Source organism: Coprococcus sp. AF16-5 (assembly GCF_003479365.1).
GTDB classification, from domain to species: domain Bacteria; phylum Bacillota; class Clostridia; order Lachnospirales; family Lachnospiraceae; genus Coprococcus; species Coprococcus aceti.
Genome location: NZ_QUGZ01000006.1, coordinates 57,672 through 115,342, shown reverse-complemented (window position 1 = coordinate 115,342; position 57,671 = coordinate 57,672). Strand labels below are relative to the sequence as shown.

Below are 57,671 nucleotides of genomic sequence, written 5' to 3'. Positions count from 1 at the left end.
GGATTCTCAACCAGTCTTCTTTATATTATAATCTACACATACAAGTCCGACATGTAAATAGGGATCTCATGTCTGATATTTTGGGGAAACAACAATTTCAGGGGGTACATTATGATTTTAACATCGGGGGATTCTATCAGTATTTTTTTCAGACTATTACCTTATACGACTTACATTATTCCAATAGCATCATTCATCATAGCTGTGGTCATCGGCCTTTCCATACGGGGTAAGGCATGCCGTATCGAGCGGGACTATACCAGAACATCCGCCGATATCACATCTGTCAGAAGATTCAGTAAAAGAACCCATATCAACTATGAATACCGCGACCAGTCCGGAGTATTGCACAATGGTTTTCTTTCCGTCCGCGGTATAACAAATTACAACTCCATGTCGTCCATCGCAATATATTACAACCCGAATAATCCATCCGTATCTTATACGGAAAGAACTATGAACAGCGACAAAAATGCACCATTCATCTATGGTGGTGCTGTTCTGCTTGGAACTTTGGTATTTTTATGGAGAAGGCGCTGATTTCTCAGCGTCTTCTTTTTTATACCCTGATGAGATCCTTTGCCACCTCACCGGCTATGATAAGCCCTGCGACTGATGGCACAAATGCCACGCTGCCTGGGATGTCTCTGCGCTCTGTACATTTGTGTTCTGCACCCGGAGGACAAATGCAGTTGTTTCTGCAGCTTATCGCCATATCTTCGATCGGCCTTGTCGGAATCTCTTCCGAGTATACGACCTTGAGTTTCTTGACGCCCCTCTTCTTCAGCTCCCTTCTCATGACCTTCGCAAGCGGACACACCTTTGTCTTGTATATATCTGCAACCTTGAACTGGCTTCCGTCAAGCTTGTTTCCCGCACCCATGCTGCTGATGATTGGGATATTCTTCTCCTTGCACTTCATGACAAGAGCGATCTTGGCTGTCACGGTGTCCACCGCATCGACTACGTAGTCGTAGCTGTCCCAAGGAAAGTCATCCGCATTTTCCGGAAGGAAGAAACATTTGTGTACCTCAACCTCCACATTTGGATTGATGTCAAGCATCCTGTCCCTCATAACATCGGTCTTGTACCTACCAACTGTACTTCTGGTCGCTATGATCTGTCTGTTGAGATTGGTCAGACACACCTTGTCGTCATCTATCAGGTCAAATGCTCCGACGCCGCTTCTAACCAGCGCCTCGCATACATAGCCGCCAACTCCGCCTATTCCAAATACCGCTACCTTAGAGCCTGCCAGCTTGTCCATGGCTTCCTTGCCAAATAGCAGCTCTGTTCTCGAAAACTGTGTTAACATCTCTTATTCTCCTAATATGATATATATCCCACTACAACTATATACAAAATAAGTTTTTTTTCAACTGAAATCTTATTGCCCCTCCGTCCCTGATTTATATTGAGTACATGTATCCGATTCGGTCACTGTACTCCCGGGTAAGATCGGCGATGGTTTTGTTATCAAGGATATTGTTGATGGCAGTCTCAAGGTCATCCCACACCTCTCCGATGACATCGTTCATAACCATGTTGGTGTCGCCATCCTCATCAACTCGATTATCGATCGGTGATATCCTGCCCTCAATCGCCCTTAACACCATCCCAACCGTGATCTCCTCCGCTGGCATGTTCAGACTGTAACCGCCCCTCGGGCCTCTCACGCTCCTTAAATATCCTGCCTTTAGCAGAGAAGATGTAACCTGCTCAAGATATTTGTCAGACAATCCACATCTTCTGGCTACGGCTTTGACAGTAACCGTGCTGCCACTGTTTATCGATATATCTACCATGAGTCTCAATGCATATTGCCCCTTTGATGATATTAACATTTTTCCGCCTCCTGTTCATTGTTATATTTTACCTATAGAATTACTATGAATTAGTTTTATTTTTTTTGGCAGGGAGAAAACAGGTATGCATTTACATTCCATGCTTTATCTCCATGCCAATTGCTTCCCAATTATTCTATTTATTTTTTTGAGTATGTTTCTATATCGTTAATCATATATGCCGATCAGCTGTTTCAGTTATCCTTATTTTTTAACCCATTCAGGTATTCCTCTACATAATGGATAACTGCTGCACCGTCTCCGACTGCTGTCGCCACCTGGCGCACCGCCTTGGTCCTCACATCTCCCGCGGCAAATATTCCCTGTGTGCTGGTCTGTCCGGTCTCGCCTGCTGCAACGTAACCAGCGTCATCAAGCTCCACAACGTCACCGAGGAAGTCTGTGATAGGGCTTGTTCCTATTGCTATAAATACACCGGCTACCGGAAGTGTGAAATCGCGATTGACCTGTCCATCCGCTGCTGTCGGTGTCTTCACAGCAACCTTGAGCTCCAGCTTGCCCGGTGTTCCGCCTATCTCTGTCACCTGCGCAAATGGGTGGAATTCTATATTCTCAGTCTCAAGCACCTGCGCTCCGAGTATTTTCTCGCCTCTGAACTCATCTCTTCTGTGGATCAGATGTACCTTGCTGCACATCTTTGACAGATACAGGGCATCCTCAAGAGCTATATTACCTCCGCCCACAACTGCGACTTCTTTGTTCCTAAAGAACGCTCCATCACATGTGGCACAGTAAGAAACTCCTGCCCCTGTGAATTCCTCCTCACCGGGAACGCCAAGCTTTCTGTGCTTTGCGCCTGTGGCTATCAGAACCGCCTTTGTCTCTATGCTGCTGCCATCCTCCAGGCTGACCTTCTTGTGATCGCCGTGATCCTCGATGGCTGTCACCTCTCTGTCATCAAACTCCACGCCAAATGTATCCGCGTGTTCTCTGAACTTCATACCCATGTCAAAGCCGCTTATGCCCGGCAGCCCGAGGTAGTTGTCCACCTGCTCTGTATTCACGATCTGCCCGCCGGAGAATGCTTCCTTCTCCAGTACCACCACGTCCATCATCGCCCTCTTGGCGTAGACTGCGGCGGACAGACCCGCAGGGCCGCTGCCCACAATAACCAAATCTCTCATATTTCCTCCTTGTCGAAGAAGGTCGCTGTAATGTTTATGTGATGCTCCAAGGCTACGCACGACTCTGTCACCTTGTCTTAGCTCCTGACTACATTCGCTCCCGCCCCCCTATAAGGGCAAGGGGGCTCCCGCTCAGCAAGGAGCGACAAGCTTCCGTCGTCTATGTGCTACCCGCCTTTGGAGCATCACATAAACATGACAGCTTACTCTTCGATAACCGTTAGTTTTATTATGTTATTTCCAAACCACTCTTTTAATACTTATCTAATTATTTCTACAATATAGGAATATAAATTCCTTTTTAATGAGACATCTTCTGACCTACTAAGTCTCTCTAGTTCTCTTTGTATTTCTTTATCAGCTCACAGGTTTTGGATACGTCTTCCTTGCTGTGTGCGTAAGATACGAACATTGCCTCGAACTGTGATGGAGCAAGGTAGATTCCGTTGTCCAGCATGTATGAGAAATACTTTGCATACCTTGCGGTGTCGCTGGATATTGACGTGTCCATATCCACTACTTCCTGATCTGTGAAGAATACGCTCATCAGTGAGCCTATCTGGTTGACATGGACTGTGTCGCCAAATGTGCTTCTGACTGTGTCGGCTATCTGCCTTGTGCTCTTTTCTATCGCCGGATATATTGTATCCTTTTCCTGCTGGAGTATACGGAGCGTTGTAAGTCCCGCTGTCATGGCTATAGGATTGCCCGACAGGGTTCCCGCCTGGTATACTCCGCCAAGTGGTGCCACCATGCTCATGACATCGCGGCGTCCGCCGTATGCTCCCACCGGCATTCCGCCTCCGACTATCTTGCCAAGTGTTGTGAGATCAGGCTTTACCCCGAAGTATTCCTGGGCACCGCCAAGGCTGAGTCTGAAACCTGTGATGACCTCATCAAATATAAGAAGTGCGCCGTACTCATTTGTTATGTCCCTGAGGAACTGAAGGAATCCATCATGCGGTGGGACAACTCCCATATTTGCGGCAACCGGCTCGACCACGATTGCGGCAATGTCTTTGCCCTCCGCCTCAAATAACTTCTTTACGCTGTCCTCGTTGTTATACTCTGCTATGAGTGTATGCTGTGTATACGACTTTGGAACTCCCAGGCTGTCCGGAACTGACTGTGTAAGTGCCGCCGAGCCTGCCTTGACCAGAAGTCCATCACTGTGTCCGTGATAGCAGCCGCGGAACTTTACAATCTTGTCTCTGCCTGTAAATCCTCTCGCCACTCTGAGCGCACTCATCACTGCCTCTGTTCCCGAGTTGACCATTCGTGTCAGCTCCATTGACGGCATGAGCTCATTTATCAGCTCTGCGATCTCGAGCTCTTTCCTTGTCGGTGCGCCAAATGTAAGTCCGTCATCACAAGCCGCCTTCACCGCATCTATGACTCTGTCATCGGCATGCCCCAGAATTCCCGGGCCCCAGGAACAAACATAATCCACGTAGGAATTGCCATCCTCGTCAAATATATGTGAACCTTTTGCTTTCTTCATAAATACAGGTGTCCGTCCCACCGAGCCAAATGCCCTGACCGGTGAATTGACGCCGCCCGGAATTACCTTCTGTGATTTCTCAAATAGATCCTGTGAATTTGTCATTGCCATTCTTCTTTCTATAATTTATCGTCCTGTGTGACTTTTTTCTTTGTTTCATTTTGTTTTTCGCAAAGCTATGTTATTTTAGCCGTTTAGATACAATATTATATCTTTTTCTATTTTATATTCCAAATAGATAAAAACGTCTCGTTATACATAGAAACTATTGTCCTACTCAGCTCTATCTTCTTTTAAGTGTTGATGTCGCATTCTCCTCATCAAGCCAGTGTGCCACGTCTATAGCGTGATAGGTTATGATGATCCCTGCGCCGGCTCTCTTCATGGCTGTCATGTTCTCCATGACGATCCTCTTCTCGTCTATCCAGCCATTTGCCGCAGCTGCCTTGACCATGGAGTATTCGCCGCTGACATTGTACACCGCTATCGGATAGTCCGTGTGTTTTCTCACATCCTTGACTACATCCAGATAAGCAAGTGCCGGCTTGACCATGATTATGTCTGCTCCCTCGGCGATATCCGCCTCGCACTCTCTCAGAGCCTCCCTGCCATTTGCGGGATCCATCTGGTATGTCCTTCTGTCTCCAAACTGTGGTGCAGAATGTGCCGCATCGCGAAATGGTGCGTAGTAACCAGATGCAAATTTCGCACTGTAACCCATGATCAGTACATCCGTCAGCCCGTTGTCGTCAAGTGCCTTTCTGATGTATGCGGTGTGTCCATCCATCATATCCGACGGAGCCACCATGTCTGCGCCAGCCTTTGCAAGTGATACAGCCATCTTGCCCAGATATGGAAGAGTCTCATCGTTGAGTATCTTGCCGTCATGGATAATTCCGCAGTGACCGTGTGATGTGTACTCGCACAGACAAATGTCCGCTATGACTATCATGTCCGGATACAGCTCTTTTATCCTCCTGACCGCTTTCTGCATGATTCCCTGGTCGTCGTACGCACTGCTGCCCACCTCATCCTTGTGAGCCGGTATGCCGAACAGGAGAACCGCGCTGATTCCAGCGTCCGCCACTCTGCGAAGCTCCTCCTCAAATGTGTCGAGTGAATACTGGTATATTCCCGGCATGGAGTCTACCGGATTCTTGATCCCTGTGCCCTCCGCCACAAACATCGGATATACAAGATCCTCCTTGTTAACCCGGTTCTCTCTAACCATATTTCTGATGGCCTCGCTGCCACGAAGTCTTCTGAGTCTTATCATGTTACTGCCTCTTTTCTCTAAAATAATAATCACCGATGGCTGATATAAGGTGCTCGATATCACCGACCTTCGGAACTATATCCGCATGATAACCAGCTTTCTCCAAAGCCTTCTCTGTCACATTTCCAAGTGCTGCTATGCGGATGTTTTTCATTATATCATGAATTTTTAAAGTACTTTCTGTATTATTCGTATGCTCCCTGCATGAATCAACATCATTCGGCATATGATCCATGCCAGATCCATTTTCCTCTGCGTCAAGGACTTTCAGGAATCCCCTGACACCTGACGCGCTGACAAATGTGATCACATCCAGATCTTTCAGATACTGTATGCTCTCCATCCTGCGGCCAACCACATCATATACTGGAATCTCCTCGTATGTTACGCCGCCCTTATCAAGTATATCAAGCATTGTCTCGCTGCCCTGAACGGCTCTCGGAAGGAGAAGTTTCTCTCCGTCATTCATCACATTTGCAAGTCCCATAGCAAGAGCGCTTGTGGTGTACTCGTCCGGCACATAGTCCGCTATGTAGCCTTCGGATCTTAACGCATCCCTTGTTCCGGCACCGACCACCGCAAATTTCAGATGAGCCAGTTTTCTGACATCTATATTCCACTCCCTGAGCCATTTGAAAAACAGGGTTATGGTGTTCTGACTGGTAAATGCCAGCCAGCTGTAATCTTCTATATGTTCCAGAGCCACGCACAGCCTGTCCTTCTCCTCTGTCTGCTCCACACTCATATCCACTATGCTGTAGGACTGACCACCGAGCGCATCTATTGCAACTCTCATCTTCTCGCGAAGCTTTGGCGTTCCAACTAGTCCAACGTGGACATTCTGAAGCGGTCCTCTGTTCGGTGCAGTAAAATCCAGTGCTGCATTTTCACCCACGACTATGATCGCAGGAGATTCAAGCTTTGCCTCGTTCACCTTGTCCGCAATTGTCTGTATATCGCCGCGGACTATCCTCTGCCCTGGCATGGTTCCTTTGGAAATGACCGCGACCGGAGTATGTTCCTCCGCCCCAGTCTGAACAAGTCTCTCCATGATCTGTGGCAGTCTGTTCAGCCCCATCAGGAACACGCTTGTCCCTTCCTGATTTCTGATGTAGTCGTAGTCATCTAAACCACCTTCATCAGATCTGTGTATGTCCGCCCGCTTGTGTCCTGTTATCACGTGAAAGCTTCTGCTCGTTCCTCGGTGTGTCACCGGTATGCCGCACACCTCCGGAACCGCCACTGCGGATGTTATTCCCGGTATCACCTGAAATGGGATCCCCGCTTTTAGAAGTGCAGTCACTTCCTCGCCGCCTCTTCCAAACACAAATGGATCGCCACCTTTGAGGCGCACCACCATGTTGCCTTTGCGGCCTTCCTCAACAAGTATCTCGTTTATCTCAGGCTGCTTCTTGTAGTGGCTGCCCGCCTGTTTGCCGACGTATATCCTGCGGCAGTCCGGCTTCACCATCTCCAGAAGCTGATAGGTTCCAAGCCTGTCATATATGATTGCATCGCATTGTTTTATGAATTCCAGGCCCTTCACCGTGATGAGTCCCGGATCGCCGGGGCCTGCGCCTATCAAATATACCATTTTTTTGCTCTCCCATGCGCTGGGTGTGCTGGATTTGTGCCTGCTGGGCTACGCACAGCTCAATCATCTTGTCTTGCTTCTATCTGCACTCGTTTCCGCCCCCGATAAGGACGTTTGGGGAATGTCGTCAAACGGAGTTTGATGACCTGCGCACGCATCAGCGTGCTTCCCGTCCCGTTCGGCAAGAAGCGACAAGATTCAATCGCATTGTGCTACCCGCCCCGCAGGCACAAATCCAGCACACCCAGCTTACATATCGATAAAATTTACTTTTCTACTTATCTTCAAAATACACTGCTTCATAACATTTTTCTTTTCTTGAAATAGAAACATATCTGTTATGCTATAACCTACTTTATCAACACCTCTACAAGCTGTTCCCATTCTGCGGTGTTTCCTTCTACCGTCTTTCTGTGTATCTGGATTTCTTCATCTTTCTCTTTGTCCGATAAAGCCGCATCTGCTTTCATCAGGCTTAGCTTCATGTGGTCGCCATGAAGTTCTGAGTACACGCCTATCGGTTCGTGACAGCCGGCGTCCAGGCGATTCAGAACTGCGCGCTCGCATGTGAGCTGTGTGTATGCCTCTGTGTCATTTATCGCTCTGACCATGTCGTATACCTCGCCAGAGGTTCGTGTCTCTATGGCTATGATTCCCTGACATGCTGCCGGAAGCATGGACTCTGTGCTGATGTATCTGAATGTAAGTTCGTCCTTGTGCACTTCAAAGCATTCTGTGCTGTCATTGCCTTTGTCTTCAATAACTCCCAGGCGCTCAAGCCCTGCCGCTGCAAGAATGATGGCATCGTATTCGCCGTCCTCCAGCTTCTGTATGCGGGTGCCGACATTTCCTCTCAGGTTCTTGCACACAGCATTTCGATACATGTCTTTTATCTGGTATTGCCTTCTCAGGCTGCTGGTTCCCACCACGAAACTCTCGTTTCTGTCAAATGACCTGCCACTCTTATATATAAAAACGTCCTGCGGACAGGCCCTCGGAAGTGTACCCGATATCGTAAGACCTTCCATGATCTCCATCGGCATATCCTTGGCACTGTGTACCGCTATGTCTATGTCACCTTTAAGTATAGCTTCCTCGAATTCCTCGACAAATACCGCTTTGCCTCCGAATTCCAGAAGCGCTCTGCTGGTGTCCCGATCCCCCCGGGTACTCATTGTAACCATCTGAAAATCAACCTGGGAAAATCTCTCATTGAGTGCCTTTATCACCAATTCAGTCTGAGCAAGAGCAAGCTTGCTGCCGCGGGTTCCAACTTTTACTGTTTTTTTCTGTCCTCCGCTTTCGCAATCCAAACCGTCACTATTGAATCCATCTGCCATGTCATTCTCCGCAAATTTACGAATATTCGGTTTATTTTTACTATGTCCATTCTCAACTCTCATCTAACAGACTCCTAACCATTTGCTGAAACGCTTTCTTTCGCTCTTCCTCGCCGTCTATCTGTGCTTTGATCTGCTCGCGGAGCTCACCCATACGCTCTGCTATATCGCCATAACTCCTACCTAAATGGCTCTCTATATTTCTCTTGATCGTGCCCGCAAGCACTGGACTCTGTCCACCGGTGGAAACGCTTATCACGACCTCTTTATCCTTTATGATCGCTGGAAAATAAAATCCGCAATCCGCCTTCACATCAACCACATTTACAAGTATTCGCTGCTGCCTGCAAAGCTCCGCCATTTCGTGGTTGACCTTCTCATCGTCCGTCGCCATTATGACGACAAATGCGTCAACAATATCCTGGGGCTGCACACGTCTTTTTACAAGTGTTAGGCATCCAGAATAATCTGCAGAATAATCTGCAAAATTCTCTACAGAACCACGATCATCGCTTGTCGCTGCACAGTATTTGTCTGGCGTATTCACCTGCTCCGCCAGTTTCAAAAGCTCCGGGCAAAACTCTGGGGACACCACCGTGACCACCGCGCCAAATTCCAGCATGCTGCACACCTTTCTGTATGCAACAGTTCCACCTCCTGCGATCAGGCATCTCTCATTATTCAGTTCGATCATAAATGGGAAATACGACATTACTACCTCTAATTTCTATTATTGAGTCTCTATTAAAAAGCACCAAACGTTGTTCCAATTATCTGACATCTGACAAGAGCCTAGTCAGACGATGATACTGCATAATCTCAGGCAAACAAGCAGTATTCAGTTCTCACATCCGGCAGTCACAATACTGTCCAGCATTTTCTCAAATGCCTCATACTCAAGCTGTCCTTTAAGTTTGTATACCAGCTTTGCTCCGTCTGTTGTCTTTAGTTGTGCCATCACGTCTCCGTGCTCCCTGTTGAACCTCGAAAATGCTATGTTCTTCATGATCTCGTCAACCTGTGATATGAGCCACGGCTCCATCTCTGTGATTGTTTTTGCCCTGCTTTCATTGTTCTCTCTGGAGAGTGTTCTGATATAGTCTATGTCACGCAGCACACATCCGTCCACATCTGAGACCGCAGGATCAATGTCCTTTGGCATTGCCAGATCAAGGAGCAATCTCCGCTTCGGCTGCATTTTCACAGCCTCCGCCAGCTCATCCCTGACAAATGTATAATGCGGGCTTGATGTCGCACTGATGATGACATCCGCCCAGGCTGCCAGCTCATATCTTCTGCTGTAGTCCTCTATCCTGATCTGCTGATGTCTGTCAAATATGCTATCTGCACTGTGGTGACTTCTGCTTGTGCCTGTTATCTCTATATCTGGTGCAAGATCTGCAATATCCTTGACAACTATGCTGCCTATCTTGCCTGTGGCTCCTACGACCAGGATATGCCCGGTATTTGCCTTTTCAGCATCCACACTCTCAGTTTGACTGCTGCTTACCACATCACTTCGAACATCTCTGCACGTGTTTTCAATGCCGCCATTTCTTGTAAAATTCACTGCCTCCCGTGCTGACAAGGTTCCGACGGATACCGGAAGTCTCGTAGTGTCACTCTCCGTCGCCACCGCCTTTGCCGCCGCAAGTGCTCCCTGAAATGCTATATTCAGCTCGCCGTCACAGGCTCCAAGCTCCTTCGCCACAAGATATGCACTCTTCACCTGATGTATGATCTCCACCTCGCCGAGCACCATGGAATCCATACCACACGCCACTCTGCACAGATGTAACACACACTGAAATCCTTCATAATTCATGCTGTATCTTCTTATGAGGCTGACAGGGACATCCCTATCATTAGCCAGAAGCATTTCTACCTGTTCATATTTATCTGTGAAGTATATCTCCATCCTGTTGCAGGTCGACAACACGACACATCCACCCACCTCAGCCTTAAGGCGCTCAGTGAACTGTCTCTGTCCTTTTGTCGTAAATGCAAATCTCTCCCTGACATCGGCCGGTGTATTTTTATGGTTTATACTTATGCAAAACATCTCTTCAGTAACTCCAAATAAAATTTATGACACAGTCCGCATAAAGAACAAGGGCGGGTATCAAAGCCCGCCCTGTTCTTTCAAATGCCTGCTATCTATCATGATTCTATAACAAGCTCCTCTATCGTCACATTCTTTTCCTCATCTATGTTGAAGGCCTTGAGTACCGGATTGTCTATCTCCATGAGGGAGAGAATCAGATAATTCACCTTGGAATCATATGCAAGTCTCTTATCCTCCTCCGAAGGTCTGGACGGAGACTCTGGATGGGAATGAAAGTTGCCAAGAAGCTCGTATCCATTTGCACGCATATCCTTAACTGCCGCAAGCTGCTCTCTCGGGTCCATGGAAAAATGCTCGTTGCTGGCGTCAATATTTGTCAGGAGATACACCTTCCTGATGTACTTCTTATCGCCCTCTCTAACACCGCCGATCAGACCACAGGACTCATTTGGAAGGCCTTCCTTGCAGTGTGCAAGTATCTTCTCGTAATCAGACTTTGTCATGTACAACATCTTACTTCATATCCTCCTTATTATCAACTATCTCTGTGACCCACCTGTATCATGCTGCGTTAAGCGGGAGCGCTCCCAGATATGGTATTGTCAGTCAGACTCAGCATTCACAGCCCTATACACAGGCGGATTACAGAGATCATTTTATTTTCCGTCGCACTCCACCTGCTCGTAGTCGATGAGCTTGGTGATGGTTGGATTTGGTCCACATACAGCACAGCCACAGCCCTTCTTGTGAGGGAGCTTTACTGTGTGGAATTCCATCTTAAGTGCGTCAAATGTAAGGAGTCTTCCTGTCAGAAGATCGCCAACTCCAATGAGATACTTGATTGCCTCCATAGCCTGAAGACTTCCGATAACACCGCCCATTGCTCCGATGACTCCGGCCTGCTTACATGTAGGAACCGCATCCTTTGGAGGTGGATCCTTGAATACACATCTGTAACATGGTCCCTCATCTGGAACATATGTCATAAGCTGACCCTTGAATCTGATGATTCCTGCATGTGAAAATGGCTTCTTAGCCATAACACAGGCATCATTTATAAGGAATTTTGCAGGGAAGTTGTCTGTTCCATCGATGATGAAATCATAGTCCTTGATGAGATCCATGATGTTCTCTGATGTCACGAACTCTCTGTATGTGATCACATTTACATCAGGGTTCATGGCGTTCATGGTCTCCTTTGCGGATTTGACCTTTGCCTTGCCCACATCTGCTGTTCCGTGAATGATCTGTCTCTGAAGATTTGACAGATCTACCTCATCGGCATCAACTATACCTATGGTTCCTACTCCGGCTGCTGCCAGGTACATAGCGGCTGGCGCTCCCAGTCCACCTGCGCCTATGATCAGCACCTTGCCATTTAACAATTTCTTCTGTCCCTTCACGCCAACTTCCTGAAGGATGATGTGACGTGAGTAACGTTCCATCTGTTCGTTTGTGAATGCCATTAGAAGCTGCCACCTCCCATGAAGTAGAGGAACTCTACTGTATCGCCGTCCTTGAGCTCTGTTGTTGCAAATGCATCTGAGTCAACAAACTCATCGTTCACTGTTACTGTGACATAGTCCGGATTCTCAACGTTCTCTGACACGATGATCTGAGCTATTGTTGTCTTCTCTGCTATCTCTTTCTTCTTTCCTGCTATTGTGACTGTCATTTTTCTTTCCTCCTGACGATTCATTTGCCTGTCCGGCGTTGCCAGACTAACATAAAATGTGATTATATACTTTATAATTTTAATTATATAGTTTCATTCTTCTGTACACCGAAAGTAATTGACTACAGTCAAATACTCCATCGTGTCACTTTACCAACGAATTTCTACAATAATTTGCCAACTTCCTCCTCCAGCGCATTTCTCTTCACAAGACCGCGGATGCGGGAAACCTCCTCACCACCCTTGAAGAAGAGTATGGTTGGTGATGCCATGACTGCGTACTTCTCAGCAAGCTCTGCGTCGAAGTTTACATTTACCTTGTACACATTTACCTTGTCCTTGTAGTCATCCTCGATGCCGCCAAGGATAGGTGAGAGCTGCTTGCATGGTATGCAGCTGTCCGAATAGAATTCCACGATGACCGGAAGCTCCGACTGAAGAACCTTCGCATCGAAATCCTCTGCACTGACTCTTACTGCCATTCATTTTCTCCTTTTCTGATCAATCCTCCAGTTTTTTAACTATAAGATCATAAGTGCCATTCTCGTTGTCGATGAGCTTCAGGATCTGCTGTCCTTCCTCCTTGAAGCTTCTTGGTACGTTCTGTACAGGCTCGCCGTCGTTCATGGTAACCGCAAGCACCTGTCCTATCTCAAGCTCCTCCATGGCTACCTTCGCCTTGACAAATGTCATCGGGCACACCACATCAGTTATATCTACTCTGTCATCAATTTCGTAATCAGCCATTGTAAGCCTCCTTTAATACTTCTTTGAATTTGTCTAAGCCCACACGCTCCAGGGTGAACTGGAAACGCTCGCTTGGCTTTGCATTGTCTGCAAAGAACTGTATTGCCGCATCTGTGATACGGAAAAGCTGCTCCTCAGATTTAACAACCGGAAGTAACTCCTCGCCGCGGTGGATCGTGTTACCAAATAATCCTCCGAATGATACAAGGTATCCTGTCTCGCCCTTCCATGCATCTGTAGGACATGCCTTTGCGCATCGTCCGCAGTAGTTACATTTGTCTGTGTCTAGGATGATCTTGCCGTCCGCCATGGTGATCGCGCCCTCACGGCATGCCTTGACGCACACTCCACACATGATACATGATGGCTCATCCCACTCTACCACCATCGCGCCCTTGATTCCCACGTCGTTCTCTTCTGCCTTCAGACAGTTGTTCTGGCATCCCGTGACACCGAACTTGAACTTGTGAGGAAGCTCCCTTGCGTAATATCTCGCATCAAGCTTCTTGGCTATGTCATAAGTGTCTATATTGCCGCTCGGACAGATCTGATTTCCCTGGCACGCTGTGACTGTTCTTACTCTCGGGCCACACACACCCGGCTTACAGCCTCCCTTTGCCAATTCCTCCTTCACCTCTTCCACATCGTCAAGCTTGACAAATGGGATCTCAACACTCTGTCTCGATGTGAGATGTACATGTCCATCTCCGTATTTCTCGGCAACCTCTGCTATCTTCTTGAGATTCTCTGCGGTAAGATTTCCTCCCACCACCTGAAGTCTCAGAGAAAAGTTATTCTTCTGCTTCTGTCTCATGAATCCGCCCTTTTTCAGAGCTGCGTAATCTACTGCCATATGTAGTTCCTCCAAATCATTTGTGTATTAGTCGACAAGGGCCTTCTGGAAATCTTCTATCAGATCCTCCACATCCTCGATTCCGACACTAATACGAATCATATCATCATATACGTTAGCGTCAAGCTTTTCCTGCTCTGTGCTGTGCGCATTCAGTGTCGATTCAGGATGCACGATGAGCGTCTTTGTGTCTCCTATGTTCGACACTATCTGCGGTATTGTGAGCTTATTCATCACCGCAAATGCCTTCTCCTTGCTGCCGACTCTGATAGTAATAATAGCGCCGTAGCCTCCGTGCAGCTGCTTATCCGCTATGTCATGCCATGGGCTTGAGGTAAGTCCCGGATAGTTGACCTTTACACCCTCCTGACTTTCCAGAAACTGAGCAAGGGCAAGTGCATTGTGTGAGCATCGCTCCATTCGAAGTCCCAATGTCTCCATGCCCAGCATATTGTAAAATGCTGTCTGTGGAGCTATGCAGGCTCCTGTATTTCTAAAAAGTCCGTTCCTGAGTTTTGCTATGTAGGCGAACTTTCCGAACATCTTGTACTGCTGCAGAAGCGGATAACGCTCTGCGTCCCATTTGAAATTGCCGCTGTCGGTGATGACTCCGCTTATGGCATCGCTGTTGCCATTGATGTACTTGGATGTGGAATTGATGACTATATCCGCTCCAAGTGTCAGTGGTGTGACCAGATATGCAGTTGCCACTGTATTGTCTATTAGGAGCGGAAGCCTGTGTGAATGTGCCAGCTCCGAAAGTGCCTTTATATCCACCACATCCAGCTTCGGATTGCCGATTGTCTCAGCAAATATCACTCTGGTATTCTCATTTATCGCTGCCTCAACCGCTTCCTTATCCGATATCTCCACAAATGTCGTCTTGATCCCAAATGCCTCCAGATCGTGGAACAGATCTATCGTTCCCCCGTAGAGTCCTGTGCTGGACACTATCTCTCCGCCAGCTCCTACTATATTTAAGAGTGCATTTGTGAGTGCCGCCATGCCTGAGGAACAAGCTACAGAACCCACTCCCTTTTCAAGATTTGTCATCCGCTCCTCAAATGCAACTATCGTCGGGTTGTTGATCCTCGTATAAGAATAACCCGTCGCCTTGTTGTGGAAGAGCTTCTCATGCTGCTCCGCTGAAGGCTGATAGAATGCACTGGATTGATAGATCGGTGTAAGTGTGGCGCCTGTATTCTCATCACCAAGCTTTGCGCTGTGTAATAATGCTGTGTTAAATCTCATGATCTTCCATGCCTCACTAAATAATAAATCCTATAATTCCTACGAACATGATAGGATTATAGCTCTTATACCCTACTATGTCAATAGGAATTATAAAATAAGCCATGCACATAATCGAAAAAAATGATCTGATGGGAGTTTACTCACATTCAGATCATCTTTTGAGGTTATGTATATGGCGCATGCCATTCCACGAGCTGCGTTAGCAGCGAGGGGAGCATGGCTTATTTTGTAGTGGTAGTCATCGGGAGCTTGCTCACAATCAACTGGTGTTTTTTTGTTATCTATACGGCGCATGCCATCCTCAGGGCCGCGTTAGCGGCGAGGGGCGCATTGCTTATTTTATAATTCCGTACGGTATCCACGGCGCATGCCATTCTCAGGTAATGCCCCCTCGCCTTCGCCAGACGGCAGGTCATCGGGGCTGATTAAATATGAACTTCGTTCATGCAGCCCCTCCTCACGAGCCACATCAGTGGCGAGGGAAAGCATGGCTTATTTTAATTCGGACGGGCCTATTCTTATACGACATCTCTATCTTCTTAAACAACAGCAAATAAAAACGTATGGATCAGCCCCATTTCTCTGGCAGCTTCCCCATACGTTTTCACTCATTTCTTATTTGCAATTTTCTTATACAGCATATTCCTCACATAGAAATAACATACTATCTGCATAGCGAGGGTTATGATCCAGGATGCCGGATATGAGATGAACAGAACCGCCAGGGATCTGTGTCTCGGGAAAATCCAGTATATCCACACGATTCGGGTTCCCACCGTTCCTATGATCGAGAGGAGCATCGGAACTCCGGAATGTCCCATCCCACGAAGCGCCCCCGGGAACAAGTCCATAAATCCGCAAAGGAAATATGTGACTGTCGTATACAGCAGAATCTCCATTCCGCACTTTATAACCGCGTCGCTGCTCGTATATATATGCAGCAGCTGCGGTCCAAAGAAATACGCTCCATTGCCCAGAACCATCATTGCCACAAATGACAATATCAGACAGTCGATCAGAACTCTCTCCATACGTTTCCATTTGCCGACACCGTAGTTCTGGCTCGTAAAACTCATGCACGCCTGCGTTACAGCATTCACCGTCACATACAGAAATCCAAATATATTATTTGCCGCCGTGTAGCCCGCCATGGCAACCGAGCCAAATGAGTTGACTGACGACTGAAGCAGCACATTCGAAAAGTTGATGACCGTGCTCTGAATTCCCGCCGGAACTCCGACCGAAAAGATCTGCTTTACATATGCCCCCTTGATGGTAAGCTTTGAAAATCTAAGCTGATAGCTTGTCTCCGACATATACAGACAGCGGAGCACAAGCACGCAGGATATCAGCTGTGAGATAACAGTTCCGATTGCCACACCGGCAACTCCAAGCTTGAAAATGATCACAAAGCATAGGTTTAGACCTGTATTTGCAATTCCTGAAATAACCAGGAAAAGGAGCGGTCTCTTTGTATCTCCCACCGCTCTTAGTATGGCCGCGCCGTAATTGTACAGCATAAAAAACGGCATTCCCAGAAAGTAAATCCGCATGTATACAGACGAAAGATCAATTACATCATCCGGTGTATCCATAAGCGCTAACGCCGGTTTTGCACATATCAGTCCGACAAAGGCCATAATAATACCGCTGATCAGCGCTAACGTGATCGCGGTATGTACTGTCTCTGACATTTCTTTATCTTTTCCTGCGGCATAAAATCTTGCCGCAAGCACATTTGCCCCAAGGGATATCCCTATGAACAAATTGGTAAATACATTGATAAGTGCTGTGGTTGAACCGACCGCCGCCAGAGCCTGACTTCCACTGAATCTTCCGACAACGATGATATCTACTGCGTTGAACATAAGCTGCAAAATTCCCGACAGCATAAGCGGTAACGAAAACGAGATCAGCTTATCCATGATCGTCCCGTTGCACATATCAATTTCATATTTATTTTGTTTTATTGTAGAACTCATAATTTTCCTCAGACTCTTTATACATAATATCATTTTCTTTATGTACATAAGGTTATACACTTTACCTGATTATGTCAACTTTTATGTCTATGTCGTTTATTTACACATAAAAAAGACAGGACTTTCTCGTCCTGCCTCTTTCACACAGCCTTTATCATTCTGCCTCGAATTTTATTCCCTCTTCCTTTGCAAATGTTTCTGCAAACGAACCGGCTTTGCCAACAATTGTCAAGGTATCTTCGCCAAAGAAGACTACCTTATCGAGATTCTCTACCCCTGCTGGAAGATGAATCACTTCTAATGTATCCGAAAAATAAGCATTATCAAATTCTTTAAGATTGTAGCCCAGGTCTACATATTTTAAACTGTCATTGCTAAAAGGCCCGTTAATTATGGATATAACATCCTTCCCGTCTATCTGCTCCGGTATGACAACTATCGGATCACTTCCATTATATGCCTTTATGGATACACTATCACCATCTTTTGCATTTTCTTTGACTACCATATTTTTCCCAACGCATTGTCCCCACTGCTTTTACACACGGCAATGCTTATGTTCACTCTTCTGCTCATACATGCTCTTTTTAAATAAGCTCCTTATCCAAAAGGAAATCAATCACGTTGATATTCAAAATGCCGTTATCATCATACCAACGCTTTCCAATATCTTTCCTTACCACAATTTTAGGGAAAGAATCTCCTGTGAGCGCAAATGGTCTGAGTTCTGCTTCTGCTTTTTCATCAGTAGGCATCGCATACGCTGACTGAATATAAGTTCGTTTTCCTCCTGAATTTACGACAAAATCAATTTCCCTTGGAGTGCGAATTGAATTGCCTTTTTCGCTGAGCGTCCTTGCATAAACAACACCAACATCAACGGAAAACTGCCTGATATTCAACTCATTATATATGATGTTTTCCATTATATGCGTCATTTCCTGCTGGCGGAAACCTATCCTTGCATTTCTAAGTCCAATATCTTCGCAATAATATTTATTTGGCGAGTCAAAATAGGATTTTCCTTTTACATCATATCGCTTACTTTCTGAAAAAAGAAACGCATCTTCCAAATGTCCGATATATGCCCGAATCGTGTTAGCAGCCACACCGCCCCCTTGCTTTGACTTCAGAGCATTCGCAATTTTGGTCGGATTTGTTAATGAGCCAACTGATGAGCAAAGCAAATCTAAAATCCGTTCCAGAACATCTTGCCTTTCAATTCTCTTACGTTCAACAATATCCTTAATATACACTTCTGAGAAAAGTGATTTCAGATAATTCATCTTAGCCGTATCATTAGGTCTTGACAGGATAAGTGGCATACCGCCATAAAATGCGTATTCATCAAATGCTTCATTTTTATCCCCACCAACAGCAGAATAATATTCTGCAAAACTAAGCGGATGTACTCTTATCTCATCACTTCGTCCTCTAAACTCAGTAAGGATATCACTGGAAAGCATTTTTGAATTGCTTCCTGTCACATAAACATCTAAATTCGATAAACCTCTCAAATCATTAAGAGCATCGTAAAAAGTAATTTTCTTACCGTCCGGATTATATGGATTAGCCACCTCATCAGACATTTGAATTTCATCAACGAAAAGATAATACTCATCTTTGCTCTTTTCCACTTCTTCTCTTACATATGATGAAAGAATAAGCGGATTACGATATTTAATGTCTTTCGCAAGGTCAAGCTCAATCGTGATAATCTGTTCTTCTTTTACACCATTTTCTATTAAGTAATCTCGGTATATATTTTTAAGAAGATAGGATTTTCCACATCTCCTGATACCGGTAATTACTTTCACTAATCCATCAAAACGATATGAAATCAACTGCTCAAGGTAACTATCGCGCTTAATTTCCATAAATCCCACTCCATTTCATTGAAAATTTCTGCCTATTTAGGCTTTTTCAATCAATATTATATGTGTTTTCTATCAGGTTTTCAAGTTGCCATTGAAAATTATAGCCCCAAAAGGCTAAAATATTCAGTGTAAATATTTTTTTCTTTCTCCAATTAACTCAGCACCATTGGTGCCTGGCCCCATGAACAACACTTTCTCCAATTAACTCAAAAAGGCTTTCTTGTGAAAAGAGGGCAGTGCCTGTATTTAGGCAACTACCCTCATAAGTTGTTATTGATTTGTTTTTCGTTTTTTACGATACAGACTGTATAACAGAAGGATACTTGAACCAATCAACATGACTTCCCACAATAGAAGATTATTTCTATCGCCTGTTTCTACACTGCCTTTATCATTACTTGGCTTATTGGTATTCGGTTTATCTGTATCTGGATTAACCGGTGCAGGCTTAACAGTTACTTTAACCGTCTTTGTAGCAGTAGCACCCTGACTATCTGTTACCTGATATGTCACTTCATAAGTTCCGGCTTTCTTTGTATCTATTGCATTGTGAACGATGTCATATTTCCCTTTTTATTCTTGGTATGTTATAATAGGGCATACATTATGGTGGTGGTGGGCAGGTCATATTTCCCTTTTTATTCTTGGTATGTTATAATAAACAGGGGCATTAAGTTTTATTGCAATCCGTCATATTTCCCTTTTTATTCTTGGTATGTTATAATGACTACATCAAAGTGCTTGAAACCACTATAGTCATATTTCCCTTTTTATTCTTGGTATGTTATAATACTGTCATCATCAAGCATGAGGCCTATCTGTCATATTTCCCTTTTTATTCTTGGTATGTTATAATTACAAAGATTGGTATTTCAGGTGGTGGCAGGTCATATTTCCCTTTTTATTCTTGGTATGTTATAATACATTAGATGTGTATATTAATGATGAACTCGTCATATTTCCCTTTTTATTCTTGGTATGTTATAATAAGTTTGGACTTCTTGCCGCAAAGCAACCGGTCATATTTCCCTTTTTATTCTTGGTATGTTATAATACTATAGTGATTTTTTTTAGATGAAAGGATGTCATATTTCCCTTTTTATTCTTGGTATGTTATAATATAAGTTCATTAGTCGTTTGGGAGGACACGGTCATATTTCCCTTTTTATTCTTGGTATGTTATAATAGGGTAGCAAAAAAGCTAGGATTTTCAACAAATCCTAGCTTTTTCACATTAAAAAATCATATGATATCCAGCAAATTTATGCTACCTTTTTCTTCTTTTTTTGTTGTTCCCACCAGTATTTTCATCGAAGAATACTGTTTATCCGTGAGAACCAACATTCTTACAGAACCCGTTTCTGGAAGATTTTCATTCAGACGCCCTTCATGTTTTCTTTCCGCATCCATCCCATTGCACACACGAACATATACCGAATATTGCAACATACAATATCCATCATTCAACAGAAATTTGCGGAAACTGTATGCGCATCTTCTATCCTTCTTCGTCTTTGTTGGAATATCAAAAAATACAATCAATCTCATAAATTTACTCATAATTATGTCTTTCCAGCTCTATCAATTCTGGGATTTCAAGCTCATCCTTATTACCCATCAAAATAGAATTATAACTTGCTACCATTTTATCTATTGCATGATGTATTACATGTTTTTCTCCATGTATATCCATGTCATAATTCACAATATCCACCAATTGATACCGCATCTCTTTGCTTAGCTCTTTTCCTTCTTCCATATGTAGCTGTGTATAAACAAAATAATCAACAATTGCTCGATACGGTTCAATAAAATCATCTGCAAGATTGAAATTGTTCAGCTGGCTATGATGATTAATTCCAAGAGAAGGCTCAAACCCATAACATACTATTGACCTAGATATATGACCTCGCAATATACTATATCCATAGTTAAGTGCCGCATTTATTCCGTTGTCATCTCCCCGAGTAAAGTCGTTGCCAAATAAGCTTTTAAAGTACAATGCTGCTGCCTGCGCTTCTACATTTGTCTTATCACCAGACTGCACCTTTTTTGTCATATTGTATAATTGATCGGCATTCTTTTTGCCGCACAATTTTAAGCACATCGCCTGATTAGCTATCTTTTGTTTTACAATTTGCTGCCATATCCTGTTTTGTCTTGGTTTTGTTACCGCAAGCTGCGCAGTGAGCATCTTAAAATGTCTGCTATGTCTTGCCATAGGAAGAACAACTGTAGATGGTAGATGCTTTTCATCGCATATATAAACCAGACATCCATTCTCACTTAACCGCTGCAAGACTCCACTTGAAATCATAATTCCCGCATGCTCAAGCACAAGACAGTTTATATCCTCAAGCGGCACACACATATCTTCATTTCCGATTACCAATTGATAGTTATGAACAGAAATCCCTATATTCCTAGTCACAATGATATTACGATATGCCACCTATAACCACTCTCTTTCTTCTTTGGAACAAGAATATATATTTCCAAGTATATCAACATTTAATTTTTCAAAAATTGCTAGATTTTGTATACACAACCTAACATAAGACTTCGCGCCGAGATCATGTTGTACATAGCTTATCCCTGCAGAATAGCGATCACTGGTTTTATAATAACCATTTTCTATTTCTTTATTTTTCTTTTGTACTTTTATAAGGTCATCCGGATATAAGCTAAACAGGAAATCTTTATCATCCATTTCCTTCCAATCCGCAGTCTCCTTATGGGCAACTACAGCCTTTGTTGGCATCCTGTGTAAATATAAATCTTTATAATATACCGGAACCATATAATATTTTCCATCTTTCCTGAATATATCGCATCGGTACATCCCTCCTCTATCTTTGACTCCTTCTCTATCTATATCTTCACCTCTTCCTCTAACCTTAACCTGATCATCAGCTACTCCTACATAGAGTTTAACTTTTTTTACAATCGGGCCATCAGATCCATCCTTCTTAGGTTTATAAAATGGCTCTGCAAATGCATCTTTTGCATTTCCATATCGAATTAGTCTATCAAGTAATTTATTATATAGTAGCACGTCGTCTTCCGGGCGATAATAATCTTTAATCTGTTTTTTACCATCCACCTCTACCAGCTTTAACTTGTAAAGGCTTGTTTTTTCTACAGTTCTTGAGCTTGCCGCATCGACAGCTCGAATAGTATTTTCACTTATTCCCCCCGTCTTTTTCTTCACTGGCAAACGCGACACAAAAATCGGCTTAGGTATATTGCCCTTGTAGCCTCTTGCTTTCGCCCTCTCGATATAATCTTCTGGACGATCTGCGATAACCATCTCTACTTCCTCTCGGAACCATTCCCACGGCAGCGCTGTTGTTTCTAAGATTTCACCGGTTCTCCTATCAACAAGCTTATTGCCTTTTCGAACAACACCCCCCTGTTCTTCAAGCTTATATATATTACTCATCTTCTGGATCATTTTTTCCGTGCAAGACGCAATCACAATTGCATCCTGTGCATGATGCTTATCACTTTTCTCTCTGTCCTTTTCCAGTCCCCACTCATGTCTAAGCCTCGCTGTTACACCCCCATTTAGAGGATATACATGTTTTTTTCTAGTTCCGTCAATATATGGTTCAAATACCAAATGCCTGCGAACCAAATCTGCAACTACCTTAGTTGTGTATCTTGTATCATTTAAGTTTCTGGACAACCACTCCTCAGAATCAGATGACTTTGTAAGCGCATTTTTTCTCTTTCCAGGACTTAACACATAATTATTAACCATTTTTACGAATTTGTTCCATGCCTCATCGTCATGTCCAATATATTCATGCGGTGTATGGTTTTTCTTGTCCTGATTATCCTTCTTTTTTACGAGCATCTTATTATTAAAGCTGTCGTTGAACGAACGGCTATATGGGATAATATGATCCACCTCATATTTTTCATAATCCAGTATATCCTCAACTGGTATTAATTTTTCCGAATACAGATCCATCTGACTCTGATTCTTCCAAAGACGATACCTCAGTATATCTTTCCGACGTATATCACTTTCAATCTTTCCAAAATTCTCACTTATGAACTTTATTGCCTCTTTCTTCTCTTTATTATTATTTTTTTGAGCAGTGGCAATTTTCTTTTTTACCTCCCCGGAATGTGGCAAATCCCTTGCCATTTCAATGTGAATTTCTGCCGGGCTACCATATAGCTTAACTATTTCATTTAGAATCCGTACAGTTCTACGAACAGCACGTTTGACCGTGGGATTCATTATTTTGTCCACTGCCTCATTCAATAATTCTTTTGAAATATATTTTGCCTTCACGCCGTCTGTACTTAAGCTGTCATATCCCACCCGTAAACATGATTCCATATATGAATAACCAGCTTCCAATTCAGGCATCAGCTTCTTCATTGCCTTAAACGACAAGTTATGAAATTTTGCATAATTCAGCTTTAACAGTTTTTCTATCTGCGCTTGATTTAGCGATAAATCTGATAATTCTTCTCGTCTTTTTTCTTCCGATTTGTAATATGTCAACACCTTACCCACAGAATCCATCAACTGTTTTTGCTCTTCCGTCAAATCCTCATAAGATAAATTCAAAATTTCTTTTACTTCATGCCAATATTTAAGCGAAATAAAGTCGCTCTTTTTTTCTGTATCCAATATCCTTTGCTTAAAGTCACCATTATTAACCTTAGAATATGTCAAGCCTCCAAATCGTTCTTCCAAATCAAGCTTTAGTTCTTTTCGTATAGCATTATATTTTACCACCTTAGTCTTATATGCAAGCTTTATTACTGCACTCTTTTCATCCTCATTAAGTGGTCTCTCATTCCCATCGGCAGTACAAATTCGCAGATGATTTATTTTTTCAAGCAGTACGAATCGCTCCGATGTATACGAGGCTTTACATGCTCGTTTCTCTCCCTTCTCGAATGTACATTCACCAACCATCTTTTCAATCAGATTACCTCCATATGGACTTCCTTCACCTGGTCCTTCATCATAATTCCTCTGACTCTGCATAATGCTTAAAAATCGTTCTTCTAATTCTTTTGTCGCGAGAGTATTACCTAATTCCCTCTGCTTTTCAAATATTATCCGAACCTCTTCAACAAGCAAATCTCTGCTAATCGAATTACTATAGTTTCCCTCCGAATTTCGTGCCACTAGCAATTCATTTTCTTCACTGCTTCCACACCTTTTTTGTCTAAATTTAGCATCCTTATATATCATTTCCCCGGCTGTACGATATCCATGCTCATGCATATATTTTTTGTTTTCAGAAATTGCTGATAAAACTTTTTTGTCGTCTTCATCCTCCTGCTCATGCACTGCAGTACTCTTATACCCACGATGTTTGGCAAAATATATAAGAAGCTGTGCCAGTTCTCTATTATTCAGTATATATACTGGTTCATCCTGAATTGCAGCCCACCTGAGGAAATACACATCCTCAACTGCTCCTGAGTAATACTCATCCATATCCTTTTTTGAGACTATATTCATTTCCTGCAATAGGCTTTTCACTCGCTGTATTCTATGTGCCTTTCTACGTACAAGCCTTCTTCCAGATCTATACCCTCTTCTATTTGCTGTCGCCGTTATTTTTTCTTTCCCTACAGTAACCTCATCAAACGTGTGTACTCCAGCACGCACAATCCCGCATACATTGTCTTCTCCATCCAGTAAAAGAACTGCCCATCCAACAGACGCAATTCCAATATCCAGCCCCAATACATATCTAATTTTCTTTCGCATACTTTTCTCCTCCCTCTGTCATTATTGCAAAAAATCCCATTCACTCATAACGAATGAATGGGATAGGTTCGGCATACGCACGAATGCGCAGCCTTGTCACATTAACCTTTTTATTCTTGGTATGTTATAATAGTTATTATGACATATATTATTATAATCTAACATAGAGCACCATGTCAATCAAAGAAAACCAAACAAAACAGGAGCAAAACATATTCCCTCGTCTACTATACAAATAGTAAAATCACCTCCCATTTCCCCCTTATTTTTCCACTCACAGCGTCACTCTGCGCTTTATAAACGCATTTGTCAAAACCTATTGACACAGCGATTTGAATGGTCTAAAGTGTGCCTACCGGCCGGATAAAATACTAAGGAGGAACACTCTTGCCAACAACAAGAAAACTTTATGACAGCATCTTCAAGAAGATTCTCACGCTGTCCTCGAAAGCTGTGATCAACATGATTAACGGCCTGTTCAACATGTTTTACGATCCGGAAAACTCAACAGTATCTTATCACTGGACTGAAAATGTTCACGATAATCAGAATTCTATGACCACAACTCTGGCCGACACCATACTCGTAATCAACAATTCCGATGCGTATCATTTGGAAGCGCAGATGAAAAAGGATGATTCTATTGTATTCCGTGTATTTTCATATGGAGCGGGATATGCAGATCAGACTAAGGAGATACTGCAGGACGAAGAGGGCTGTCAGGTATATCGAATTCATTTTCCTGAACCCTGTGTGATATATCTGAGCAATGTACCAAAATCAGTACCTGATACATATTCGTTGCAGGTGGGATTCGGGCATACCCAGAACATAACCTATAACGTCCCTGTTACAAAACTCACGTCCTGCTCCGTAAAGGAAATAAACAACAGGAAAATGATCATCCTGATTCCATTCTACATTCTGAAACTCCGCGAAAAGCTGAGGAATAAGAAAGCACGTACACCAGAGAATATAGCCTCATTGAAAAGCCTCATCAAAACAGATATAATGGGTAGCATAGACAAGAACGTGGAACTTGGGAATATAACAGCTGAGGATGGAGCACAACTATACAGATTTACTCAGATGCTTTATACTCGCCTATATTCCCAGTTTGAAGAGACCGAGGAGGTTACGGATATGGTGGAACAGTCGATTATTACATTTGTGGATGTTTTTCGGGAAGAGAAAGCCAGGATGGAAAAACGTATGGCTGAGATGGATAAGGAGATTGCCGACAAAGACAAGAAGCTCGCCGACAAGGACAACGAGCTTGCCGAATTAAGGGCAGAAATAGCCAGACTTAAAGGTTCTGACAAATAAATATTTCATATTACTACTTTCTATACAAAAGCGAAGGACGAAGGCATAAAACACCTCCGTCCTTCGCTTTATTATTATATTACTACGTGATCTTTTTTAGATGTAATTTCCATCGTGAACCTGGGCTGCATCGTATACAGACTCCTTGCGGATCTCGTCTGCTATCTCGTCTGCGTCAAGCTCGCCGTCAGCATTCCAGTCGCCATTGTAAACCTCGGCGCCCTCTACCTTGATTCCTGCGATCTGCTGCTCGCTTGCGAAGAGAAGTACGATGATTCCTGCGTGGTGAAGATGCTTTAATACAGCATTTACATCCTCGCGGATATCTGGAGCGTACAGATATGTATGACGTCCGTCGATGCTGAGCTTCTTCTCTACCGACTCAACAAAATCTCTTGTGACATTGCCTGCAGCAAATGGAACTATGACAGCCTTCTGTCCCTTGATTGCTGCACGCACATTTCTATCCACGCGTCCCTCATAGAGTCCGGTCTCCTCAGTGTGAACCTCCTCGACAACACCGCAGGCGCTTGTCATGTCTGTTACACGGTCGATGAGTATGAGCTCTCCAAGAGTCTTGTGCTTCTTGAACTCGTCAACCACGATCCTGTCGGCAAATGCGATCCTGCAGACTGCGATACCATTCTTTGCAAGAGTGTCCGCTGATTTCTGCTCACCTGTATTTACATCTATGGTGTAATCAATGTGTGTAACTGTACCAGGGATCATCTTTGTTCCGAGCTTCACAAAGAAGTTCTTGCCATTGTACAGCTCATCGTCATCCATCCAGAGGAGTGTTGCGGTGATCGAAGATGCAATCTTTGCGCCTGAATCAACTGTGAGCACACATCCTCTTGACACATCAACCTCACGGTCAAGCTGTATTGTTACAGGCTGTCCCTTCTGTGCTGAATCCACTGTGTCAAATCCCACATGGATGCTCTTGACCTTTGCAGTCTCGTTGCTTGGGAGTGTGTTGATCTCGTCTCCGACGTGGATCTCTCCGTCCTCGATCTGACCCTGGAAACCTCTGAAGGTGTGGTCTGGGCGGCATACTCTCTGAACAGGCATATAGAATCCTGCCTCTGTGTTATCCTCCGCGATGTCTATGTCCTCAAGGTATGTGAGGAGTGCTGGTCCCTCATACCAAGGAATGTTCTCTGACTTCTTTGTCACGTTATCACCCTCTGTAGCTGACACTGGGATGATCGTGATATTTGGCAGGCTGAGCTCTGCTGACAGCTCATTTATCTGCTCTACGATCTCATTGAAACGCTTCTCATCGTAACCGACAAGGTCCATCTTATTTACCGCAAATACAAAGTATCTGATTCCCATCAGTGCGCAGATCCTTGCATGTCTTCTGGTCTGCACGAGCACGCCCTGCTTTGCATCGATGAGGATGACTGCCAGATCGGCAAATGATGCGCCAACCGCCATGTTCCTTGTGTACTCCTCATGGCCCGGTGTATCTGCCACGATGAAGCTTCTCTTGTCTGTTGTAAAATATCTGTATGCAACGTCGATGGTGATACCCTGCTCACGCTCTGCCATCAGTCCGTCAAGAAGAAGTGAATAGTCGATGGCACCGCCACGGCTTCCTACCTTGGAATCAAGCTCCAGAGCCTTCTCCTGATCTGCATATAAAAGCTTTGAATCGTATAATATATGTCCTATAAGTGTTGACTTTCCGTCATCTACACTTCCGCATGTTATAAATTTAAGTAATCCGCTCATCTTAGAAGTATCCCTCCCTCTTTCTACGCTCCATGCTGCCTGCTGCCTCGTTGTCAATAACTCTGGTGGTTCTCTCTGAGGATACCGCACTGAGCGTCTCCTCGATAATCTCAGGGAGTGTGTCCGCTGTGGACTCCACGCCGCCTGTCAGTGGATAGCATCCGAGAGTTCTGAAACGAACACTCTTCATCTCTATCTTCTCACCAGGTCTGAGTTTCATTCTGTCATCATCGACCATGATGATATTGCCGTCACGGTATACAACAGGTCTCTCCTTTGCAAAGTACAGTGATGGAATCTCTATGTTCTCACGCTCTATGTACTCCCATATATCAGCCTCTGTCCAGTTGGAAAGTGGGAATACTCTGACCTCCTCGCCCTTCTGGATCTTGGTGTTGAACAGCTTCCACATCTCCGGTCTCTGGTTCTTTGGATCCCAGGCATGCTGAGCATTTCTGAAAGAGAGAATCCTCTCCTTCGCACGAGACTTCTCCTCGTCTCTGCGTCCGCCGCCAAATGCTGCTGTGAAACCGTATTTGTCAAGAGCCTGCTTGAGCGCCTGTGTCTTCATGATATCTGTGTATGCTGAGCCGTGGTCAAATGGGTTGATGCCCTTCTTGACACCCTCCTCGTTGATGTACTCGATCATGTCCAGTCCATATTTCTTCGCTGTCTTGTCTCTGAACTCGATCATTTCCTTGAACTTCCATGTTGTATTTACATGTAAAAATGGAAATGGCGGCTTCTCAGGATAGAATGCCTTGAGTGCCAGATGAAGCATTACCGAGCTGTCCTTTCCTATGGAGTAAAGCATAACAGGCTTCTCACACTCCGCAGCAACTTCGCGGATGATGTATATCGCCTCTGCCTCCAGTTCGTCAAGATGTGATAATGTACCCATATCTATACCAACCTTTCTTCTTTTATCTTTTAATATTTATTTGCTTCTTTCTTATCTATCACGATCTGGTCTGTGGTGCCATCCATCTTGCGGATATTCCACAGAAGCAGATCTCCCTTGTTCTCCACCGACATCCGGCTTCCCATTCCGCCGATGTCAGCTCCGAGATACAGTGAGATGGCGTCAAATGCACACTCCTTGATACAGGATGAGCATCCCCAGCAATCCTTTGGGTATTTCATGAATATCTGTCCATCCTCATCTCTCTTTATGAGGGAACCCGGGCAGACATTTGCACATTTGCCGCAGTTTTTGCAAAGCTCTTTATTTATCACTATGCTCATATACATCCCCCTTTCCTTGGAACATCAGCCCATTTGAAGTCGCCTTCGGCGAGGGGCTGACGCTGCATGCCATATTCCCTGCGGGAACCTGACACAAATTAACCAGGTCTCTGTGTATCATCTTAAGCTCGCCGTCCACCATCTTGGAGTTGACAAACATCTCCCAGTCTTTACTCTTCTCCGGGTAGTCCAGGTTCTCAGCAAAGCTGTGCCATCTCGTCTCCTTCCTGTCCTTCAGGTGTGCGATTACGGAGAGTGCAACTGTGAGTCTCTCCTTCACCTCATACACAAACATGAGCTCGTGCATGTCGTGGGCACTTATGTGCCATACAAGTTTCTGGAGCTGCTCTATCTTCTCCTTTGCCAGCTCAAGCTGCTTCTCGTTGAACTGGTAGTGGGTGGATATTCCTCCGGCGTAGTTGTCCATGACCTTTTGCATGGCCTCCTCTATCGCCTCGTATGTGAACATCTTCTCGTCAGTGTCGAGGAAATGGTCATACTCTTCTATCTTTCTGTCAAATGCAGCCTCCTCGTCAAGCTCAGGATCAAGGTATCCCTCGTCAAGCTGCTTTACCATGGCAATGGCTGCTATCTCTCCCTCAACCATCGCACCGGTCACATACTTCTGTGGACATCCGCCCGCCACATCTCCGGCTGCGAACAGTCCGCGTATTGTGGACTCTCTGTCGTTGTCCACCCAGTAACCGCTTGCGGTGTGACCGCCGACTATATAAGGCTCTGTGCCCTCTATCTCCACATTCTGCTCACTCGGATTCTTGCCGGACTCAAGCCATTTGAGAGTCTGGCTCGGAGCCATGTTGAGGTATGCCCTCTTCAATGAGTCATCCTGCTCAGGGGTGATGCCCTCTGTTCTCAGGTAACATGGACCTCTTCCTTCTATATTCTCCCTCACCGTTCCATACACTCTCTGGGATGTGGTGAGTCCGTATTTGTTCTCGTATATCTCGCCGAGTGAATTGACCTGCTTGGCACCGACACCCTGGGCTATAGTTCCAGTTGGGGCTATGGTGTCCTTACATCTGAGTGCTATAAATCTCATCTCAAATGTGGTCATCTCCGCTCCGGCATTTATTCCCATTGCGTATCCCGCTCCGGTGTTGAACGGCGGGTACCACATCTTATGTCTTGAAAATCCCGGATTGTTCGGTCTGTAAAGTCCCGCCGCACCGCCTGTAGCACAGAGCACCTTCTTCGCCCTGATCTCATAGGCTGTGTCATCCTCTATGGAGAATCCAAATGCCCCGAAGATCTGATTGTCCTCCACAATATAGTCCGTGATGTTGACTCTGTTCAGTATCTGACAGTTGTCAAGCTCCTCCACCGCCTTTGCCAGCAGCGGCTTCATGTTCTCGCCATTTATCTTGATATTTCTGTTGCCTCTTGCAACATACTCACCATTCTCATCCTTTAAGATTACCAGCCCCAGCTTCTCCATCTTGTCTGTGACACGGTTCAGCCCCTGTGACATTGAAAGCAGAAGATCTTCTCTGACAATTCCGTCAGCATCTGTCCTGCAGTAATCCACATAGTCCTCAGGCTTTCTGCCCTTCACTATGTATGCGTTGATGGCGTTCACACCCGCCGCCAAACATCCACTTCTCTTTATGTTCGCCTTCTCGGCGATGATGATGGAATAATCAGAATGCTCTCTGACAGTCAGCGCTGCATAGCAGCCCGCCGTACCACCACCGATTATCAAAATGTCCGTATGAAGTATTTTCCTGTTTGCAATACCCATATTTTCTCTCCAATCACTTTTATAATTAGATGTAGAATACATCGTTATCCTGCATTGCCTTGTTCTCCAGCAGATATGTCTGATTCTCATCAAATACATACAGCCTGTAGATGAGAACGTGGACCTGCTCCCCCGGCTTTACGACATCCTTCTCCATGGATCTCTCGGCGACGATCTCCACTCCATTGACATCCACCGTGACGTCCAGATGGCTTCCGCGGAACAGCACATCCTTGACTATCCCCGACTCCGCCGCACTCTGGTACTGATCCAGCCTGCCGCTCTTGGATATCTTGACGAACTCCGGTCTGATGACTGCCTTGTCTGCTCCCGGCACTCTGTCAAAGCCCTTGAGCTTCTCGTAGTCCTCCACAACAGTTGACCTCCCGATGAACTGTGCCACAAACGGTGTGGACGGCGTCTTGTATATCTCCATCGGCGATCCCATCTGCTCTATCTGTCCGTGGTTGGTGATGATGATCTCATCCGCAACCTCCACAGCCTCATCCTGATCGTGAGTGACAAATATGCTCGTTATGCCAAGCTTTTCAACCATCTCCTTGAGCCAGGTTCTAAGCTCCGTCCTGACCTTTGCATCTATCGCGGCAAATGGCTCGTCCAGCAGCAACACCTGTGGATTCGGTGCCAGCGCCCTGGCAAATGCCACTCTCTGCCGTTGTCCGCCTGAGAGCTGATTCGGATATCTCTTCTCCATACCTGACAGCCCTGTAAGCTCCAGAAGCTCCATAACTCTCTTCTTGATCTCCTTCTTTGGAACCTTCATGAGTTCAAGTCCAAATGCCACATTGTCAAATACCGTCATGTAACGGAACAGTGCATAATTCTGGAATACAAATCCTATTCCTCTCTTTGCAGCTGGTATATCATTTACACGCCTGCCGTCTATGTATATGTCACCGGAATTTGGATTTTCAAGTCCGGCTATCATTCGGAGAAGTGTCGTCTTTCCGCTTCCCGACGGTCCCAGAAGCGCCACCAGCTTGCCCTTCTCCACACCAAAGCTGACATTGTTGGACGCCAGGAAATCTCCATATTTCTTATATATATTTTTCATCTCGACGTACATGTCGTCAGCCTCCTTTTTGTTCTCTTATTCTTCCGCACCTGATCTATCTCTCGAAACTCCTGCAAGCCATCCCATATGCAGACTATCTCACTTCGCCCTTATCGGATATCGCCCTTTTTCGGGTAGCGCCCCCTCGCCTCCGCTCAGCGGCAGGTCGTCACGCGCATGAGAGTTATGAACTTCGTTCATAAGCGCGTTTCCTCTTCGCTCTGTACTCAAGCAGATTTCTCAGGAACAATATGATGACCGCTATGATCACCAGTATGGATGATACAGCAAATGCTGCTGTGATGGATTCCTCCGTTCCCGACATGTACAGCGCATCGATCTCAAGTGGAAGTGTAAATGTCCCGCCCCTTGTCTTGGACAGTGCATTTACCGCACCGAACTCGCCGAGTGCTCTGGCGGTACAGAGAATAATTCCGTATATGAGTCCCCATTTCATCTGGGGAAGTGTTATCCTTCTGAATATCGTGAAGCCTTTCGCCCCCATGAGCGCCGCTGCCTCCTCCTCATCCTTGCCCTGGGCGTTCAGCACTGGGATAAGCTCCCTTGACACAAATGGGAATGTCACGAATATGGTAGCAAGCACAACGCCCGGAACTGCAAAAGTTATCCTGATATTTGTTCCCAGCATATCATTGATCCATCTGATCGCCGGATACGTCCATCCGAGTCTTCCAAATGTCATGAGGTAGGCAAGACCTACGATGACAGGTGATATGGAAAACGGAATGTCTATCAGTGTCGCCAGCACCTGCTTGCCTTTGAAGGAGAACTTCGTCAGCAGCCATGCCGCACATATTCCGAAAAATGTGTTTACCACCACAGCTATGACTGTGGCAATAAGTGTGACACCAAGTGCACTTATCACATACTCTGTTGTGATCGACTGAAGGTAGAACTTAAAGCCCTCCTTCAGCGCACTTGTTATCACCGATATAAGTGGAACAACAAGCATGAGCACTATGAAAAGCACCGTCACGGTTATCAGTATTATCTTTGTCCTGCGCTTGCCGCGCTGCAGCTTTTCCTGTTCGCTCATCGTGTTTCCTCCTTTTTCTAAATTAAAGTAAGTTAGTCCTTCTGGACTGTCTCAGCTGTACTATGTTGATCGCGAACAACAGTACAAATGATATTACCAGCATCACCAGTGCTATGGCTGTTGCGCTGGCATAGTCTATGTAGCTAAGCTTCTGCATGATCACGTATGATATGACCTGCGTCTGCTCCTTTGCGCTGTTGCCCGATATGTAGATGACACTGCCGTACTCTCCGATCCCTCTGGCAAATGCCAGTCCGAAGCCGGTCAGAAGTGCCGGTCTGAGCTCTGGAAGTATGACCTTGAAGAATGTTCTTCTCGGTGTGGCTCCCAACATGTAGGCCGCCTCCTCGTACTGATTATCCATCTTCTCAAGTATCGGCTGCACCGCCCTTATGACAAATGGTATTCCCACAAATACGAGGGCGATGGTAAGTCCGATCTTTGTGTATGCAACATCTATTCCAAGAGCCGCAAGCGGCTTTCCAAGGAATCCATCTTCACTGTACAATCTCGACAGTGTGATACCGGCAACCGCCGTTGGCAGACAGAATGGAAGCTCTATGAATCCGTCCAGTATCTTCTTGCCGGGAAAATCGTATTTGACCAGTGTCCACGCTATTATCAGGCCAAACACTGTATTGACTACCGCCGCTATGAACGAATAGCTGATGCTGGTCTTAAATGCATTCAGCACATTCTTCTTCAGAAGCAGATGCCAGAACTCACTCGGCGAAAGCTTCAGCGACGACACCAGAACCGATGCCAAAGGGATCAGAACTATCAACGACAGCATGGCAATGACTATTCCAAGCGTCAGATGATATCCCGGGATAACTCTGGTCTTCTTTGCGTTATTAAGTTTATCCTTCTTGCCATTTTCCTCTGCTGCCATCTCGTCTTCCAATCCATTTTAATAATCGTAAATTTCATCAAACTTTGCTCCGTCGTCGAAGAAATCCTCATAGGCTTTGTTCCAGCCTCCGAAATCATCTATGGTCCACTGCTTGATGTCCAGATCAAATACGTCTGCATACTCTGCAAGTATCTTCTCATTTGTCGGGCGATAGCCGCTCTCAGCCTCAAGCCTCTGAGCGTCATCGCTGTACAGGTACTTCAGATACTCTGTGCTGACCTCCTCTGTTCCACCCAGCTTTGCGTTGTCATCGACAACCGCCACACTCGGCTGAGCCAGTATACTCACTGACGGATTAACTATCTCGTAATCCTCCGGGTATTCCTTCAGGGTTGCTATCGCCTCATTCTCCCAGGCAATCAGCACATCACCCTTGCCATTCTCCACAAATGTGGTCGTCGAACCTCTGGCTCCTGAATCCATGACCGACACATTCTGATAAAGCTTCTTCATGAACTGCCATATATCATTTTCATCACTGTACGTCTCCCTCGCATACGCAAGTGCCGCAAGGAAATTCCAACAGGCACCACCGCTGCTCTTCGGATCAGGTGTTATGACTTCCACATCGTCCTTCACCAGATCGTTCCAGTCCTGTATGTTCTTGTCATTTCCCTTTCTAACCAGAAAGACGATTGTGGATGTATACGGCGCCGAATCCTTGTCAAATTCATCTATCCAGCCTGAATCTATCAGACCATTTGCTGATATGAGGTCAATGTCATGCTCAAGTGCCAATGTGACAACATCTGCATTACAGCCCTCCACCACCGACCTCGCCTGTGAGCCGGAGCCTCCATGAGACTGGATGACCTTGATGTCCTGTCCGTACTGCTCTTTGTAATACTGTTCGAACATGTCGTTGTATCTCTCATACAGCTCCCTCGTCGGGTCATACGAAACATTTGTAATTGTGATAACATCGTCCTTCCTCCCGCCACAGCCGGCAGCACCTATCGCCAGCACCGCCGCCATGGACAGAAGCAATACTCTTTTCACCAATCTCATTATCTTTATCTCCTAAATAAAGTCCACCGTCAGCTTTCACACTCTGCGGCTCCTCAACAACATTCATATGTGATTCAAATTTTGTATACCAAGTAGGGACATACGAAGCCGCCGGTCCTTAGGTGGCGCCTTAAGCGGCACCTTAGTACCGCTGCAGGCTGAGTTGAGCGGAAGCGATCCCAGCTTGGTATACAAATTCTTGAATCGCATTCGACACATTTACGAAGCCGCAGATGTGAATTACAGGTTAAACAGTGATGTTGAGAGGTATCTCTCTCCTGTATCCGGGAAAAGAACCACAATAGTCTTGCCCTCGTACTCAGGTCTCTTTGCAAGCTCAGTTGCCGCATAGAGTGCCGCACCTGCGGATATTCCAACCAGAACACCATCTGTCTTTGCAATCTTTCTCGCCGTGTCAAATGCGTCATCGTTCTGGATCCTGATGATCTCATCCACGATGCTCAGATCCATAACGCCCGGTACGAATCCGGCTCCGATTCCCTGGATCTTGTGTGGGCCAGGTGCTCCGCCTGAGAGAACCGGTGAATCAGCAGGCTCAACTGCAATCAGCTTGACATTTGGATTGTGCTCCTTGAGTCCGCTTCCTGTTCCTGTAGCTGTTCCGCCTGTTCCTACTGCTGATACAAATGCATCAACCTTTCCGTCTGTATCTCTCCAGATCTCCTCCGCCGTTGTCTTCTTGTGGATAGCAGGATTTGCCTTGTTCTCAAACTGCTGTGGGATGAATGCATTGCCGTACTGCTCTTTGAGCTCATTTGCCTTGGCGATGGCTCCCTTCATTCCCTCTCTGCCCGGTGTTAACACGATCTCAGCACCGAGAGCTGACACGATCTTTCTACGCTCAACGCTCATGGTGTCCGGCATGGTGAGTATCAGGTGAAGGCCCTTTGCTGCTGATACAAATGCAAGTCCGATTCCTGTATTGCCTGATGTAGGCTCGATGATGACTGTCTCCTGATTGATGAGGCCATCCTTTATTCCCTGCTCGACCATGGCTGCTGCCACACGATCCTTAACTGAGCCAAGCGGGTTGAAATACTCAAGCTTTGCAACGATGTGTGCCTTGAGTCCAAGCTCCTTCTCATAATTTGTGAGCTCCAGAAGTGGAGTGTTTCCTATAAGTTCTGTTAACTGTGATGCTATCTTTGCCATGATTTTGTTTCCTTTCTTTTTTTACTTTTTTCAAGTCTCTATGTTCTTTCTTGATTCTTTACTATCTTTATATACTGTACATTATTTTCTATATAATTCTTAACAGGCCATCTGATAAATCTTTTCCTCTATCGCTCCTGCCAGTGCTGCATGGCCCTCAGGATTCATGTGTTCCTGATCTGCCTCGCTGCTGTCCGCCACGGATGATGCCGCCAGAAATTCCACGCCGAACTCATCAGCTATCTTCTTATAAACATCCGTGAGTTTCCTTGACACCTCAACGGATTCCGGTGAAAACTCAGGATCAAATTCATCCTTCCACACCTGCTCGCCCAAATGTATCGGCGATACGAGAAGTATCCTGCTGTCCGCTGAATACTGTTTTGCCTGAATGAGCAGTCTCCGTATTCCCTTGCCTATCACATCCGGCGATGCCGAGAACACTGTCTTACAGTCATTTGTTCCAAGCATGATCACTATATTCTCCGGTTTGTGTGTCTCCAGCAGAGTAGGGAACAGCGACACGCCCTTTCTTCCCTGTCTCAGTGGATCCTCGAACACTGTTGTTCTTCCACAGAGACCTTCCTCTATGATCCTTATATCTTTATTTGCCAGCTTCTGCTGCAATATACTGGTCCATCTGATCCCCCAGGGAAATCTCTCTCCATTCTCAGGATTGTATCCCCATGTATTGGAATCTCCAAAGCACAACACCTGTTGCATCTGTCCACCTCCTTATCCACATATATCCTATCTGATATGTAGTAATTATCTGTCGACATGTTGGAGTATACAACTTATTTCCTACTATGTCAATAGGGATTATGTGCTTTTGAACACAAAAAGGGCCGTCGCCCAACTTATCCATAAGTCAGGCGGCAGCCCAGTCATATTTTTTTAACTAAATTGTTCGTCCAATCAAAGAGATGTTCTATCCTAAAACGACTATTACTTACTTGAATTTGGATCAGTAGTCGATATATATATATCACTTGAGTCTCTGGTTACGGATATATAATATGTCTTGCCCGCAACACAATTATAACTCATATAAAAATCATATGTATTTGTTGTCAGATTATGCTTATTATCATCCTTTTCAACCAGCTTCTTTTTATTCTCATCATACAAATGTCCATATGGATCACTTGTTGAAATTGAATAAAAGTAGTATGTGCCCGTAGTTTTTGGAACAAATTTGTAAAATCCATTTTCTTCTGCAAAAAATGAGCTTTTATCTCCTATCTCGATCACATCCTCAGACATTTTTGCTGTGACTGAAACTGCCTTTCTGTCTACCTTTGCAGTTATCACGCCTCGCTTACCCATTCCTTTGGCCTTAAGTGTATATGATGTTCCTGGGACAAGATAAACATACCCATTTGTACCGCATTGTCTGTCATATTCATCATACCATGCTCCGATATCATCAACCGAATACTTGGCATTGTCAGGATTTACAGTAAGTTTTAATACATCTGATACAAAGTTTCTGCCAGTCTCAGACTTGTCAAATTTCTGGTTATGCAGATATGTGCTGTCATCTCCTATGGATATTACCACTTCGTATGTACCAGGGAACAGATCCATCGAATATGAACCATAATTTCTTGATGTAACACCACTCCACGCAAGATAAGGAGTTGCTTTATCATGATTGTAGAACATGATCGATACCCCGTTCAGGTTATTTCCATTTATATCCTTGACATACCCCTCAACCTTGATCGCCTTTTTAGCATTTATCTCACAGTTAACTGTGGTGCTGATCTTCGTATCGTTGTCATCCGTTATCTTTACCTTCAGGTTATATGTTCCCTCCTGATAAATTTTTCCTGTGACCCTTCCTGTTATATCAACACTCAAGCCATAGTCATCCCCGTCTATGCTATAAGTGTATTTCCCTGAACCGCCTGCGACAGATGTAGGCTTCACACTTACTGAATAATATTTATTATCCGTGCCTATCATGCCGTATTGAGGTATATAATACGCCGCGATCACCGACGAACTGCTGACATTCCATGTGATTATGTATGTAACTATATCCCCCAGCTCATCAACAGACTTAATTGTTGTTTTCGTTGTTCCTGTCTTTCTCACTGTTCCACTGAAACTGATCGCGTTACTTCCATTCGTTTTTCTTGCATATTTCACACCATCAGGGAGCTTGTCTACAGTAATTTTACATATTCCTCTTGCGCGATCCACTGTAAATTCTCTGCTGAATGACTCATTCTGTTCAAGTTCATAAGTCATATAAACCCTTCTATTTGAATGATCCTTGGAATAATATGTCTCAATACTTGACTTACCTGTGCCATACAGTCCATCTACATAGACACAGACTCTCACATAATCGCTTAATGAGCATCCTCTTCTCAGCGCTATGGTGTAGGTTTTATTGTCCTTTGTCGTCACGCCGTCCAATGGAATGGTATAGTTATATGTTCCATTCAGTACCGTGCTCGCCTTTACAACAAAACTGGAAGCCGGAAGTTTCTGACTTCCCGATAATGTAACCTGCACAGTTTGTGGGTCACTGACAGTTGCAGATGCTATGGTGTTCGCTTTCGCAACTGTGACTTTGTATGTCGCCTTCTTACCTGTGCCATCTGTAGCCTTTGCTGTTATCACCGCTGTTCCTGCAGCAACCGCATATACTTTTCCTTCAGAATTTACCATGGCTACCTTATCATTTGAAGAACTCCATGCACATTTCTTATTGGTTGCATCTGACGGCTTTATAACTGGGCTGAGCTGCATCGTTTTGCCTACATACAGCCTTCCACTTATTTTGCTGAAGCTTAACGATGTTATTGATGCCTTCACCGTTACCCTGCAGACAGCCTTCTTGCCCGAGCCGTCAGCGGCCACTGCTGTGATTGTCGCTGTTCCGCCTTTTACCGCTCTGATTCTGCCTGTAGAGCTTACCTTCGCAATCTTGGAATTGCTGCTTTTCCAGATAACCTTCTTGTTGCTAGCTGTGTTTGGTCCTACTGTCGCCTTTATCACTGCTGACCCGCCCTTTTTAATTGTCAGCGCCGACTTGTTCACCTTAACTCTTGTGACAGGCTTACCGACTGTAACCTTCACTACCTTCTTAATTTTTGGATTTGATTTTAAAGATATAGTGATATTTGCGCGTCCACTTTTTTTAGCATTAAGCTTTCCTGCAGAAGACACTGTCACGATCTTTTTATTGCTTGTTGAGAATTTCAGATTGCCTGAAGTCGTATTTGTCTTCAGTGTAAATGTTTTCCCCGCCTTGAGTGTAAGAGTATTACTTGGAAGATTCTTCACCGCGATACTCTTGACGGTTGATGTGGCCGCCGCATTTGCCGGAATGCTGACACCTGTAAATGTCAATGCAAATGCAAGGATCACCGCAATGACCGCCATAAACCTGTTACTTCTTTTCATAAAGTTCCTCCTTTTTCCTTAAAACATAACCTTTCCTTTTTAATACACCATATCATATATTATAAATTATATACTATGCTTGTCAATCTCGCACATGCTATTGAGTATTATTCATACCCACATAAAAAGACGTACGGGTATCCTCTTAATTTCCAGGATACTCTGTGGTTATATATACCATACTGCTGTTTCGTGTAACATTAATATAGTAGACTTTTCCTGCTTCACAGTTATATGACATATAGAAATCGTGGTCATTTCCTGTGCTGATATGCTCCTGCTTGTCATCATCATTAATTGTAAGCACTTCTCCATCTGCATCATAAAGATGTCCATATGGATTATTACTCGATCCAGAGCTTGAATAGATATAGTATGCTGCCGTCATCTTTGGAACAAATCTATAGTATGTTCCCACTGATGCATTTATAGAGGTTCTATCACCAATCTCCTCATAGTCTGTCTTAATATCTGCTACAACATATGAAGTCTTGCTGTTTATCGTTGCGGTTATAGTTCCGGCTAAAGCAACCCCGCGACCTGTAAGTCTGTAAGTACCAGGCGCCAGATAAACGTATGCACCAGCTCCAACGCTGTTGCCATCCTCGTCATACCATGTGCCGATATTCTCTATATTATATCCGTTATCCTTTGATCTAACGGATATCTTTTTTACATCCGACGAATAATTTCTTCCCGAAATGTTTCCGGTAAACCGCTGTGAATATATGTATGTTGTGTCCGAACCCGAATATATAGCTATATCATATGTCCCAGGAACAATATCTACAGAATACGATCCATCTCTTTTTACATCAGAATAACAGTAATATGTATACTCTGTGGATTTGTCCCTATTCGTAAATATAATATATGCATTTGACAATACTTCTCCTGCCACATCCCTGATATATCCCGATACTGTAATTCCCTGTGCAACATTTATCACACAGTCTACAGTTGTGCTGACTCCGGCATTATCGGAATCCGTTATCCTGACTTTTATATTATAAGTACCAGCCTTATTGATGTAACCCTCCAATTTACCATTACTATAAATATCAAGACCATAAGTATTGCCAACTATATCATAGATATAATTTCCTGAGCCACCAGCTACAGAATTTATATCAGCAGCTACATGCACAGCCGCTCCACTTTCACCACGAGTGCGATAATACCTTGGGCTGTAATAAGCTGATATCACGGAGCTGTTGTATACACACCATGTTACGATAGTTGTCATTGTATTACCATACTCATCAACTGCTGTAATTGTCGTGACTGATGTGCCAGACTTGGTTATTTTCCCTGTGAAAGTAATACAGTTGGAACGCATTCCACCTATTGTATACCTCATTCCAGCCGGAACGTCCTTTACAGAAACCTTGAGGTAGCCACTGCCAGATAAATTAACGTCTGTATTCACATTCGCATTCTGCTCAATTGCTCTGGCTTCATAATATGTCTTATTATACTTTCCGTCAGAATAATATGTCTCCACCTTACCGGTTCCTGTTCCTGTAAGTCCACTTACGTACACACATATTCTGTCCGAAGATGAAAGCCTGTTCTCCTTGTTAAACCTGATCGTGTATTTTTTATTGTCTCCTGTAGACACACTTTCAATCGGAATGCTCTTGTTGTATATGCCGCCATTTAATGTGGTCTTTACTTTAACAGCAAAATTTGATGCTGTCAGCTTCTGTGCAGATGACAATGTAACATTTATTGTCTGCCTGTTATCCACCTGCGCCGAAGCAATCTTCACAGCATTTAGAACTGTCAGCTTATATTTTACTGTCTTTTTTGTTCCGTCTGTAGTTGTTGCTGTAATCACTGTGGTTCCAGCGCCAACAGCCACAACGAGTCCGGATGAACTTACCATAGCGACCTTATCATTCGAAGACTTCCAGGTACACTTCTTGTTTGTTGCATCTGCCGGTGCAATGACTGGGTTTAACTGTTCTGTTTTTCCCACATACATCTTACCGCTGCCCTTTTTGAACTTTATAGAAGTTACATACGCCTTGACTGATACCTTACAACTTGCCTTCTTGCCGGAACCATCTGCAGCTACTGCTGTGATGACTGCTGAACCGCCTCCGGCTGCTGTTATCCGTCCTCTGGAATTAACCTTAGCAACCTTTATATTGCTGCTCTTCCATACGACCTTCTTATTGCTTGCCTTGCTTGTTCCAACAGAAGCCTTTACCACAGCACTTTTTCCTTTTACCAGCGTCAGCTTGCTTTTAGTAAGCTTTACACTCGTGACAGGCTGTCCTGCAGTTACCGTAATAACCTTCTTTACCTTAGGATCAGCCTTCAGCGACATTGTAATCTTAGCTGTCCCATTTTTTACATTTCCTGCTTTGATCACTCCCGCAGTTGTCACGGTTGCTATCCTTCTGTTGCTGGTTACGAATTTCAGCTCTTTCGCCGCCACATTTGTCTTAAGAGCAAATGACTTTCCCGCCTTGAGCGTAAGTGTGCCGGCTGGCAGATTGCTCACAGTGATGCTCTTTACAACCGTGTTTTTTGCCGTAGCCGCCGTTGTAGCTGCCAGCGCAGTTCCCGGAACATTCATACCTGAAAATATCAGTGCAAATGCAAGAATGACCGCCACAGCCTTCATGATTTTTCTGTACCCTTTCATAACACTCCTCCTGATTTAATAAAAAATCCGCTATACTTCATAAAATCAGTATAGCGGACTTTATTTTATTAATCTACAATCAAATACTATCAATGAGTTTTTCGCTGTCATCACACATCCTGTATCCCACGCCCAGCTCATTGATGATAAAACTCTTCTTGCCCGGCTTCACTCCGAACTTCTTTCTTATATTCGCCATATTTACCTGAAGTCTCTTGGTGCTTCCCATGTCATTGTAGCCCCATACCTCTTTTACGATGAAACTGTATGTAAGCATCTTGCCCGGATGTCTGGACAGAAGATCGACTATGTTGTACTCAGTCTGAGTCAGCTTGATCTCCTCATCCCCTATGAACACTCGTCTGGCTTCGTAGTCTATGAGCAAATCCCCAGTCTGGAATTTCCCTGTCGGCAGTTCACTGTCATGCGCTTGGTAAAGCACTGTGCGGAGCGCAGATCTGACCCTGGCAACCAGCTCCTCAGAGCCAAACGGCTTGGTCACATAATCATTTGCCCCCAGGTTGAGCGCCTCCACCTTATCCTTCTCATCAGATCTCGCCGAGAGCACTATGACCGGCGTGAAATCCGTCTTTCTTATCTCCGTGAGAAATGCTATTCCATCCTTATCTGGAAGTCCCAGATCAAGTATCACTATGTCAGGTCTGTGGGACGCATACATCATAAGACCGCTTCCGCAGGATGTGGCTATGATCGTCTGATAGCCATTTGCCTGCATCAGGGTATCCAGCAGATTGTTGATATTTTGTTCATCTTCTATTATCAAGACTTTGTATTTGTTATTGCTCATCCGTAACCTCCTCTATCTTCAGTGTAAACCTGAATACTGCACCACCTTCCGCGGAATTGTATGCACTTATATCTCCTCCATGTGCTTTTATGATGGTCGCACATACCGACAGACCTATTCCGGCATTTCTTCTCGGCCTGCAGTCCGCGGACACCTCATCAGAGCTGTCCCCCAGAAGGCTTCCATCAAACAGGTGTTTCAACCTATCCTCCGGTATTCCATCGCCATCATCCTGTACCTCAAACACAACCCTGTCGCCATCGCATTTCACATTCAATGCCAGATTCTTCATTCCCTCTGCATGCTGTACTGCATTCTCAAGGATATTGATGATAACCTGCTCTATGAGAATTGCATCCATTGGTATGATGACCAGCTCATCGGGCAGATCGACTTCTACCTCCTGATCAGGATATCTCTTTGCAAATTTGATAAGCACCGAATCTATCAGCTCATCCAGGGCTATCGGGGTCTTTATGAGATTTATGTCTCCGTCCAGCCTCGTTACGGACAAAAGGTTCTCCACCATGCGGTAGAGCCACTGTGAATCCTGCTGGATACCCCGGAGCATCTTCTCCTTCTGCTCGTCCGTGAATTCGCTGCCACTCTCTATAAGTGCCGAGCTGGCCCCGTAAATGGTGGTAAGTGGAGTTCGAAAATCATGCGACACTGCACGCAGCAGGTTCGCCCTCATTTTCTCCATCTCACTTTCTTTCTTGAGCATTTCCTGATACTTTATCTTGCTTGTAAAACCACAGGTAATAAACGCTATGGCTATCATAATTATCGCCGATGTGATATTTTCAGGAATAAGAAAATCTATCTTGAAATACGGAAATGTAAATGCAAAATTCACTATTATCACGCTGACTACAGATGCCAGTATTCCATACACATATCCGTCAGTGAACACCGATATCAAAAATACCGAAAACACCATGACGGCCGGTATCAATATGTCTGTAGTAAATGTTGTCTTTATTATCAGACACAATCCAACCCCTATGGCTATCATCACCAGCATCAACAGCACATTTTTTATAATGTCCTTACATTTACACCCTTTATTTTTTTTGCTTTTTTGTATATTTATTTTTTTCATATGTATCAATCCCTTTTGGATTATTTTAAAGAAAGCGCCACCAGTACACCTTATGTCACAAACGACATAGATCTTACCAGCGGCGCCCGCTTTCACACATTCAAGTGAAGTATATCATGCCTATAGTTAAGATGCAGATAAAGAATATCTACGATATGTGGAGCAGGCGCATTCCGATGCGCTTCGCGCAGCGCCCGCATTATCATAAGGAATCCACCCTTATGATATATTCTTCAACGCTTCCTCAAGGGTGTGCCATCCGAGGACCGCACACTTTACTCTGGCCGGCATGTGCGCTATATCCTTGAGCGCTGATGCCTCCTCAAGCTGGTCTATCTCCTCGTCTGTAGCCTCTCCCTGTATCATCTTCAGAAAGAGCTGCCCAAGCTTCAAGGCCTCCTCCTTGGTCTTTCCTATGATCATTCCAAGCATTATATCTGCCGACGCCTGGGATATAGCACATCCGTCTCCCACGAATGATCCATCCTCGATGACTCCGTTCTCAACCTTCAGTTTAAGCCAGATGTCATCACCGCAGTTGGGATTTACACCCTCCAGCACAACATTTGCAGCAGGAAGATCATATTTGAATTCAGGTCTCATATTGTGCTCTGTAAGGATCTCATTATAAAAATTCCTGTTTTGAATATTATTCTGCATATCCCATTCTCCTTCTCACATTTGCGACACTCTCCACAAATGCATCTACCTCTTCATCTGTATTGTAGAACATAAAACTTGCCCTTGTCGTATTGTACACGCCAAGGTGTACAAGCAGTGGCTGTGCACAGTGATGTCCAGCCCTCACATCTATTCCATCCGCAGCCATGATCTCGCTGACATCATGCGGATGTACATTGTCTATGGTGAACGCCACTATTCCGGTGTGGTTCTCCGGCTTATCTGAACCGATGACATGCACATGAGGAAGCTTTGCAAGTCCCTCCATGGCACGGGTCGTGAGCTCCAGCTCTCTCTTTTCTATATAGTCAAATCCAACCTCTTTGATGTAGCCTATAGCAGCCGCAAGTCCCGCAGCTCCAGCCGCATTGACTGTACCAGCCTCAAACTTGTGAGGCAATTCCGCATATACAGCGCCATCTCTTGAAACCGAATCTATCATCTCTCCACCTGACATGAATGGAGGCATCGCGTCAAGCAGTTCCTGTCTTCCGTATAACACTCCTATTCCCATAGGTCCCATCAGCTTGTGGCCTGAGAATGCAAAGAAATCAGCGCCAAGCTCATGCACATCTATAGTCATATGCGGTGTACTCTGCGCGCCATCGACAACGACAACCGCGCCAAAGCTGTGCGCCCTGTCAGCCATCTTTCTGACCGGATTCACACATCCAAGAACATTTGACACATGTCCGACAGCAAGCAGCTTTGTGTGCTCGTTGATTCCGGAATTGATGGTCTCGTCAGTCAGCGTTCCATCCTTCTCACAGTCGAGATATCTGAGAGTTGCACCTGTGACTCTGGCCGCCATCTGCCATGGAAGCATGTTGCTGTGGTGCTCCATGATGGTGACTGCTATCTCGTCACCAGCCTTAAGGTTATTCAGCGCGTAGCTGTATGCCACAAGGTTAAGGCTCTCTGTGGTATTCCTGGTGAAGATTATCTCCTTCTCAGAGTCAGCGTGAATGAAGTCCCTGACTACCTTTCTGGCACTCTCATACTTCTCTGTCGCCTCAAGGCTGAGCGGATAGAATCCTCTGAGTGGATTCGCATTGCTCTTCTCATAGAACTCTCTCTCAGCGTCTATGACCACCTGTGGCTTCTGCGCTGTGGCCGCATTGTCTATATAAGCTGTGTCATTGTTTCTCAACAGAGGAAAATCCTCTCTATAATTCCTGTCTGTCATATTCCATTACCTCCGCAAGCTGCTTCTCCACCAGCTTCTCTGTGTTCTCGTCCTGGATCTTGCGGTAGAGGACCTCCATCTTGCCCTTGGTCATCATGTCCTCGGCTGTCTCCATATCGATTCCCCTTGACGCGAAGTAGAATAAAGTATCCTCGTCAAGTTCACCGATGGTCGCTCCATGTGATCCCTCCACATTTTCCTCTGCACAGAGGATAAGCGGTATAGTCTTGTTCACCACATCATCGCCGAGCAGCAGTACATTCTCAGTCTCAGCGCCCTTCGAATCCGATGAACCTGTCTTGAAATCTATCGAACCTCTGAATATCTTCTCCGCAGCATCCTTAAGTGTTCCATCCACCTGTATGTTGCAGTTGGTCTTCTTGCCTATATGGTTAACCACAAGGTTGATATCTATGACCTGCTTCTTCTGGCCAAGGTAACCTATATCCATGTTGGTTGAAGCACGCTTACCAATGAGCTCAGTTCTCACGCCGTTGTACAGATTGCCCTTGCCGATAAATATCTGAAGCACATCTAGCTGCCCATTCTCCGCACACTCACTTCCCACGTCGTTGAGTATGGTCGTGTTCTCATCCTGCATAAATATCTGTACAAGACGTATGTGTGCGTCCTTCTCTATATTAAAACGCGTACGGAATGCCAGGCTGCCGCCCTCCGCATTCTCGCCAAATGTCTCTATGACTGTCATGTCTGAACCTGCATCTGCCTGCACGTAAGCATAACCGCTGCTGCCATTTGCCCCGGTTCCATTTATCAGCACGTGCACTGTCTGCCCTTTATTGGTCTCGTCCGCAACGAGTACACTTCCTGCTGCCTGCTGTGCGAAGAGTACGTCCGCATCTCTTCCTGCACCAGTCTCTATTCCATCGAAATCAGAAGCCTGCTTATCAGCTTCCTTGCCGCCATCTATCTTCACACTGCATCCCGCCATGTCCGGATTCCAGTTAAGTGCTGTGTCGTTCATGCGAAGCCAGTACCATGTCTTTGCCGGGAGCTTGTTGATCTTCATCTCGTTATTGTTCTCCATGTCACCGCACCTCCTTAACCTATGCTGCCCTTCATCTCAAGACGGATGAGGTTGTTCATCTCAAGAGCATACTCAAGCGGCAGCTCCTTCGATACATTGTCTGCAAATCCACTGACGATACATGCTCTCGCGTCTTCTTCACTCATTCCTCTGGACATCAGGTAGAACACAGCCTCGTCACTGATGCTTCCTATCTGTGCCTCATGTCCCACATTTACCTTCTTGGTTCTGATATCCATGGCCGGTATGGTGTCCGAACGTGATATCGAATCAAGCATAAGTGACTGGCAGGAAACTGCTGCCTTGGAGTCCTCAGCCTCCTTTGTCACTACAACTGATGAACGGAATGTGCTTATACCCCCGTCCTTGGAGATAGACTTTGTGTTGATATATGAGCTTGTGTCAGGTGCCGCGTGAACTACCTTCGCTCCTGTGTCAAGGTTCTGTCCCTTACCGGCAAATGTAACTCCGGTGAACTCCATCCTGGCGCCCTTGCCCTTGAGCACGCTCATCGGGTAAAGGTATGACACATGTGATCCAAATGAACCCGATACCCACTCGATGGTTCCACCCTCTTCAACGCGGGCTCTCTTGGTGTTCAGGTTGTACATGTTCTTGGACCAGTTCTCTATGGTTGAATATCTGAGCTTTGCGTTCTTGCCGACAAACAACTCCACACAGCCTGCGTGAAGGTTCGCCACATTGTACTTCGGTGCCGAACATCCCTCTATAAAGTGGAGGTCTGCTCCCTCATCTACTATGATGAGTGTGTGCTCAAACTGACCCGCGCCCGCTGCGTTAAGTCTGAAGTATGACTGAAGTGGGATCTCAACCTTTACTCCAGGTGGCACATATACAAATGAACCACCTGACCACACAGCTCCGTGAAGTGCTGCAAATTTGTGATCATGAGGGGTGACAAGCTTCATGAAATGCTTCTGCACCATGTCTGCATACTCACCTGTGAGTGCACTCTCCATATCAGTGTACACAACTCCCATGTCCGCAACCTCCTGGCGGACATTGTGATATACGAGTTCTGAATCGTACTGTGCACCAACTCCCGCAAGGGATTTTCTCTCAGCCTGAGGGATTCCAAGTCTCTCAAATGTATCCTTGATATCCTCAGGAACTTCATCCCAGCTGCCCTTCATCTTGGTATTTGGTCTTACGTAAGTAACTATATTGTCAATATCCAGTCCCTCGATGGATGGGCCCCAGTCAGGCACCTGCATATTGTTGTATATCTGTAAAGACTCAAGTCTGAAATTCTGCATCCATGCCGGATCATGTTTCTCCTTTGAAAGCTGCTCAACTATCTCAGGTGTGAGACCAGCTTTAAGCTTATAGGCATCTTTGTCATCATACTTGAAGTCATATATATTTCTGTCTATGTCCTCTACATATGTCTTTTCCTTCATCTTCTATATCCTTTCATACTCTGCAAATCCAGACTCGTTGATCTTGTCCACAAGTGATGCGTCACCAGTCTCTATGATCTTGCCCTCAACCATGACATGTGTGTAGTCAACGGTGAGTGACTCAAGGATCTTGGTGCTGTGTGTGATGATAAGCAGACTTCCCTTGCAGTTCTTCTGGTATTCCTCGATACCTGCTGATACTGTACGGACTGCATCAACGTCAAGTCCTGAATCTGTCTCGTCAAGGATTGCCAGTGATGGCTTGAGCATCAGAAGCTGAAGTATCTCTGCCTTCTTCTTCTCACCACCTGAAAATCCCACATTCAGGTCTCTCTCCGCATAAGATGGATCCATCTGAAGGATCTCCATGGTTCTCTCAAGCTCCTTCTTGAAATCCCAGAGACGGATTCTCTTGCCGGTCTTCTGCTCAAGGGCATTTCTTATAAATGAGCTGAGTGTCACACCAGGCACCTCTAGAGGATTCTGGAATGAGAGGAATATTCCTGCCTTTGCACGCTCATTGACAGCCTCTTCTGTGATGTTCTTACCATCAAACCATATCTCGCCCTCTCTGACTGTATATCTAGGATTGCCCATAAGTGCATATCCAAGGGTTGACTTTCCGGTTCCATTAGGTCCCATAAGTACATGTGTCTCACCCTTGCCGATCTCCAGGTTCACACCGTGAAGGATCTGTTTATCCTCAACATCAACATGTAAATTCTTAACTTCCAATAATTTTTTATCTGACATCAGTCTGCCTCCTTTTATACCAAGCCCGGCAATTGCTTTATCACTTCTATATCCGGCGATTCAATTGTCCCGCTTTAATTATCTTTTTGCTTGTATCAAATTACTCTGCTCATTCCACATTTCTGGCTATATCCGCCAGTGTCTTACCCTGGAAATAATCCTGTATCAACTCCGCCAGTCCCTGCCATATCGGCAAAGTGTAGCACTGTCCGGATCTGTCACAGGTCATTGCGCTGTTCTTCATGCATGCCACCGGAGCAAGTCCACCTTCCGTGAGTTCAAGTATCTCCCAAAGCGTATATTTCTCAGGAGCCTTTTTGAGTCTGTAGCCTCCGCCATGTCCGCTGGCTGCCTCTATCAGATTTGCCTTGGACAGCATGCGCATTATACTCTCCAGATACTTCTGGGACAGTTCCTCTTTCTGAACTATTTCTTTTAACGGAATGAATCTGCCGTCGTGGTTTATGGCAAGGTCTGCCATGACCCTCAGGGCATATTCTCCCTTTGAAGAAATCACCATATCTGTAAATCCTCCTTACATATGAGTGTGATCACATTCCAGCCGCAAATACACGGTCATTCCAGTCATCACCCTCATCCGCCATTTTTTGGCGTAATAAGTCAATATCTGACTCGCAAAAATAGGATATTCCCATTTACCTACTATGTCAATAGGTTAATACACAAAAAATAATAGAAGGTGCGGCAGCCTTCCATTATTTTTCATTATTTTGTCTATTTCAAGCATTTTATATAATTTATCCGTGCAGCAGTCTACTCATGATATGTTATTATCAGCCCGTCTTTTCCCATATAATAGCTGCACAGCCCGCTTGCAGGTACGACGCTCACATCCGTGTCGAGCCATTCAGCCTTGATAAGATGCCCCAGCTTTTCTGCTCCCTCCTCATTCATACAGTGGCTTATGACCAGCTCTCCCCCTGCAAATCCCGTCTCCCGGAGAGTATCTATCAGCTTATCATATGTCTTCTTCATACCTCTGAATTTGTGTCTGAGTTCAATTCGTCCACCAGGTGATGCCACACCTATTGCGGATATATTGAATCTATGAGCCGCATACCCCACAAGCTTATTTAGTCTGCCCGCCTTTATCAGGTTGTCCAGACTCCCCAAGGCAAACATCACCTGTATCTCCCTCACTGCTTTGTCTGTAACACTTACTATGGCGTCAAACGAATCCCCGTCTTCAATTCCTTCATATATGATGTTTGCCAGCTGTTCAGGGAATACTCCGGCTCCGCATGTATTTATCACCGCAATATTCCTGCCGGGATTCTTCTCAAGCGCCATGTGTCTTGCAGCTATAGCACTGTTGTAACTTCCCGATAATGCAGCTGACAACGTAAATGCAATAACATTTTCCGCATCCCCCCACGCCTCTAGCCACGCATGGGGTGATGGGCAGCTAGTTCTTCCGCCTGACCGGCAATTTGCAATATGCTCAAGCATCTTCTCTATATCTATACCCGGTTCGTCTATATAATCTGTGTTATCAACAGATATTGTAAACGGAACCTCAGCATAATCTATATCTATTCCAGCCAGTCCATCCAATCCATCCGGCACGAGCAGACTGCAGCCGGAATCTGAAACCAGCTTCCATCCATGATTACTCTTTCTTTGCTCCCTGTCAGATTCTCCGCCCATACTTTGAGTTTTCGAATCAACTTCTTGAGTCATCGAATCAACTTCCAGTCTTCCTTCCTGCTCTTCATTTTGATCATGCGCGTTTCTTTTCATCTCAATAACACCTCCATGCGCAATATGCATCACACAGGTATTATTAGATATTTTTTCTGTATTTATACATTTTAGACATTTTTTCTGGGAGCATAGATTTTACAAAAAAGGTATGATCAAGCTGCACTCAACGCAACCTGATCATACCTTTTATTTATTATATAAATTATCAATTCTTAACCTTAACAACGTCCTTCTTTCTGTACTTCTTCACCTCATACAGCTTCTCATCTGCCATAGTCATGGCATTCTGAAGACCTTTCTTGTTATATTCTACGATCTGACAGTTTCCAAGCGATACACTCACTTTATAAGGCTTATCACAGTGCTCATTAAACTTCTCAAATGAACTGTATACTTCCTCAGCAAATGCATCTGCAGCGTCAGAGTCCTTAAGGCCGAGTACAAGACAACAATACTCGTCGCCGCCTATTCTGCCTACGATTCCATTATCGCCTACAGATTTGATCAGAATATCTCCTATGGTTTTAAGAGAGAAATCACCCTCATCATGTCCATATCTGTCATTGATGATCTTGAGACTGTTCATATCAGCGTAGAATACCGTAGCCGTCCTTTTCTGCTCCTCACATTCCTTGAGCAGCTGTAATGATCTGTCAAAGAAACCTCGTCTGTTCATGATTCCTGTAAGGGGATCCTGTTTTGACAGATTGTCAAGCATAATGTTGTTTTTCTGCAGGATCGCCATACTCTCCTCAAGGCGCTTCATGATCTCCTCGTTCGTCTTGAGCAGATTGATCATCTTGACAGCAGCTGAGACCTGGTTTCCAAGGAACTCCCCATTCACCAGAACTCCTTCCGTGAGATCACACAGAAGAACTCCATAGAGTATTTCGTTGGAATACAGCGGCAAGAGTACATATATTCCAGCTCCTTCCACACCGAGGCTCTCAAAATCATAGAGATTTGATGATGACACCTTCTGGTTCACAGTGATCACACTGCTGACCTTCTCTTTAAGATCCTTAGTCTTGAGATATAACTGGTCAGGCAGTTCAAATGGCTCACCGATCAGATGTATTATTGGCTCTTTATATAAGAATATAAATGCATTCTCTATGTCCAGCCAGTCCATAGTGCCAAGAATCTCTCCATAACTTCTGTCGTTGCCTCTGTCAAAGCTCAAGACCTTCTGGATAAATGTCTTCATCTTGAACTGAGTCTTATTCCGCTCTTCCCACTGCTCTGAGAGCATATGGTTCATTGAGAGATATCCCTCAATGACATTCTTACTACGTTTTCTTGATCCGCCTTTTTTACAGAATGAATCTCTTCTGACAAACTCAGTAGGAAGTATCTTACTCTCGACCTGCTTGCCATCAATAAGCCTGACCATAAGATTTACAGCCTCTGAGCCAAGTTTTCCCGCGTCTGCACGCACAGTCGAAAGCGTCGGATATATCTGTGTAGCCCACTCAATATCATCGTAACCCATGACTGATATATCTCTTCCCGGCAGAATGCCCCTCGCCTTAAGTTCTTCATAAAAACCAGATGCACAGGAATCATTCACACAGAACACTCCCTGCATATCCGGATTTCTGTCCAGAATATCTCTGAAAACCTCTTTTGATTCCGATGTAAGATTGCCCTCCACATAAAGTCCCGGATCAAACTCTATTCCATGAGCCTCAAGCATCTCAATGTAGGTTCTTCTTCTCTCCTTTGCATCATAATTGGAGTCCGGACCGCCTATCATGCCTATTCTTGTATAACCAAGTTCCTCGATCATGTAATTGAGTCCTTCTCTTATGCCTGCACCATTGTCATATCTGACACAAATCTGATCCGGCTCATCTGCAGCCACTATCACGCACGGCATCTGCAGATATCTTTTCATAAATTCGCTGATACGCTCCTTGGTTGCAAAGCAGCCAATACAACTCGATGCAACAATAACGCCGTCCAGATTCTCCTTTGTAGCATAGGAAAATAGTGTCTGGTACTGATATTCATAATATATATCTGACGTTTCTGGGTATTCCCGGTCAAGGAACTTACCCGGAATAACAACTATATCGACATCAAGTGTCTTTGCTCTCTCTATAACCCCATGACAGAGCAGCCTCGTAAAATCATCCGTGATTCCGCCTACCAGAACACCTATCGTCTTTCTCTTCATAACTATCCCCCTTGACATTCTCTTCCAAAGGCAGGATCTTACTTGCTGACTGTGGATGCTACGATCTCCATATTGCCCTCAAACACTGGGTTGCTGTATCCGTTTGGCAGGATAAAGTGATCACCCTTCTTTATAGCGTTTCCATCCACTGTTCCACTTCCCGCAACTACAGACATGATGAGGAATGGCTTGTCGCCCACATTCAGCTCTGCCTTTCCCTCAACATCCAGCTTGTATACTGTGTAATACTTACAGCTTATAAGCTCACAGAGTTCATTTGCCTTATCTGCCTTGACACTTATAACGCTGTCCTCAACCGGCTTTGCAGGAACTGTTATAACATCTATACTCTGCTTTACGTGCAGATCTCTAGGCTTTCCATTGCTCAGTCTGTCATAATCATAAACTCTGTATGTGATGTCACTGTTCTGCTGTGTCTCAAGAAGTGTGATTCCTCCTTTGATCGCGTGTACTGTACCGGGATCTATCTGAATGAAATCCCCCTTCTTAACAGGGATCTCTCTGATAAACTCCTTCCATTTCTTACCTTCGATCATATCGCACAATTCTTCCTTTGTCCTTGCATTATGACCGATTACAAGTGTTGAATCTTCCTTGCAGTCAAGAATATACCAGCACTCCATCTTGCCAAATGAACCATTCTCATGTTCTGCTGCGTATGCATCGTCCGGATGCACCTGAATACTCAGATCATCTTTTGCATCGATTATCTTGATAAGCAGTGGGAATCTGACACCGTCTATACCGCCAAACAGCTCTCTGTGGCTGTCCCATAAGTCGGCAAGCGTCTGACCTGCAAACTCGCCATTTTTCACTGTACAGTTGCCATTCTCATGTGCCGCAACTCCCCAGCACTCGCCTATATCATCACCCTCAACATCATATCCGTATTCTTCTCTGAGCTTTGTACCGCCCCAGATATTGTGCGTAAACACGGGATTTAAAAAAAGTATTTCCTTGTTCATTGTCATTCTCCTCCTTTTGACGTACGGCAATTGTGTGCATATCCGTACGGTGTACACATCCGACTTGTCTGGCTCGGAACGCTCTCGCTCGTTTCGCCCTGCAGCGGATACTAAGATGCCGCTAACGCGCCATCTAAGTACCGGCGGGCTCAAATGTCCGAACCATGACAATGTCGAATATGTACACCTGTTACTGATTACACCATTCCCCAATTGCCTGTTCTATATAAGACGGTGAAGAAATCACATTTTTACACTGACCATGACTTCTTCACTCGTCATTTCCATGATAATGTATGTAACTGCTATTTTATTGCATCTGTTGCCTTTTTCTACATATTACAGTCTTTTTTCTGCCTTTTTAGTTTTTATGATTGCCAAAACCCTCAGAATCAAATTCAGCCCGGCTTATTGCCAGGCTGTCATAGTCTAAAAGTTTTGGCAATCACCTGCCATTACATTTCTTTTTAGAGGGGCCCCGAAGGCGGCGGGCACCGCCTTGGGAAATGAGAAAAAATTAATACAATTGCCGCGTATGAGTAGGGGCTCATAGCGATCTATAACTAACTATCTTCTACCGATCTCGGTATCAGAAGTTGTTACCACACTGTGTGACTTGATATAATCTACGATCTCATCAAGCTTTGTGAATGCAAGGCCAACATAGCTGTCAGCTGCACCGTAGTAAATGGCGATCTTTCCAGACTCGCTGTCGTGAATAGTAGCACATGGGAAGCATACATTAGGAACAAATCCTCGCTCCTCGTACCACTCTTCCGGTGTGAGAAGGAAGTTCTCACAACGATACTTAACGATCGATGGGTTGTCGATATCAAGGATTGCTCCACCGATTGAGTATACATAACCGTTACATGTTCCCGCTACTCCATGGTAGAATAACAGCCATCCTTCAGAAGTCTCAATAGGGGCTGCACCGCCGCCAATCTTGAGTGACTCCCACCACTCGCTGCTCTTGCCCATGACATGTCTGTGCTTACCCCAGTAAACCATGTCTGGGCTCTCACTTACGAATATATCACCAAATGGTGTATGACCACTGTCACTTGGACGTGACAGCATCACGAAATTACCGTTGATCTTTCTCGGGAAGAGAACTGCATTTCTGTTAAATGGAAGGAATGGGTTCTCGATTCTCACAAATGTCTTGAGATCCTTTGACTTTGCGATGCCTATCGCTGCACCATAGAAATCCTGGCACCAGATTGCATAATATGTATCCTCTACCTTTACAAGTCTTGGATCATATGCGTATATAGGCATGAACTCTTCACCGTTCTCATCAACAAACTTGATCTTCTCCTCGCTGATATTCCAGTGGATAGCATCCTCGCTCTCTCCGAGGTAGATGTATGGAATTCCATTCACCTGCTCACCTCTGAATACTCCAACAAACTTTCCATCAAATGGAACTACTGCACTATTGAATATTCTTGCAACACCCTTTGCCGGATTTCTTCCTATTATAGGATTCTCTGTATATCTCCAGATTGGAGCGTCATGATTGTCATTTGCCGGTCTGTCCTGCCATGGCACGTTTGGCACAGGCTCGCTGAACATTTTTACTTCTGACATAAGTACCTCTTTCTTCCGGCATCTTAGCCGGATTTTTTATTTTATTATCACGTTATATGGTATCTGCACAGGCAAAGGGCATACTAACCAACGTGCTGTTTCATCTGGCAGCCCATATATTATACTTTCTTACTTGTCTGTATTCTTAAGGAACTCAAGGTTCTTCCTGATCAGCTCACATCTCTGCGCTACACACTCAACGCTTCTTCCCGGATCAGCAGGTGTGTTGAATACATAGTCGATGAGTCTGTCAACTGTTGTTGTTGCAACATGCATTCTTGTATCGCTTGATGCGTAGTAGATGAACACTTCGTTGTTCTCGTTTACGATGGCGCCATTTGTGAATACAACGTTGGATACATCGCCGACTCTCTCCTCGCCGCGAGGTCCGATGAGCATTCCTGATGGCTCAGCGATAACCTTTGAAGGATCATTGAGGTCTGTTGCAAATGCGTAGAGTACATATCTAAGACCGGCAGCTGTGTTTCTCACACCATGTGCGATGTGGATCCAGCCCTTGTCTGTCTTTATTGGAGGTGCACCTGCACCGTTCTTTGCCTCTGTTATAGTGTGGTACTTACGAAGACTTGTCATCTTCTCCTCGTCTATAACCGCATGCTCTATATCATCACAGAGACCGAATCCTATTCCGCTGCCGCTTCCTGTCTCGATGAAATCATCCATTGGACGTGTATAGAATGCGTACTTGCCATCCACAAATTCAGGGTGAAGTACAACATTTCTCTGCTGTGGGGAACGAAGAGTCTTGAGGTTGTCAAGGCGCTCCCAGTGCTTTAAATCCTTTGTCCTCACGATACCTGCTGCTGCAACTGCTGCTGAGAGGTCATTTACAGCTGTATCCTTGCTCTCTGAACAGAACACACCGTAGATCCATCCATCCTCGTGCTGTGTCAGTCTCATATCATATACATTTGTTTCCTCAGGACATACATCATCCAGAAGGATTGGATAATCCCAGAAACGGAATCCATCGATACCGTTGTCACTCTCAGCTACGCCGAAGAATGACTTTCTGTCATTTCCCTCTATTCTTGCGACAAGATAATACTTGCCGTTCAGGTAGATAGCACCTGAGTTCATGACAGCGTTAACTCCGAGACGCTCAATGAAGTATGGATTTGTCTCAGGGTTTAAGTCATATCTCCATGTGAGAGGTATCATCTCTCTTGTGAGTACAGGGTACTCATATCTGTCATAGATTCCATTATAGAAATCTGTCTTCTTATTCTTTCTCTCAAGAAGCTTGTTCAGTTTGTCAAGCTCTACATAATATTTCTCATTCATCATTTAGGCATTCTCCTTATAATTTGAAAGCAATTGAATGCTATTTATTTGCCGTCAGCGAGTCTGTTCATAATCTCAAGGCACATTCTGCCGTTGTGGTATGGGCACTTCCATGGCTCAACTATAGGACGTCCGACTCTCGGTGTTCCATCCGCATTCAGATCCCAGAACCACTCTGATCCCGGTCTCTTGTCTATGAAGTATTCCTTTATGTACTCCCAGACTTTCTCAGCAGCCTCGTAATACTTCTTATCACCCGACTTTTGATAAGCATTTATGAATCCTACTATTGATTCTGCCTGAACCCACCATACTCTTACCGTGTATGGCACGCCCTTTTCACATTCTGTCAGAACTGAATGTCCATCGAAAGCAATCTCATATATCTGCTCTGCAAGGATATCTGTTATCTTTGTGATCTTCTCTGTGTACTCTGCCTCTCCAAGCACCTCAGTCGCCCTGTCCAGAAGCCATGATGTCTCAATGTCATGTCCGTATGAGTACAGATCGATCAGAGAGTTATAATCCTTATCAAAGAACACTTCCTGTCTCTTAAGCTCCGGATTGTATACCTTATCAGCAAATACATCGAGCAGCCATTCCAGACGCT

Annotated in this window: 51 protein-coding genes and 1 CRISPR repeat array (1 of these 52 only partly in view); of the genes, 2 read left to right on the top strand and 49 right to left on the bottom strand. The window is 44.9% G+C overall.

The window, feature by feature from the left end; genetic code table 11:
* Positions 1 to 111 precede the first annotated feature (111 nt).
* Entirely contained in the window at positions 112 to 540 is a 429-nt protein-coding gene (locus DWW70_RS13235; RefSeq protein WP_015534741.1) for a DUF3592 domain-containing protein, read from the top strand.
* Between the two features lie 19 nt (positions 541 to 559).
* On the opposite strand, the gene DWW70_RS13230 is transcribed toward DWW70_RS13235, so the two are convergent.
* The 23 genes from DWW70_RS13230 to cas9 form a co-directional block, all read right to left on the bottom strand.
* On the bottom strand, positions 560 to 1,315 hold the full coding sequence (locus tag DWW70_RS13230) for a tRNA threonylcarbamoyladenosine dehydratase (RefSeq protein WP_118650023.1): 756 nt from the start codon (positions 1,313 to 1,315) through the stop codon (positions 560 to 562).
* Positions 1,316 to 1,409: 94 nt separating this feature from the next.
* Positions 1,410 to 1,844, bottom strand: a complete 435-nt coding sequence (locus DWW70_RS13225) for an RrF2 family transcriptional regulator (protein ID WP_118650022.1) — start codon at positions 1,842 to 1,844, stop codon at positions 1,410 to 1,412.
* Positions 1,845 to 2,038: 194 nt separating this feature from the next.
* Positions 2,039 to 2,989 carry an NAD(P)/FAD-dependent oxidoreductase gene (locus DWW70_RS13220; protein ID WP_118650021.1) on the bottom strand — a complete coding sequence of 317 codons (951 nt, stop codon included), beginning with the start codon at positions 2,987 to 2,989 and terminating at the stop codon, positions 2,039 to 2,041.
* Between the two features lie 334 nt (positions 2,990 to 3,323).
* Positions 3,324 to 4,601, bottom strand: coding sequence for a glutamate-1-semialdehyde 2,1-aminomutase (gene hemL, locus DWW70_RS13215; protein WP_118650020.1), 1,278 nt, complete (start codon positions 4,599 to 4,601; stop codon positions 3,324 to 3,326).
* Positions 4,602 to 4,773: 172 nt separating this feature from the next.
* A complete protein-coding gene (hemB, locus tag DWW70_RS13210) occupies positions 4,774 to 5,766 on the bottom strand; it encodes a porphobilinogen synthase (protein WP_117875209.1) in 993 nt (330 codons plus the stop codon).
* A 1-nt stretch (position 5,767) separates the two neighbouring features.
* Complete coding sequence (gene cobA / locus DWW70_RS13205) at positions 5,768 to 7,360, bottom strand: uroporphyrinogen-III C-methyltransferase (RefSeq protein WP_118650019.1); 1,593 nt, start codon at positions 7,358 to 7,360, stop codon at positions 5,768 to 5,770.
* A 350-nt stretch (positions 7,361 to 7,710) separates the two neighbouring features.
* On the bottom strand, positions 7,711 to 8,763 hold the full coding sequence (gene hemC / locus DWW70_RS13200) for a hydroxymethylbilane synthase (RefSeq protein ID WP_118650018.1): 1,053 nt from the start codon (positions 8,761 to 8,763) through the stop codon (positions 7,711 to 7,713).
* A complete protein-coding gene (locus DWW70_RS13195) occupies positions 8,753 to 9,412 on the bottom strand; it encodes a precorrin-2 dehydrogenase/sirohydrochlorin ferrochelatase family protein (RefSeq protein ID WP_243017730.1) in 660 nt (219 codons plus the stop codon). The genes hemC and DWW70_RS13195 overlap by 11 nt, the downstream gene beginning before the upstream one ends.
* A 126-nt stretch (positions 9,413 to 9,538) precedes the next feature.
* On the bottom strand, positions 9,539 to 10,762 hold the full coding sequence (locus DWW70_RS13190; RefSeq protein WP_118650017.1) for a hypothetical protein: 1,224 nt from the start codon (positions 10,760 to 10,762) through the stop codon (positions 9,539 to 9,541).
* A gap of 98 nt (positions 10,763 to 10,860) precedes the next feature.
* Positions 10,861 to 11,277 (bottom strand): M67 family metallopeptidase, encoded by a 417-nt coding sequence (locus DWW70_RS13185; protein WP_004851714.1) that lies wholly within the window; start codon positions 11,275 to 11,277, stop codon positions 10,861 to 10,863.
* A 144-nt stretch (positions 11,278 to 11,421) separates the two neighbouring features.
* Complete coding sequence (thiF, locus tag DWW70_RS13180; RefSeq protein ID WP_004851717.1) at positions 11,422 to 12,231, bottom strand: thiazole biosynthesis adenylyltransferase ThiF; 810 nt, start codon at positions 12,229 to 12,231, stop codon at positions 11,422 to 11,424.
* Complete coding sequence (gene thiS, locus DWW70_RS13175; protein ID WP_015534732.1) at positions 12,231 to 12,440, bottom strand: sulfur carrier protein ThiS; 210 nt, start codon at positions 12,438 to 12,440, stop codon at positions 12,231 to 12,233. The genes thiF and thiS overlap by 1 nt, the downstream gene beginning before the upstream one ends.
* A 164-nt stretch (positions 12,441 to 12,604) precedes the next feature.
* On the bottom strand, positions 12,605 to 12,922 hold the full coding sequence (locus DWW70_RS13170; protein WP_118016856.1) for a thioredoxin family protein: 318 nt from the start codon (positions 12,920 to 12,922) through the stop codon (positions 12,605 to 12,607).
* A gap of 19 nt (positions 12,923 to 12,941) precedes the next feature.
* Positions 12,942 to 13,187 carry a sulfurtransferase TusA family protein gene (locus tag DWW70_RS13165; protein WP_004851723.1) on the bottom strand — a complete coding sequence of 82 codons (246 nt, stop codon included), beginning with the start codon at positions 13,185 to 13,187 and terminating at the stop codon, positions 12,942 to 12,944.
* Positions 13,180 to 14,040: a 4Fe-4S binding protein gene (locus DWW70_RS13160; protein WP_118016857.1), complete on the bottom strand. Its 861-nt coding sequence runs from the start codon at positions 14,038 to 14,040 to the stop codon at positions 13,180 to 13,182. Before DWW70_RS13160 ends, DWW70_RS13165 begins: the two co-directional genes overlap by 8 nt.
* 27 nt (positions 14,041 to 14,067) lie before the next feature.
* A complete protein-coding gene (locus DWW70_RS13155) occupies positions 14,068 to 15,291 on the bottom strand; it encodes an O-acetylhomoserine aminocarboxypropyltransferase/cysteine synthase family protein (protein WP_118016858.1) in 1,224 nt (407 codons plus the stop codon).
* A 611-nt stretch (positions 15,292 to 15,902) separates the two neighbouring features.
* Entirely contained in the window at positions 15,903 to 17,276 is a 1,374-nt protein-coding gene (locus DWW70_RS13150; RefSeq protein WP_118016859.1) for an MATE family efflux transporter, read from the bottom strand.
* A gap of 154 nt (positions 17,277 to 17,430) precedes the next feature.
* Complete coding sequence (locus tag DWW70_RS13145) at positions 17,431 to 17,784, bottom strand: hypothetical protein (protein ID WP_118650016.1); 354 nt, start codon at positions 17,782 to 17,784, stop codon at positions 17,431 to 17,433.
* A 79-nt stretch (positions 17,785 to 17,863) separates the two neighbouring features.
* Positions 17,864 to 19,153: an ATP-binding protein gene (locus tag DWW70_RS13140; protein ID WP_118016861.1), complete on the bottom strand. Its 1,290-nt coding sequence runs from the start codon at positions 19,151 to 19,153 to the stop codon at positions 17,864 to 17,866.
* Positions 19,154 to 19,423: 270 nt separating this feature from the next.
* On the bottom strand, positions 19,424 to 19,696 hold the full coding sequence (locus DWW70_RS15595) for an immunoglobulin-like domain-containing protein (RefSeq protein WP_442872023.1): 273 nt from the start codon (positions 19,694 to 19,696) through the stop codon (positions 19,424 to 19,426).
* Positions 19,697 to 19,711: 15 nt separating this feature from the next.
* A CRISPR array of direct repeats spans positions 19,712 to 20,340; the repeat unit is 37 nt; unit sequence GTCATATTTCCCTTTTTATTCTTGGTATGTTATAATA.
* Between the two features lie 55 nt (positions 20,341 to 20,395).
* Positions 20,396 to 20,713 (bottom strand): CRISPR-associated endonuclease Cas2, encoded by a 318-nt coding sequence (gene cas2, locus DWW70_RS13130; protein ID WP_243003508.1) that lies wholly within the window; start codon positions 20,711 to 20,713, stop codon positions 20,396 to 20,398.
* Positions 20,706 to 21,605, bottom strand: a complete 900-nt coding sequence (gene cas1, locus DWW70_RS13125) for a type II CRISPR-associated endonuclease Cas1 (RefSeq protein ID WP_118016864.1) — start codon at positions 21,603 to 21,605, stop codon at positions 20,706 to 20,708. Before cas1 ends, cas2 begins: the two co-directional genes overlap by 8 nt.
* A complete protein-coding gene (gene cas9 / locus DWW70_RS13120; RefSeq protein WP_118650015.1) occupies positions 21,606 to 24,902 on the bottom strand; it encodes a type II CRISPR RNA-guided endonuclease Cas9 in 3,297 nt (1,098 codons plus the stop codon). It abuts the gene before it with no gap.
* Positions 24,903 to 25,289: 387 nt separating this feature from the next.
* Between cas9 and DWW70_RS13115 the strand changes: the two genes are divergently transcribed.
* Positions 25,290 to 26,228: a hypothetical protein gene (locus DWW70_RS13115; RefSeq protein ID WP_118650014.1), complete on the top strand. Its 939-nt coding sequence runs from the start codon at positions 25,290 to 25,292 to the stop codon at positions 26,226 to 26,228.
* 96 nt (positions 26,229 to 26,324) lie between these two features.
* Here DWW70_RS13115 and DWW70_RS13110 read toward each other — a convergent pair whose 3' ends face one another.
* The 26 genes from DWW70_RS13110 to DWW70_RS12985 all read right to left on the bottom strand — a co-directional run.
* Entirely contained in the window at positions 26,325 to 27,965 is a 1,641-nt protein-coding gene (locus DWW70_RS13110; RefSeq protein ID WP_118650013.1) for a sulfate adenylyltransferase subunit 1, read from the bottom strand.
* 1 nt (position 27,966) lies between these two features.
* Positions 27,967 to 28,866 carry a sulfate adenylyltransferase subunit CysD gene (cysD, locus tag DWW70_RS13105; RefSeq protein WP_015534724.1) on the bottom strand — a complete coding sequence of 300 codons (900 nt, stop codon included), beginning with the start codon at positions 28,864 to 28,866 and terminating at the stop codon, positions 27,967 to 27,969.
* Positions 28,867 to 28,895: 29 nt separating this feature from the next.
* Positions 28,896 to 29,210, bottom strand: a complete 315-nt coding sequence (locus DWW70_RS13100) for a 4Fe-4S dicluster domain-containing protein (protein ID WP_118650012.1) — start codon at positions 29,208 to 29,210, stop codon at positions 28,896 to 28,898.
* Entirely contained in the window at positions 29,191 to 30,969 is a 1,779-nt protein-coding gene (locus DWW70_RS13095) for an adenylyl-sulfate reductase subunit alpha (protein WP_118650011.1), read from the bottom strand. Before DWW70_RS13095 ends, DWW70_RS13100 begins: the two co-directional genes overlap by 20 nt.
* Positions 30,970 to 30,994: 25 nt before the next feature.
* Positions 30,995 to 32,056, bottom strand: a complete 1,062-nt coding sequence (locus DWW70_RS13090) for an ABC transporter ATP-binding protein (RefSeq protein ID WP_015534721.1) — start codon at positions 32,054 to 32,056, stop codon at positions 30,995 to 30,997.
* Between the two features lie 172 nt (positions 32,057 to 32,228).
* Positions 32,229 to 33,101, bottom strand: coding sequence for a sulfate ABC transporter permease (locus DWW70_RS13085; RefSeq protein ID WP_004851742.1), 873 nt, complete (start codon positions 33,099 to 33,101; stop codon positions 32,229 to 32,231).
* 22 nt (positions 33,102 to 33,123) lie between these two features.
* Entirely contained in the window at positions 33,124 to 33,993 is an 870-nt protein-coding gene (gene cysT, locus DWW70_RS13080; protein WP_118650010.1) for a sulfate ABC transporter permease subunit CysT, read from the bottom strand.
* 18 nt (positions 33,994 to 34,011) lie between these two features.
* Positions 34,012 to 35,022, bottom strand: a complete 1,011-nt coding sequence (locus tag DWW70_RS13075) for a sulfate ABC transporter substrate-binding protein (RefSeq protein WP_118650009.1) — start codon at positions 35,020 to 35,022, stop codon at positions 34,012 to 34,014.
* A 240-nt stretch (positions 35,023 to 35,262) separates the two neighbouring features.
* Entirely contained in the window at positions 35,263 to 36,195 is a 933-nt protein-coding gene (gene cysK / locus DWW70_RS13070; RefSeq protein ID WP_118650008.1) for a cysteine synthase A, read from the bottom strand.
* A 99-nt stretch (positions 36,196 to 36,294) separates the two neighbouring features.
* A complete protein-coding gene (locus tag DWW70_RS13065; protein ID WP_118650007.1) occupies positions 36,295 to 36,918 on the bottom strand; it encodes a GDSL-type esterase/lipase family protein in 624 nt (207 codons plus the stop codon).
* A gap of 225 nt (positions 36,919 to 37,143) precedes the next feature.
* Complete coding sequence (locus DWW70_RS13060; RefSeq protein ID WP_118650006.1) at positions 37,144 to 39,618, bottom strand: Ig-like domain-containing protein; 2,475 nt, start codon at positions 39,616 to 39,618, stop codon at positions 37,144 to 37,146.
* 145 nt (positions 39,619 to 39,763) lie between these two features.
* A complete protein-coding gene (locus tag DWW70_RS13055; RefSeq protein WP_117875436.1) occupies positions 39,764 to 42,274 on the bottom strand; it encodes an Ig-like domain-containing protein in 2,511 nt (836 codons plus the stop codon).
* A gap of 79 nt (positions 42,275 to 42,353) precedes the next feature.
* On the bottom strand, positions 42,354 to 43,082 hold the full coding sequence (locus DWW70_RS13050) for a response regulator transcription factor (RefSeq protein WP_117550346.1): 729 nt from the start codon (positions 43,080 to 43,082) through the stop codon (positions 42,354 to 42,356).
* Entirely contained in the window at positions 43,072 to 44,106 is a 1,035-nt protein-coding gene (locus DWW70_RS13045; RefSeq protein WP_118650041.1) for a sensor histidine kinase, read from the bottom strand. Before DWW70_RS13045 ends, DWW70_RS13050 begins: the two co-directional genes overlap by 11 nt.
* A 297-nt stretch (positions 44,107 to 44,403) precedes the next feature.
* Positions 44,404 to 44,844 carry a Fe-S cluster assembly sulfur transfer protein SufU gene (gene sufU, locus DWW70_RS13040; protein WP_004851759.1) on the bottom strand — a complete coding sequence of 147 codons (441 nt, stop codon included), beginning with the start codon at positions 44,842 to 44,844 and terminating at the stop codon, positions 44,404 to 44,406.
* Entirely contained in the window at positions 44,834 to 46,051 is a 1,218-nt protein-coding gene (locus DWW70_RS13035) for an aminotransferase class V-fold PLP-dependent enzyme (RefSeq protein ID WP_055145405.1), read from the bottom strand. The genes sufU and DWW70_RS13035 overlap by 11 nt, the downstream gene beginning before the upstream one ends.
* A complete protein-coding gene (locus DWW70_RS13030) occupies positions 46,032 to 47,099 on the bottom strand; it encodes a SufB/SufD family protein (protein ID WP_055145402.1) in 1,068 nt (355 codons plus the stop codon). Before DWW70_RS13030 ends, DWW70_RS13035 begins: the two co-directional genes overlap by 20 nt.
* A 14-nt stretch (positions 47,100 to 47,113) precedes the next feature.
* Positions 47,114 to 48,520: a Fe-S cluster assembly protein SufB gene (gene sufB, locus DWW70_RS13025; RefSeq protein WP_055224519.1), complete on the bottom strand. Its 1,407-nt coding sequence runs from the start codon at positions 48,518 to 48,520 to the stop codon at positions 47,114 to 47,116.
* A 3-nt stretch (positions 48,521 to 48,523) separates the two neighbouring features.
* Positions 48,524 to 49,273: a Fe-S cluster assembly ATPase SufC gene (gene sufC / locus DWW70_RS13020; RefSeq protein ID WP_004851768.1), complete on the bottom strand. Its 750-nt coding sequence runs from the start codon at positions 49,271 to 49,273 to the stop codon at positions 48,524 to 48,526.
* Between the two features lie 109 nt (positions 49,274 to 49,382).
* Positions 49,383 to 49,793, bottom strand: coding sequence for an RrF2 family transcriptional regulator (locus DWW70_RS13015; protein ID WP_118650005.1), 411 nt, complete (start codon positions 49,791 to 49,793; stop codon positions 49,383 to 49,385).
* A gap of 254 nt (positions 49,794 to 50,047) precedes the next feature.
* Positions 50,048 to 51,034, bottom strand: coding sequence for a DegV family protein (locus DWW70_RS13010; protein WP_243017729.1), 987 nt, complete (start codon positions 51,032 to 51,034; stop codon positions 50,048 to 50,050).
* Positions 51,035 to 51,203: 169 nt separating this feature from the next.
* Positions 51,204 to 53,177, bottom strand: a complete 1,974-nt coding sequence (locus tag DWW70_RS13005; protein WP_243017728.1) for a GGDEF domain-containing protein — start codon at positions 53,175 to 53,177, stop codon at positions 51,204 to 51,206.
* Between the two features lie 38 nt (positions 53,178 to 53,215).
* Positions 53,216 to 54,163, bottom strand: coding sequence for a type I phosphomannose isomerase catalytic subunit (locus tag DWW70_RS13000; RefSeq protein WP_022216165.1), 948 nt, complete (start codon positions 54,161 to 54,163; stop codon positions 53,216 to 53,218).
* A 567-nt stretch (positions 54,164 to 54,730) separates the two neighbouring features.
* The gene (locus DWW70_RS12995; RefSeq protein WP_022216164.1) at positions 54,731 to 55,756 is read right to left on the bottom strand and encodes a glycoside hydrolase family 130 protein; all 1,026 of its coding nucleotides are present in this window, start codon (positions 55,754 to 55,756) and stop codon (positions 54,731 to 54,733) included.
* A gap of 129 nt (positions 55,757 to 55,885) precedes the next feature.
* Positions 55,886 to 57,064, bottom strand: a complete 1,179-nt coding sequence (locus DWW70_RS12990) for a glycoside hydrolase family 130 protein (protein WP_118650002.1) — start codon at positions 57,062 to 57,064, stop codon at positions 55,886 to 55,888.
* Between the two features lie 41 nt (positions 57,065 to 57,105).
* Positions 57,106 to 57,671, bottom strand: the 3' end of a protein-coding gene (locus tag DWW70_RS12985) for an AGE family epimerase/isomerase (protein WP_118650001.1). Its footprint extends 610 nt past the window's final position; only the last 566 of its 1,176 coding nucleotides appear in the window; the start codon falls outside the window, past its right edge; its stop codon occupies positions 57,106 to 57,108.

Coding starts and splice junctions, on each gene's coding strand:
- DWW70_RS12995 (WP_022216164.1), bottom strand. CDS start 55,756: ATGTCAGAAGTAAAAATGTTCAGCGAGCCTGTGCCAAACGTGCCATGG.
- DWW70_RS13170 (WP_118016856.1), bottom strand. CDS start 12,922: ATGGCAGTAAGAGTCAGTGCAGAGGATTTCGATGCGAAGGTTCTTCAG.
- hemC (WP_118650018.1), bottom strand. CDS start 8,763: ATGAGAGTTGAGAATGGACATAGTAAAAATAAACCGAATATTCGTAAA.
- hemB (WP_117875209.1), bottom strand. CDS start 5,766: ATGATAAGACTCAGAAGACTTCGTGGCAGCGAGGCCATCAGAAATATG.
- sufC (WP_004851768.1), bottom strand. CDS start 49,273: ATGTCAGATAAAAAATTATTGGAAGTTAAGAATTTACATGTTGATGTT.
- DWW70_RS13050 (WP_117550346.1), bottom strand. CDS start 43,082: ATGAGCAATAACAAATACAAAGTCTTGATAATAGAAGATGAACAAAAT.
- DWW70_RS13225 (WP_118650022.1), bottom strand. CDS start 1,844: ATGTTAATATCATCAAAGGGGCAATATGCATTGAGACTCATGGTAGAT.
- DWW70_RS13190 (WP_118650017.1), bottom strand. CDS start 10,762: ATGTTTTGCATAAGTATAAACCATAAAAATACACCGGCCGATGTCAGG.
- cobA (WP_118650019.1), bottom strand. CDS start 7,360: ATGGTATATTTGATAGGCGCAGGCCCCGGCGATCCGGGACTCATCACG.
- DWW70_RS13010 (WP_243017729.1), bottom strand. CDS start 51,034: ATGAAAAGAAACGCGCATGATCAAAATGAAGAGCAGGAAGGAAGACTG.
- cysK (WP_118650008.1), bottom strand. CDS start 36,195: ATGGCAAAGATAGCATCACAGTTAACAGAACTTATAGGAAACACTCCA.
- DWW70_RS13185 (WP_004851714.1), bottom strand. CDS start 11,277: ATGTTGTACATGACAAAGTCTGATTACGAGAAGATACTTGCACACTGC.
- DWW70_RS13140 (WP_118016861.1), bottom strand. CDS start 19,153: ATGGAAATTAAGCGCGATAGTTACCTTGAGCAGTTGATTTCATATCGT.
- DWW70_RS13195 (WP_243017730.1), bottom strand. CDS start 9,412: ATGTCGTATTTCCCATTTATGATCGAACTGAATAATGAGAGATGCCTG.
- hemL (WP_118650020.1), bottom strand. CDS start 4,601: ATGGCAATGACAAATTCACAGGATCTATTTGAGAAATCACAGAAGGTA.
- DWW70_RS13065 (WP_118650007.1), bottom strand. CDS start 36,918: ATGCAACAGGTGTTGTGCTTTGGAGATTCCAATACATGGGGATACAAT.
- thiF (WP_004851717.1), bottom strand. CDS start 12,231: ATGGCATTCACAAACGAACAGATGGAACGTTACTCACGTCACATCATC.
- DWW70_RS13095 (WP_118650011.1), bottom strand. CDS start 30,969: ATGGGTATTGCAAACAGGAAAATACTTCATACGGACATTTTGATAATC.
- DWW70_RS13110 (WP_118650013.1), bottom strand. CDS start 27,965: ATGAGCGGATTACTTAAATTTATAACATGCGGAAGTGTAGATGACGGA.
- DWW70_RS13060 (WP_118650006.1), bottom strand. CDS start 39,618: ATGAAAAGAAGTAACAGGTTTATGGCGGTCATTGCGGTGATCCTTGCA.
- DWW70_RS13145 (WP_118650016.1), bottom strand. CDS start 17,784: ATGGTAGTCAAAGAAAATGCAAAAGATGGTGATAGTGTATCCATAAAG.
- cysT (WP_118650010.1), bottom strand. CDS start 33,993: ATGGCAGCAGAGGAAAATGGCAAGAAGGATAAACTTAATAACGCAAAG.
- cysD (WP_015534724.1), bottom strand. CDS start 28,866: ATGGGTACATTATCACATCTTGACGAACTGGAGGCAGAGGCGATATAC.
- thiS (WP_015534732.1), bottom strand. CDS start 12,440: ATGACAGTCACAATAGCAGGAAAGAAGAAAGAGATAGCAGAGAAGACA.
- cas9 (WP_118650015.1), bottom strand. CDS start 24,902: ATGCGAAAGAAAATTAGATATGTATTGGGGCTGGATATTGGAATTGCG.
- sufU (WP_004851759.1), bottom strand. CDS start 44,844: ATGCAGAATAATATTCAAAACAGGAATTTTTATAATGAGATCCTTACA.
- DWW70_RS13005 (WP_243017728.1), bottom strand. CDS start 53,177: ATGAAGAGAAAGACGATAGGTGTTCTGGTAGGCGGAATCACGGATGAT.
- DWW70_RS13045 (WP_118650041.1), bottom strand. CDS start 44,106: ATGCTGGTGATGATAGCCATAGGGGTTGGATTGTGTCTGATAATAAAG.
- DWW70_RS13055 (WP_117875436.1), bottom strand. CDS start 42,274: ATGAAAGGGTACAGAAAAATCATGAAGGCTGTGGCGGTCATTCTTGCA.
- DWW70_RS13160 (WP_118016857.1), bottom strand. CDS start 14,040: ATGGCAGTAGATTACGCAGCTCTGAAAAAGGGCGGATTCATGAGACAG.
- DWW70_RS12990 (WP_118650002.1), bottom strand. CDS start 57,064: ATGATGAATGAGAAATATTATGTAGAGCTTGACAAACTGAACAAGCTT.
- DWW70_RS13100 (WP_118650012.1), bottom strand. CDS start 29,210: ATGAGCATAGTGATAAATAAAGAGCTTTGCAAAAACTGCGGCAAATGT.
- DWW70_RS13000 (WP_022216165.1), bottom strand. CDS start 54,163: ATGAACAAGGAAATACTTTTTTTAAATCCCGTGTTTACGCACAATATC.
- DWW70_RS13230 (WP_118650023.1), bottom strand. CDS start 1,315: ATGTTAACACAGTTTTCGAGAACAGAGCTGCTATTTGGCAAGGAAGCC.
- DWW70_RS13235 (WP_015534741.1), top strand. CDS start 112: ATGATTTTAACATCGGGGGATTCTATCAGTATTTTTTTCAGACTATTA.
- DWW70_RS13085 (WP_004851742.1), bottom strand. CDS start 33,101: ATGAGCGAACAGGAAAAGCTGCAGCGCGGCAAGCGCAGGACAAAGATA.
- DWW70_RS13090 (WP_015534721.1), bottom strand. CDS start 32,056: ATGTACGTCGAGATGAAAAATATATATAAGAAATATGGAGATTTCCTG.
- DWW70_RS13165 (WP_004851723.1), bottom strand. CDS start 13,187: ATGGCTGATTACGAAATTGATGACAGAGTAGATATAACTGATGTGGTG.
- DWW70_RS13030 (WP_055145402.1), bottom strand. CDS start 47,099: ATGGAGAACAATAACGAGATGAAGATCAACAAGCTCCCGGCAAAGACA.
- DWW70_RS13035 (WP_055145405.1), bottom strand. CDS start 46,051: ATGACAGACAGGAATTATAGAGAGGATTTTCCTCTGTTGAGAAACAAT.
- sufB (WP_055224519.1), bottom strand. CDS start 48,520: ATGAAGGAAAAGACATATGTAGAGGACATAGACAGAAATATATATGAC.
- cas2 (WP_243003508.1), bottom strand. CDS start 20,713: ATGAGTAAATTTATGAGATTGATTGTATTTTTTGATATTCCAACAAAG.
- DWW70_RS13015 (WP_118650005.1), bottom strand. CDS start 49,793: ATGGTGATTTCTTCAAAGGGAGAATATGCCCTGAGGGTCATGGCAGAC.
- DWW70_RS13220 (WP_118650021.1), bottom strand. CDS start 2,989: ATGAGAGATTTGGTTATTGTGGGCAGCGGCCCTGCGGGTCTGTCCGCC.
- DWW70_RS13155 (WP_118016858.1), bottom strand. CDS start 15,291: ATGAGATTTAACACAGCATTATTACACAGCGCAAAGCTTGGTGATGAG.
- DWW70_RS13075 (WP_118650009.1), bottom strand. CDS start 35,022: ATGAGATTGGTGAAAAGAGTATTGCTTCTGTCCATGGCGGCGGTGCTG.
- DWW70_RS13150 (WP_118016859.1), bottom strand. CDS start 17,276: ATGAGTTCTACAATAAAACAAAATAAATATGAAATTGATATGTGCAAC.